We start from the raw sequence: 57,344 nt of genomic DNA, 5'->3' as shown, positions 1-57,344 counted from the left end.
TCGCGGCCTACCCGCCCCATCCCTGGGGCGGGTAGGCGCTCACCACATCCTACGGGCCTTTGCGACACCCTCCCCAGAGGGAGAGAGGCTTTTTGCCTACCTGGGAACATTCGTGTTGATGCGTGGTGCTTGTTTCCGGATTTCGTCCACGGCTGTACTAGACGCAGCCCGTGGGCTTGGGGAGACCGGCATAGCGGCAGGCCTGCTTGGCAGGACCATAGGGAAACAGGCCGTACAGGTATTTGCTGTTGCCCTTGTCCTTGCCCATCTTTTTGCCGACGGCCTTGGTCAGTACCCGTACCGCCGGGGCGATCTGGTACTCCTCATAGTATTCGCGCAGGAACTTGATGATAGCCCAGTGCTCGTCGGTGAGTTCCAGGTCGTCTTCCTTGGACATCACATCGGCCACCCCCGTTTCCCACTCCTGGATGTTGGTGAGGTAACCCTCTTCATCGGTCTCGTAGGTCTTACCATTGACTTCGATCGGCATGATGATTTTCCTCTTCAGCTTGAAAGTTGAAAACTAGAGCCAGGCCTGGACCTTGTCGTTCTCTGCCGCCAGATCCACGAAACCCGCATAGTCCACGACCTTGATCCCAGCGATCACGCGGTCTGCGGAGAACCCGCGGGCCGCAAGGTCGGGACCCAGGACATAAATCGATTGCTTGGCGAGCGCGGCCTCGAGCTGTTTCTCCGCGCTCGTACCCTTCAGGACCGCGTAGACGCCGTCCTCGAACAGGAGCACGGGGTCGCCCTGGTTGACGAATTTGAGGCAGGATTCCAGGCTGTTACGCTCGAACGGCGACTTGTTGACGGTATGTAGGATGCTCATCGGATCCCCCTTAGGCGATTGACGGAAAATGGTGTACCAGATTGCGCCGGATTTTTGTTCGTATTCAAGGCGCGGCAACCGGCACATAGTGGACTATGTAACGGTTGCCGCAACACAGAAGACGGACGAAAAGACCAGCAGGATGGTATTTCATTTGACAGAAATCGCCTTAGAAACTGAAGATCACATCGGATTCTTCCATGAGTTCGGAAACGCGGGCGGTATCCACCACCTCGACGATGTTCTCGATCTCTTCCTCGGTCTCCCAATCCTCCCAGGGGATCTGTACCAGATCGTCCGGGGTCAGTCCGCGGGCCGCGAGCGAGTCCTTGTCTACATAGATGTTCTTCACCTCATAGTCGCCCAGGGTACGGTAGGTCGGCGAGAAGTTCTTCATCCCGATGCCGGTCGTATCCTGGCCCGTAGTGAGCTGATAGACCCCGTCATCGATAAACATCAGCCGCACGTGCTGATCGAAGGCGGCGCCGATGAGCACGACCTCCAGGGATTCCCAGGCATAGATGGTGCCGTAGGGGGCCTTGCGATTGAGGTACAGGAACTTCTTGGTAGTTTCAGACATGGCGTACCCCCTTAGTCGCCGAACACGACGAGCCGATCCGCCTGGATGGCCGCCTCGACCAACTGTCCCAGACCGGAGATGCGGAACCTGGGATGGATGTTGGTGGCGTCCTTGCTGTTACGCTTGGCCTCGCCTTCGTCCACGATACCGCGCCGTTGGGCGGCGGCGACGCAGACCACCAGCTCGGTCTGTACCACTTCGTTGCCGTCCTCGTCCTTGGTGACTGATTGGATCTTGTACTGCTCGGCCAGCTCTGCCCACCGATTGACGATGTTACGGTCATCTTGGGGGGGCGTCGTCAGTCGGGTCCCGTTGTTGACACCGTCATGGTAGAAGAAGACCCGAAATATCTCGTGCCCCTTCTCCAGGGCGGCCTTCGTGAAGAAGTACGCCGAGTCGGACGCTTGGTGCTGGTAGGGTCCCTCGTTGATTTGGATTGCGAACTTCATAGCGACCTCGATGTGGTTATTCCCCGCTCCCCATTCCGCGACCGGTGGAGGGTGTTGCAAAAGGTATCCTTATGACCCCCTCTCCCGGCGGGAGAGGGGCTTTCCGGTGTGGAGCGGACTCGCGACGCATTTCAGAAGCGGATGTAGTTGGAGGCGTTGAAGCTGGCCCGGGCGCCGCGCCAGTCATCGATGTGGTATTTGGTGAAGGGCAGCTCGACCTCTTCGAAGAACCGCGGCCAACCGATGCGCTCGATCCACTCGTTGACCCGCTCCCAATCCCGGGCACCTTCCCGGTAAGCCTTGAGGATGCGCTTGACGATGGCGGTCGCCTCGGGCCAGCGCGGCGGGTTGTTGGGGATACCGGCGGCCACCAGCTTCTGGAAGGTAGGCTTGCCGCGGGCGTTGGAGTGGTTGCCGCCGACCCAGATGGCCAGCTTGGAATGCTCGGCGTCGTTGATCTGCATGGGCGGACAGGGCGGGTAGCAGGCGCCGCAGCAGATGCACTTGCGTTCATCGACCTCCAGGGAGGGCTTACCATTGACCATGGCCGGGCGGATGGCCGCCACCGGGCAACGGGCGACCACCGAGGGCCGCTCACACACATTGGCGACCAGATCGTGGTTGATCTTGGGTGGCTTGGTGTGCTGCACGTTGATGGCGATGTCCCCCTGACCACCACAGTTGATCTGGCAGCAGGAGGTGGTGATATGCACCCGGTTGGGCATGGTGGCCGTTTTGAACTCATCGATGAGTTCGTCCATCATGGATTTGACGACCCCGGAGGCATCGGTGCCCGGGATGTCGCAGTGCAGCCAGCCCTGGGTATGGGAGATCATGGTCACCGAGTTTTGGGTACCGCCCACGATAAAGCCGGCATCTTCGACCGCCTTGATCAGGGGCTCCACCTTGGCCGCGTCCTTGACCACGTATTCGAGGTTCGAACGCAGGGTGAAGTGGACGAAACCGTCGGCGTATCGATCGCCGAGGTCGCACAGCTTGCGCAGGGTGAAGACATCGAGGATCCGTTGGGTACCGACCTTGACGGTCCAGACCTCGTCACCACTGTAGGCTACATGCCGCAGCACCCCGACCCGCGGGTGCTCGTGGTACTTCCACATGCCGAAATTCTTGCGCATCACGGGATGCATGTACTGCCAGGGATCAGGGCATCCGGATTCGATCGGCTCACGCATATCTGCCATCGCCTTCCTCCAAAATCTTAAAATACAGTCGCAATCTTAAGCGCGCGGCCGGACGCGAGGACCCTACCCCGCGCCGGCCCGTAGGATTCAGCCGGCGGCTTCGGCCCGACGCTCGAACCACTCCTGTGCCGCCTCGTCCCAATCGTCCATCCGGACGTAGGAGCTCTGGCGCGGGTGGTTCAACATATTGGGGTCGGGCTCGATGTCGAGACTATCGAGGAAGTTGGCCAGGCCAATGCGTTCGATCATCTCGCCGCAGCGCTCGTGCTCCAGGCCGTTCTCGGCCCAGAAGTCGATGATCTCCTCGGCCAGCTCGACCAGGGACTCGTAGTCTTCCTCGGTCTCCAGCTTCTTGAAGGGAACGATGACGGTGCCCATGAGGTCGCCGATCTTGAGGGTGCGCTTGCCGCCGACGCAGATGGTCACGCCCTTGTCGTCGCCCGGATGCAGGGCCTTGGGCATGACGTTCAGGCAGTGCATGCAGCGCACACAGTCGCGGTTGTTGACCACCAGGGTGTCGTCGTCCTTCAGGGTCAATGCCTGAGTAGGACAGCGGGTGATGACATTGTCGATGAGGTACTGGCGGCCTTTGGTCTTGAAGTATTTCTTGACCTCCTCCTGATCGACCTTCATGTCGTCGCGCCAGGTGCCGATGACGGCGAAATCCGCCCGTTCGATGGCATTCTGGCAATCGTTGCCGCAGCCGGAGACCTTGAACTTGAACTTGTAGGGCAAGGCCGGACGATGCACATCGTCGGTGAAGTTGTTCACCAGCAGGCGATGGGCCTTGAGCTCGTTGGTGCAGGACATCTCACAGCGGGCGGCACCGACGCAGGACATAGCGGTGCGCACGCAGGGACCGGCGCCGCCCAGGTCCCAACCATAGTCGTTGATCTCGTCGAAGAAGTGCTGGGTGTTTTCGGTGTCGGTGCCGATGAACATGATGTTGCCGGTCTGACCATGGAAGGTTACCAGACCCGAGCCATACTTCTCCCAGCTGTCAGCCAATTGGCGCAGCATATCGGTGGTATAGTGGTTACCGGCCGGCGGCTGGACGCGCAGGGTGTGGAATTCCTTGGACTCGGGGAAGGCCTTTCCGACCTCGGAGAACCGGGGAATGATACCGCCGCCGTAGCCGTACACCGAAACGGTGCCGCCCTTCCAATAACCCTTGCGGGTCTCGTAGGAGTGCTCCAACTGGCCCAGCAGACTGTTGGTTACCTGGTTGATGCGTGCGTCCGGATGCTCGTCGCGCAGCCGCTTGATACCCGAGATGAAGCTCGGCCAGGGGCCGCTTTCCAACTGATCGAGCATCGGTGTATGGTGCTTTTCGATGGCCATTGGGCTGTTTCTCCAGGTCTTTAACCGATAAGTGTCAGAATAAGAAATCGTATCATTTTGCGCCGGTCGTCGGCGCGGGCCTCGCTACCCGCGGCGTGCATCGCATTGAGTTCTCAACCGACGGATCCGGCACTCGGCGGTCGTCGGCGTGACGGTGGTTTCCCGGCAGTGGTTTCCGGGCGACCCGGGCTAATATACCGGCCACTCAATATACTCCCCCACCGATAAATGGGAACCCTGCCACCTATGAGGAATATCGCTCCGACCTGCTCTCCCCAACCTGGTATTAGCTCCCGACCCACTAGCCACCGTAGAAACCCTGGCTGTATTCTCAGCCGACCCCCGGTAAATTGGGCGGCGATATTACGCTCTGATGATCCGTTAGTCAACGGATTCTAATATAAGCGGGTCCTCATATGCTAGCCCTGTCGCTAGGGCAAGCAGGTATAAATTCCTTATCGATTAACAAGTTGATGCCGGCTGTAGGGTGGGCTGTGCCCACCGAACCCGCTGTTCGGCGTTATACTGCCACACGGCACAATCCGAGCTTTTGAATTTCCCCCTCACCCCACCCTCTCCCGGAGGGAGAGGGAGTGAAATGCGCAGATTGTTCCGTGTGGCAGTATAGTTTGGTATTGCCCGAGAAGGCGTCTACACCCAAAGCGAGGTCCGTGTGGGCCGACAGCGCGGGGGGTAATATGGGTGTCAATGCCATTACCGGGCGACAAAAAAGAGGAGAAGCTACGAATCACGCGAATCGGCGCGAATGGATTCACGCCGATTCGTCGTTTTCTCTTCCGCATCCTGATCGACCACGACCAGCGGTCAGCAGCTAACTTTTTAATCTCTCTGGGTCAAATTCCCCGCCGCTTGCGGCGAGAAAAAAGACTTCCATCCAATTGATACCCCCTTGGGGCGGGGAGGATTCATTGGTATTGATATGGTATTGATTGGGTGTAGGTTGCGTTAGCCGCGCGGGGAAAGGCTGCGGGGGACACGGCGCCGAACGCGGCGTAACGCAACACGACACTGTAAGGCGGTTGAGCACGGAAATTCGTGTGGATGCGTGTGATTCGTAGTTTATCCCCATCCATGCTCACGAAGAGGGAAAAACGACTCGGGCAGTCGATTTGGTGCCGAGGAGAGGACTTGAACCTCCACGGGCTTTCGCCCACTAGTACCTGAAACTAGCGCGTCTACCAATTCCGCCACCTCGGCAGGTGGTCCGCAAAGGTGTTACCCGATCCGGTCGGAGAGGATTTGTCATGCTAGTGAGACAAAAGGGGCTTGTCAACGTACACTAAGAAGCCGTCTGGTTAAAAGCAATCCTGAATGATTTGGCGCTGTTTGGGGGACCGGACGTGTTACGTTCGACGCCCAACGGCTCGTTGGTCTACGGCCAGGCCAGTGCCGGCGTCTTAACGCAACCTACACCCACATGATCCCCCGTGCAGCCTGCACGCGCGGACCTCGTCTTAAGTGTAGGTTGCGTTAAGCCGCGTGAGAAAACGTCTGGGAGAACAACACGACGCTCGGATCCGTTTTAACCAGACAGCTTCTAACTCTTTATTTTGGAATGGAAAAACGCCATCGTGGCAAGACCCAAGCAGGCAAGATCCCGGGCTGCGGACCCCCACCGTCGGCGCGAAGCGAAGAAGTATTCCAATCCCATCCCAAGCCGGGAGTTCATCCTCGAGACCCTCACCGAGGCCGGCGTTCCACTCACCTTCAGCGAGATCGCCGCCACCTTCGACATTCGCGACGAGGGGGAGCTCGTCGCCTTGCAGCGCCGTCTCGGTGCCATGGTGCGGGACGGGCAGTTGGTACCCAACCGCCGGGATGCTTACTGCCTGGTAAACAAGCAGGATCTGATCGCGGGCCGGGTGATCGGCCATCCGGACGGCTTCGGTTTCGTCAAGCCGGACGATGGCGGCGATGATGTCTATCTCTACCCACGACAGATGCGCGGCCTGTTCCACAACGACCGGGTGGTGGTGCGGATCATCGGTCAGGACCGCCGGGGGCGACTGGAAGGATCGGTGGTCGAGGTGCTGGAGCGCAATACGCACACGGTGGTCGGGCGCTTTTATCAGGAGAGCGGCATCGGCTTCGTGGTCCCGGACAACAAGCGTCTGACCCATCACATCATCGTCCCCAGCGACCGGAGCGCCGGCGCCGGTCAGGACCAGATCGTCGTCGCCGGGATCACGGACCAGCCCACCAAGCGCACCCAACCGATCGGGAAGATCCTGGAGGTGGTCGGTGACCACATGGCTCCGGGGATGGAGACGGACATCGCGATCCGCACCCACGAGCTCCCGGTACAGTGGCCGGCGGCGGTGGAGGCCGAGATCGCGGCTCTGGAGACCGAGGTCCCGGCTGCGACCAAGGATGGGCGGGTCGATCTGCGCCGGCTGCCTCTGGTGACGATCGACGGGGTCGATGCCCGAGATTTCGACGACGCCGTCTACTGCGAGCCCAAACCCAAGGGTTGGAAGCTCCTAGTCTGCATCGCCGATGTCTCCAGCTATGTGGAACCGGGTACGGCCCTGGACGCGGAGGCCCGCGAACGCGGCAACTCGGTCTATTTTCCGGGCCGGGTGATCCCTATGCTGCCGGAGGTCTTGTCCAACGGGCTCTGCTCCCTCAATCCCGATGTCGATCGGCTATGCATGGCCTGCGAGCTGTACGTGAACCGCGCAGGGCAGATCACCAGATCCCGCTTCTTCGCGGCGGTGATGCGCTCTCACGCCCGTTTCACCTACGACCAGGTGGCGGATCTGCTCGGGGACGGCGACCCGCAGCTGCGCCGACGCTGTTCGGAGCTGCTGCCTCACCTGCACGCGCTCTATGCCCTCTATCAGGCCCTCCATGGGGCGCGGACGGGGCGCGGGGCCATCGATTTCGACACCACCGAGACCTCTTTCGAGCTCGATGAGCAAGGCCGTGTCCTGGCGATTCGCCCCCTAGTGCGCAACCTTGCCCACCGCATCATCGAGGAGTGTATGCTCGCGGCCAATGTGGCCGCCGCCAGGCTCTTCCAGCGCCAGCGGATGCCGGCCCTGTACCGCATCCACGAGACGCCCAAGGAGGAGAAGCTGAGCGACCTGCGGGGGTTTCTCGCCGAGTTGTCCCTGCGCCTGCCCGGCGGCGAGCGACCCACGGCAAAGGATTATGCGGCCCTGCTCGATTCGGTCCGGACCCGCCCGGATCGACGCCTGATCCAGACCGTGCTGTTGCGTTCCATGCAGCAGGCCATGTACAGCTCGGAAAACGCGGGCCATTTCGGGCTCGCTTATCCCGCCTACACCCATTTCACGTCCCCCATTCGCCGCTACCCGGACCTGATCGTCCACCGGGCCATCAAGCATGTGCTGGCGGGGGGGGCCGTAGCGGATTTCGACTACGCCAAGCCGGACCTGCGGCGCATCGGTGAGTACTGCTCCGGCACCGAGCGCCGTGCCGACGAGGCCACCCGTGACGTCGAGTCCTGGCTCAAGTGCGAATATATGGAGGACAAGATCGGTGCGGAATTCGAGGGCACCATCACCAGCGTCAACTCCTTCGGCATCTTTGTGGAGCTCGACCGGATCCACGTGGATGGCCTGGTGCACATCACGGCCTTGGACAACGATTTCTATCACTTCGACCCGGTCGGGCACCGGCTTACGGGAAAACGCACCGGCACGGTCCACCGCCTCGGCGATCGGCTGCGGGTTCGATTGGCGGCGGTAAACCTGGACGAACGCAAGATCGATTTTGTCTTGGCGCCGCGCGGGCAAAGTGGTCGCAAGAAGCGTAAGCACAAGGTTTGAGCCGGTCCGGATTCCCTCATGGGTAGTGGTTAAGGTTTAAATGGAAACATCGCCACTCGCAGTGGGTTGGGCACGTCATAAGCTGCACTCCCTCTCCCTCCGGGAGAGGGCCGGGGAGAGGGGATCAAATCAAGCAATGGGGCGTGGTTAATGAACCGCTCTACGCTAACCATTTAAAAATCTACCACTACCCCCTCATGACGACCCTGAACCTTGCTCCCTTGGGTAAGGTCCTGAACAGTCTCGACCGGGCCTTGGTGCGCGCACTCGCGGCCACCGAAGACGAAGAGCTGCGCGACGCCTGTATTCAGCGTTTCGAATACAGCTTCGAGCTGTCCTGGAAGATGCTGAAGCGACAATTGCGCGAGGAACTCGCCAATCCGGCGGAATTGGATACCTGGTCTTATAAGCAGCTGATCCGGGTGGCGGGCGAACGCCAACTGATAGCCGACGTGGCGGCTTGGTTCGACTATCGCGAAAAGCGTAACCTGACCTCCCATTCCTACGATGAGCGGAAAGCCAAGCAGGTGTTCGCCGTCCTGCCGCGTTTTGCGCAGGACGCCACAGACCTGTTCTCCCGCTTGCAGGCCCGTCATGGATAGCAACCGCTTGGACCTGCGACCGCGGCATGCAGCCATGGTCCGGGACATTCTGCACCGGTTGGTACCGGACCGTAGCGTCTGGGCCTTCGGCTCACGGGTTACCGGCAAGGCTCGGCGTTATTCCGACCTGGATCTGGTGGTCATGGGAGACCGCCCGTTGCCGTCCCCTTCCCGGCAGGCCTTGCAAGAGGCCTTCGAAGAGAGCGATCTGCCGTTTCGGGTCGATGTCCTGGACTGGGCCGACACCGATGCGTGGTTTCGGGAGATCATCAAGGCCAACTGTATTCCGCTCGTGCAATATCCGTGATTCGTAGCTTGTACCTAAAACGAATCCATAATCTCAAGGGATTTGCCACCACTTATGATCCCAAGGCTTGTTTTCCTTCCCTGACAAATCCCGGCTACCGTGGATAACGGCGACGACGAAGAGACGCTCGGGTTGGATCAGGTAGAGGATACGGTAGCCCTGGTAGATCAGCTCCCGAACATCCTCCCGGCCCTCGGCCTCCGGCACCGCTCGTCCCATCTTTGGAAAATCCGCCAATTTCTCCACGGCGGCAATCATCCGTGGCTCTTTATGGATTCCGGACTGTTCACGCTCATGGAAGGTACTACCGGAGGTTTTGGAGTGCGGCGGCACCCTGACTTCAGTACCGACCAGAATCCGCGATGCCCGATGTCACCACAGCGTTGGCCTGGAACACGGGCCCGCCGCCGCTTTGGATTTGGCGCTGCATCCGTCTCCAACACCGGTGTTGCGGCCAGGGGAAAGCGCCGTCGCCGCGGCGCGCGTAGTGCTCAGAGCCCGGATTCCCGGCCAACGCCGCTGGTATCCCCCATAGCTGAGGTTCGATGCAGCCGCGCCGCTTTGCCGGCGCACTCCAAAGCAGTCCGGAATCCATAAAGAGCCTCATCCGTTCCGTGAAGCGCCGGGCGTAATACGGGGAATCCTTGGCGATGTAAGCCTTCAGGTTCCGGATATCGGCCCTGGCTTGCTGCGACCATTTAATCACCATCGCCCAAGAGTTCGGCCTTGACCTGTTCGTGAGGGACGGTACGACCTGCCTCGATGTCGGCCAGACCTTCTTCGATCTTCTGCTTCACATAGCTCTCATACATGAGGTCATCCCGGGATACCTGGTCGGATAGGTGATCGATAATCTCTTTAGCGGTCTGCATGAAATAATCCTCTTATCCGACGGCATGGGGGGTCACGTCCCATACAATTGTATACCCGTTGGGCGTAAGTAAATAGAATGAGATCGAATAATCCAATCCCCATCGTGGGTATCCACAGTGTTCGGGCCGCGTTGCAGCACGGCGGTGAGGGCGTCCTGGAGGTATGGTTGGAGAACCGGCGTCGCGACCGACGCCTGGCTGAGGTCGCCGAGTTGGCATACCAGGCGGGCGTTGCGGTCCGGCGGGTGATGCGCGATGAGTTGAACGGCGTGGCCGAGGGTGTGAATCACCAAGGCGCGCTGGCTTGGGTCCATACCCCGGCGGCCCGTGGAGAAGCGGCTCTCGGCACCATCCTCGACCACACCCAAGATCCCCCCTTGTTGCTGATCCTGGACGGCGTTCAGGACCCCCATAACCTGGGAGCCTGCCTGCGCACCGCCGACGCAGCCGGCGTGCAGGCCCTGATTGCGCCCAAGGACAAGGCGGTCGGCCTTACCGCGGTCGCCTGCAAGGTCGCCAGCGGCGCCGCGCGGACCGTCCCTTATGTTCAGGTCACCAACCTCGCACGCACCATCGCGAGTCTCAAGGAACGGGGCATCTGGCTGATCGGAACGACCGCTGAGGCAGGGACCGATCTGTTCGAGACCGATCTCACCGGCCCCCTCGCCCTGGCCCTGGGCGGTGAAGGCAAGGGGCTGCGGCGCCTCACCCGGGAGCGCTGCGATCTGCTGGTACGGCTCCCCATGCTGGGGACGGTGGAGAGCCTGAATGTCTCCGTGGCCGCGGGGATCTGCCTCTACGAAGCACTGCGACAGCGGCAGGACGGTTTGAACCACACAGGCGTAAGCAGTAAGAAAACGACGAATCTACGCGAAAATTGATGCGTGCGGATTCGTGCGATTCGTAGGGTGGGCTGTGCCCACCAATCGGGTCTCCTCGGTGGGCACAGCCTACCCTACGCCCACGATTCCCCTTCGCCGCACCCGGTCAGCACAAAAAAGCCTCACAACCGCCCGCGCTCGGATAACTGTCAACGGCCTTTATAAAAAACAGCCAAACCTGCTTAAAAAAACGGATCTATAATCCGGTAGGTCCTGACAGAATCTGCGTACCGGAGGTTTCGGCGCCTTGGCACAAGATCAAGCCACCCTGCGGCCAGACAGCCTGGTGCTCTACAAGGTTCGGCCCGCGCGCGTCCTGGCGCTCGGTGACAAGATCGATATCGAGCTCGAGGGCGGACAACTCAAGCGGGTGCGCCCTAAGGATGTCAGGTTGTTGCACCCCGGACCATTGCACAGCCTGGCCGATCTCGGCCCGCGGGAAGGCGAGCTCGCCGAGACCCGGGAGCTGCTGGAGGGGGACGAAACCAATCTGGGCGAGCTTGCCGAGCTGATGTTCGGCGAGTTCTCCCCGGCAACGGCCTGGGCCGCTTGGCAGTTGGTGGCGGAGGGCCTCTATTTCGAGGGTACGCCGGAGGCGGTGCGAGTCAGAACGCACCAAGAGGTGGCGCACGACCAGGCCGAGCGGGAAGCCAAGACCGCTGCCGAACGCAGTTGGAACGAGTTTTTGGAACGGTTGCGGCAGGCCCGTCCGACACCGCAGGATGGGGAACGCCTACAAGAGGTGGTGCGCTTGGCCCGGGGTGAAACCGCCGGCAGCCGCATTCTCCGGGCCCTGGGTTATCAGGAGACGGTGCAGAACGCGCACCGGGCCCTGATCCGGGTCGGCTATTGGTCCCAGGATTACAATCCCTACCCGGAACGAAACCGGTTGCCGGTTGCTGATCCGGATCTACCGGTGCCGGACCTCTCCCATGAAGAACGTCTCGATCTGACCCAGCTGCCCGCCTATGCCATCGACGATGAAGGCAACCAGGATCCGGATGATGCCCTGAGCCTGGACGGCGATCGGATCTGGGTACATGTGGCCGATGTGGCCGCCTTGGTGGCGCCGGACAGTGATCCGGATCGCGAGGCCTGTGCTCGGGGTGCCAACCAGTACCTGCCTGAGCGGACGGTCAAGATACTACCCCAGGCGGTGACGGAACACCTGGGGCTCGGTCTGCACCCCGTCTCTCCCGCCCTATCCTTCGGCTTCCAGTGCGGGGAGGCCGGCGAGCTGACGGATATCGAGATCCGAGCCACCTGGGTACGGGTTGAACGGCTGACCTACGAGACCGTCGAGCAACGGCTCACAGAGCCGCCCTTTGCCCAACTGAACCTCCTGGCCGAGCGTTTTCGCACGCGCCGCACCGCACACAAGGCCGCCGCTATCGAGCTGCCCGAGGTCAGCGTGCGGGTACGCGACGGCGAAGTCAATATTCGACCCCTGCCAAGGCTGTGCAGCCGCCTCTTGGTAACGGACACCATGCTCATGGCCGGTGAGGCCGCGGCCGGATTCTGCCTGGAACGGGAGATTCCGATCCCGTTTGCGACCCAAGCGGCGCCGGACAAGGTCGAGCAGCCTGCCGACCTGGCGGCTATGTATGCCTACCGTCGGCGTTTCAAACCGACGCGGCTCACCGGCAACCCGGAGCCCCACTTCGGCCTGGGGCTGGCCCGCTACACTCGGGCGACAAGTCCGTTGCGTCGTTACTCGGATCTATTGGTGCATCAGCAGATCCGGGCCTGGCTGGCCGGAAGCCAGCTGCTCGACACCCAACAGGTCACCAAGCGCACCGCTGAAGCGGAGATAGCCGCCGCCACCGTGCGGCGTGCTGAACGGCTCTCCAATCAGCACTGGAAGCTGGTCTACCTACGCGCCAATTCACAGTGGCGAGGGGAAGGGGTGCTGGTCGATAAGGGTGAGCGCAAGGCAGTGGTGTTGATTCCGGAGCTTGCCATGGAAGCGCGGGTGAGGCTGCGCGGGGATCCCGAGCTGAATAGCCGGGTCCGACTTATACCGCAGGAGGTCGATCTGCCCGACCTGACCTGCTATTTCCGGGTCCACGAATAGACTTCAAAGACGATGGCTATTCATTCCATGAAATAGTCGTCGGACCGGGTAATGCCGGGTTGTTTCCCAACCGTGCCTTTGACAAAACCTTGGGAAAAGGGTAGTGGTAAATTTACAAGTGGTAGAACTTCAGAACGACTATCGACAGATGGACATTCCCACTTTGAACTTACCCACTACCGGGAAAAGTAATTCCCAATAGAAGCACCGAATCAATGTGGTCGGTATTTCGACACTGCCGTACCAACAACCAAAACCGAGGCAATATCAGCCTGCATCCGGTGGGCTATAGTTGGCGTCCTTGGGATTGAGAAAGATGAAGTGGAACTGCCCCGGCTCGATCTCCACGAAATCCATGGTTGCCTCGGCCAACAGGGGGACATACTCGGGAGCCATGACGATATCGATTCCTTCCGACGAGATACGAATGTCTTCGTCAGTGACGTCATCGAAGCCCATGCGGTAGTCGACAGAGCCATCCGGCTTTTGGTGGGCTGCGAGGCGCAGCGGCAGCTCCTCGGTTCCACCCTGCTTGGCCGTGCTTAGGACCTGCTGAGCGGCAGTTGTCGTTATTTTGAACATGGGTTGTGCTTCCTTAAAGAGCGTTGAACTGAAAAATGGTTAGCGTAGAGCAGTTCATTATGCCCCATTTCTTTAATTTGATCCCCTCTCCCCGGCCCTCTCCCGGAGGGAGAGGGGGCGAAGTGGTCAGTGCTGTTGGCAGTAATTCCGTACTCTACCACTTTAAAATTTACCACTACCTGAGGCTTAACTTAATGGCATTGCATCCTAACCTACTAACCGGATCAGGGCAGGCCGGATCAGGGCAGGAAAGAGCCCATACGCCCGAAGGGATGTGCAATCTGGCGTACGTTCTGGCGCATGGTCGCAACACCGCCCGTCATGAGATAGACGCGCTGGTCGATGATGCCCACTCCCTCTCCGATGAGGCCCATACTCTGCTCGATGCCGGCCATATCCCGGGTTACCGAGTCCATATTCGTCCGTATCCTCGGCATGACTTTGGTCAGTGCCGCCATGTTCGCGTGAATCGGCTCCATGTGGCCGATGTGCTCGTCGAAGGCGTGCATCCGTTCGGTGATGGCGCCCATGTCCTCATCGACAGTGCGTAGGTGGTCGTGCATGTCGTCCATATTGGCGACGATACCATTGAGGTCTTCGTACAGGACCCGGACATAGTAGACGTTGAAGACTGCCAGGATCACCAGCAGCACGGAGGTGACGATGATGATTGCATCGGTGATACGAAAATGGCGGTAGCGTTCGTCCAGATGGAGCTGGGTCTCCCGCCCAAGCCGGGCAATGACTTGAACGATGGCACGCCTGGGATCTTCTCTCATAGTCGAGCTTCCCTCCTGAAGGCCGCCTTGGAAATTTCAAGACGGCCATGTGGGGCAAGGATGCCTAGTACCTAGTTTCACCCTACTTTAGGTTCTCTGGGCTGAGCCCACCAGCTAAGCGCGGGAGTGGTAGGCACAGCCCACCCTACAGGCTATATGCAAAATATGCAGAAATGGGGTACTAGGGGGTGTTCTCATTAACAAACGATCTAATCCTGGCTATCTCGAACCACGGATCGACACGGATTGGTCTCCATCCGTGTCGATCTGTGTTCATCCGTGGTTCTCTTTATGGAAACGGGAACATTTTGTTCATGGAGCGGGCAGGCTTGGCCATATGGTGCACCTGCTGGGACATGGCTTGGATCTCGTGGTTCATAATGTCCATGTTCACCGAGATATTCCCGACGTTTTTGCGCACCGTGGCCAGATGGCGGTTGATGCCGTGGACGATCTCCCGCATCGAGCGTATGTCCGAGTCGATGACCTCCATCGCCCTGCTCAGGGTTCCCGTCATGCCTTGGATATCCTCCATCAGTGCAACCCGCTGCTCCATATTGATGATATGCCCGCGAGTCCGGTGCATCTGCTCGGCCACGGACGTCAAATGAATGTTCATGTCGCTTACAATGGCCGAGATCCGGTTGATCTGGGCGCTCAGGGTCAGCAGCAACACCAGAATCGAGATGGCGATCGCGCCCAGGATGATGAGGCCGGCCTGGATACTGTAGTTGAGACGGGCGCCGAGCTTATTCTTGATATCGATCTGGCTGAGGATGATGCCTTCGAAGGAGCTCAGCGCACGCAGATATTGCTGTTGGAGAACGGCGTCCTCCTCTCTGGTCAATCGTTCTTCGGCCATGTCCTCGTTCTCTGCGGGAAGGATCGGGATGCGCCGACGGTGACTCGGGCACAATCAGGAATGATAACCCCTTTGGGGCTGGGTCGTCCCGGAACCTGCGAAATCGGTAGTGGCTCAGTTCGCGAAAAAACGGAAATTGCGAAAAAACGCCAGGACGCAATGGCGCCAAGACGCAAAGATTCTTTGTTCTTTCTTTGCGTCTTGGCGCCATTGCGTCCTGGCGTTAAATGGGCCGGAAAGGGAGCGGCCAAGCATAAAATTTTCAAACTGAGCCACTGCCTCGAAATCCGATCGGGCGAGCACGTATGATTTTCTTTTCGAGTAACGACATCCCTTCTCAGGGCTACCGAATGACCTTTAAAATCAATAACTTATAATTAAAGCCTACCGTTATGTTTGATCCATAACAGTTTGAATTTATTGATTTTAATAAATTTATTATTCGGTAGCCCTGCATCCCTTCTACCCACAACCAGGACCTGTTGACATTTAACTCTAACCAACTGTTTTTCACGTGTTAAATAGCCACAACACCCACTACGGTCAATCAAGCGGTTAGCGTAGGGTCCGCTGTGCAGACCTTCACCGTCTAAGGTCAACACGACCTAAACGCAACCGGTAGGCTTGGGCAGTCCGCCCCACTTGCAGATGAGCTTCATGGGACCTTTCTTGAAAATAGCGTACAGGTCTTTGGTGGAAACCTTGACCTCCTTAGCAAATTTGCGGATGGGTGGGACGACGCCATTCTCGTCGTACATGGCCCGCGCCTCGCGGATATAGCCCATGACCTGTTCGGTCATCTCGAACGCGTCCGCGGCCGCCAACTCTCTTGCGATTTCCTCGCTCCAATCCTCGCGGTTGACCAGGAACCCTTCGCCGTCCAAGGGAACATCGATTGCCATCGTCATTGCCTCCGGTTGTTCAACTTAAAGAGAACTGGTTAAGCAATCCTGAATGATTCGGTGCTGTTTGGGGGACCGGACGTGTTGCGTTCGACGCCTAAAGGCTCGCTGATCCTCTGCTCGGTCAGTACCAACATCTTAACGCAACCTACACCTACATTACCGCCCGCGCTGTCGGCCCACGCGGACCTCGCTTTAAGTGTGGGTTGGGTTAGGCGCGTTGCCCGATCCCGAAGTACAGCAACAAGGCCGAACGCGCCGTAACCCAACCCGCCGGACTTAATCTCGACGCAGGAGGGATCTTTTCCCGCAACCAACACCAAATAATCCAGGACCGCGCCCGGACAGTAGCATGATATCGGTGGGCACAGCCCACCCTACGACCTCAGTCCTGCCCGGAAAAGCCGTAAGGGAGATCACGGAAGGAGAGCGAGGGACCATCAGGGCCGCCGAGCCGTACTTCCCCGCGCTCCGCGGCCTCGATCTCCACCACCGCCAGGAGCTCGTAGTCACCCTTGCCGTTGATGCCTGCGTCTACCACCCGACCCGCGGCCTGCTCGGAGCGGCTGTTCGCAGCATGGAGCACGTCGCCCGGCACGGGTGGGTCGTCCGTGCTGACCTGCGCCAGGTACATGCGGCGCTTGAGTTTTCCCAGGTATTGCATGCGCGCGACCACTTCCTGGCCCGTATAGCACCCCTTCTTGAAGCTCACGCCATCGAGCAGGTGGAGGTTAGCCATCTGAGGCACGAAGGCATCACTGGTCTGTCGGTAAAGGGTCGGTATCCCGGATCGGATGTCGAGCAGAGACCAGAACTCGGTGTTGACGACGGTCGCGGTCGCTGCCAAGTCGTCCCATATAGCCTCCAGCGCGGCGGGCGGACCCAGGAGCTGGAATCTGGGTGTAGGACCCGGGATGCGAATGGTGATCAGCTCACCATCTTGGGTCACCCCGTTTTCCTGCGTCGGGACCGCAGCGAGGTGGGACGCCAGCAGGGACGGCGCGCAGGTACCGGCGATGGCGATGGCGATCAGCCGCTCGCTTGCGTCCTCGATGGTAGCCTTGGCCCGCAGAAGGTACATATGCAGCCGCCGGGTCAAGGCTTCCACCTGGGTGCGCGGAAGCTGAAGATAGATGACGGCGTCCCGCCTGAAGGTGCGAAAGCTGGCCAGCATCCGTCCCTTGGGGCTGCAATGGCTTCCGAGCTGGCTGACGGCAGTGGAGAGGCGGGTTACGTCATGCGTGACCTGCCCTTGGAGAAAAGACTCCGCTTCCGGTCCGGAAACAGCGATCAGCCCGAGGGGGGAGAGCGCCATCAGGGCGCAGTCGGCCTCCACAGGGGCATCCGGGAAACGCACCTTGCCCGCGTCGTCGATGCGCGCGGAATGGGATTCGAGGAAGGTTTTCCAAACACTGTTCATGGTATTGGCAATCGCTTTCTCTCAGGGTCTCGAGCGGTGGCAGAAGACCTCGCGCATCATGCCGACCAGCTGCAGGGTACGCGCATCGCTCACCCGATAGTACACCCGATTGGCGTCCTTGCGTGAGGCCAAGATCCCCTTATCGCGTAGTATGGCTAGGTGTTGGGAGATGTTGCTTTGGGATGTGCCGACGTAATCCACGATCTCCTGTACACTGATCTCCTGGCCGCCAAGGGTGCACAGGATCTTCAACCGCAACGGGTGCGACATCGCCTTGAGCGAGCGGGACGCGCGTTCGATATCGTCATCGTCGGCGAACAGGTCGGTGGACGGCGCCTCCGCGTTCGGGGCCTGAGTTCCGGGATTGGTTGGTCCGGGATTGGTTGGTCCGGGATTGGTCGGGGGGCTGAGATCACCTGCCATGGAATTACACCCTGCTCTTCAAAGTATCACCAATGCATAAGGATACACTAATACGGACCTCGCTTTAGGTGTTCGAAAATGTTCTGGCAAGAAGACAATCATAAGACCTCATTCCAAATCCCGGACGACATCGTCGATGTCCTGTTTTCCCTGATCTGCAAACGCTTACCCGTAGACCATGCCTACGCCCTGTCCGCCGCGCTGCAGCAGACCGCCCCCTGGATTGCGGAGGACACTTCCGGCGTTGCGGTCCACACGGTCCACGTGGCGGGTTCCCAGAACGGCTGGGAGCGACCCGGCCATGGTACGGACCAATACCTGATCCTGTCCAAGCGCACCAAGCTCACCATCCGGGTGCCTAAGCAACACACGGCGGCACTCATCAAGGATCTCGCGGGCCAGACCCTGGACGTAGCCGGCTGTCCACTGACCATCGGCCCGGGCAAGATCCGCCGGCTGAGCAAAACAACCACACTCCTCTCACGCCATGTGGCTAGTGTCCCGGACGCCACCGAGGAGGGCTTTCTCGACTGGGCGGCACAAGCGTTGAACGACCAAGGCATCCGGGTACGCAAGGCCCTGTGCGGCAAGATGACCCTCCTGACCACACCGAGCGGCATGCTCCGCACGCGCAGCCTCATGCTGTCGGACCTGACGCCGGAGGAATCGGTCCGCCTGCAACAGCAGGGGCTCGGCCCCCATGGCAAGCTGGGTTGCGGCATCTTCATCCCCCACAAGGGCATAGAAGCGGTCGGGAAAACGGCCTGATATGGCCCATCTCTACATCTCTGCCGCCCACAAATCATCGGGTAAGACCACGGTTTCCATCGGGCTGTGCCGCGAGCTGGTGCGGCTGGGCGCATCCGTTCGGCCCTTCAAAAAGGGACCCGATTACATCGATCCCCTGTGGCTCGGTCAGGCGTCCGGCCGCACTTGCTTCAACCTGGATTTTCATACCATGGATCGGGAAGAGATCACCGGCGGGTTCGCACGCGGTCTGACCGACGTGGATGTGGGACTGATCGAGGGCAATGTCGGCCTGTTCGACGCCGTCGATCCGCACGGCAGTAACAGCAATGCCGCGCTGGCTAAGCTGTTGCGCGCGCCCGTAATCCTGGTGTTGGACGTCCAGGGCATGGGCCGGGGGATCGCGCCCCTGTTGCTTGGGTATTCGGCTTTCGATCCGGCGCTGAACATCGCCGGTGTCATTGCCAACAAGGTCGGCGGCTCCCGCCATGAGACCAATCTGCGCCGCGTGCTGGAGCACTACACCGACCTGCCGTTGTTGGGCGCCCTGCATCGGACGCCGGAGATCCGGATCAGTGAGCGCCATCTGGGCCTGATTCCGAGCAACGAAACGGAGGCGGCGGAGGATCAGATCGAGCGCATCCGCGCCCAGGTCGCGGGGCAGGTGGACGTCCCCAGGGTATTGGAAATCGCCCGCTCGGTCCCACCGCCGCCGGCGCCCCCGACCGCAGACCAGCCGGCCGCGACGACGCGGGAACCGGTGCGCATCGCCATCGCGCGGGATGCCGCCTTCGGCTTCTACTATCCGGACGACCTCGCCGCCCTGGCCCGTGCCGGGGCGGAACTGGTGGACTTCAGTCCGGTGCGGGACGCAGCGCTTCCGGACGCGGACGGGCTATTCATCGGCGGCGGTTTTCCGGAATTTCGTCTGCGCGAGCTGTCCGAGAACCGGTCCATGCGCGCGGCAGTCCGTGACTTTGTGGAATCCGGGGGCGTCGTTTACGCCGAATGCGGCGGCCTCATGTATCTGTGCCGCGAGCTGCATTGGGGCGATCGACGCGGTGCCATGTGTGGGGTCCTGAACGCGGATGTCGCTATGTATGAACGGCCCCAGGGGCGGGGATACGTCCGCTTGCGTGAGACCCCGGCCTTTCCCTGGCCGCAGGTCTCGGAGACACCGCACGAGAGGCCGCATGAAATCAGGGCCCACGAGTTTCATCATTCGGCCGTTCTGAATCCGGATCCCGCCTGGACCTTCGGCTACCAGGTCTTGCGCGGCAAGGGGATCGACGGCCGGCACGATGCAATCGTCCACAAAAACCTGGTGGCCGCCTACAGCCACCTGCGCGCCGTGGGCGGCAATGATTGGACCGGGCGATTCGTCGCCCAAATACGCGCCTGCCGGCGTTGACTGCCTAGAATTACTAACCGCGAGGTCGCACCGCGGTCGTGCCGGAAGTGTAGGATGCGGTGAGCGCGGTTGGTCAATTCAGGATGGCATCACGAGGAGGCGCGAACCGCATCTTTGGATAGTCCGCCTGCCTGTGCGTCCCACACGCAGGCCGGCGCCCAACATGCGGTTTCAGCCTGCCCGGTGGGCTACGGCCTGTGGAGCAGTCCAGGCCGGATTGAGCAGGGGGAAAAGGCATCTTTTTATCCACAGATTACGCAGATTCTCGCAGATTACTTCATTCTTCATCTGCGGAAATCGGCGTAATCTGCGGATTAAATAAGGAATCTAAACCACATTGGTGGGCACAGCCCACCCTACGGGTTATGGAGCGGCCGGGTCGGATTGAGCGTGGGAAAAGATAGCTTTTTATCCACAGATTGCGCAGATTTTCGCAGATTATTTCATTCTTCATCTGCGGAAATCGGTGTAATCTGCGGATTAAAAAACGGGCTAGGGGCGAAGGTCGGCAGGGGGCTGGGCGTAGGGGAGGCGGTAGAGGGCGATGCGGCCGATGGTGAGGGGGACGGCAATCCAGCAGCCGGCCTGGTCCTGCTCACAGCGGAAATCGAAATCCCAGAGGGGACTTGGGTTCTTGAATACAGTGGGCAACCGCAAGGTGAAGAGGGCTTGGCCGGTTGTGGCCGCCGGATCCTCGTCCGGTCCCAGATCCCAGACCCGGACGGTCATATCGCCGCCCACGGTGGCGAGCCGGCGGCCGTCCGGATCGAAGATAGCACGCACGACACCTTGCTCATGGCCCACCAATTGCCGCGGTTCGGCGGCGGTTTTGGTATCGCCGGCGGTCAAGTCGAGATCGTAGATGGAGACCATCGATCCGCGTCCGACGACGGCAACACGGCGACCATCCGGAGACAGGCTGGTCCAGAGGGGCTTATCCGACAGCTCGGTAATGGTACGGCCATTGGTCAGCTGCAAGCCGTCCCGTTGCCAAAGCCGGATACGGCGTTCGTCGCGGTTGGCGGAGATTAGCTGGTTGCCATCCGGGATGAACTCGACTGCCAGGACCTGACCGAACTCTGCTGCCTGGGACAGCTTCCCAGCACCGGTCTTGAGATCGAACAGGCCGACCTGGCCGTCGTAGCCGGCGGTCGCCAGCAAGCGGCCGTCTGATGAGAAATCGACGGCATGGACACTACCCGCGTGCTGGTCGAAAGGATACAACGGCTCCAAGGACAGGCGGTCGGCATTGCGTTGGATGTGCCAGACACGGGCGGTGTCGTCGTGACTGCAAGTGGCGAGTGTCTGCCCATCCGGTGACACCGCAAAACGTAATACTTGATTATCGTGGGCATCGGGCAAATTGAGTCGCAGAGTGCCCGGTGTATTCGGCGAGGGCGCGACTGGCGTATCGCCGGCATCCGTCGCGGCTGCGGATTCCGCATCAAGACGGGCCGCAGCGGTCCGCACAGCTACCGGAGCCTGCGGGTAGGGTCCGCTGTGCGGACCAGTGTGCTCATCCGAATCCTCCAGTCTCTCTGCCTCGGCACCGACCGGGTTAAAGCTCGTTGACCTCGTGGCCGGTGACAGCAATCCATAGCCGCGCACAGCGCCGTCCGCGAAGCCGATCAGCAGCTCGCCGATCCTGCCGCCCGCCGGACTCGGCAGTAGAAGGGCAGAAGCCGGTTCCTGATCCAGATCCCAGATCCACTGGCCGGTCAGATCCAAACTCCAGCGGCGGAGAGTGCCGTCGTTGGCTGCGGTATAGGCATAGCCGTCACGGACAATGACGGACCAGAGCCCGGCCACATGGCCCTGGAAGACCCTGAGTGTCGTGCCGGATGCCAGATCCCACAGCCGCAGATCATTGTCATAACTGGCGGACAGCAGCCGCTGGCCGGACGCATCAAAGGCAAGGCCGAGTATCAGGTTCCGATGTCCACGCAAGCGGCGCAATGGCCGACCCGTCGCATCCCAGAGAATGATGGTTTTGTCGGCGCTGCCGGTAGCAATCCGCCCACCATCCGGGCTGACGGCAACCGCTGGAACCTGATCGGTATGGATTCTCGGCAACACTTGTTCCTCGCCGGTCGCCGTGTCCCAGATACCCACTTGGCCCTTGAAACCGCCGCTGATCAGCCGACCGTCCGGGAGCCAGGCCAGGCTGGTGCCGTCGGCGATGTCGCTGCTCTCGCCGGTGAGGGCACGGATCTGTTTCCCGTCGGCCATGGACCAGAGTGTGATGCCATTACCTTTACCGGCGCTGGCGAGGGTCTCACCGTCCGGATGCAGGGCCAGCGACCAAACCTCCGATGGGGCCTGCCATTGATGTTGGATCTGCCAGTCCGGCACCGACCAGTGGATGATCCGGCGGTCGTCGCCGGTACTGATCATGGTGCCGCCATCTGCGGTGAAACGGACGGCCCTGACGGAAGCGGTCGTACCCGCCTCCGGGTCATGGCCTTCCAATCGCTGTACCAGTTCACCGCTACGGGCATCGAAGATCACCAGCTCGCCGCGCTCGCCGCCGGCTACTAGCCAACGGCCGTCCGGGCTCAGTGCCAGATCCTTCAGCGCGGCATCGGCACCGCGATAGATCTGGTCCGCTGTACCGCGCCGCAGATCAACAAAGCCGGCCAGCAGATTACGGGCATGTTGGCGCTCGGCGGGAATGGCCTTGTCCAAGGCCACCGTCTCGCCGAGCACCCGCCAGGCGGCGGCATAATCCTCGCCTCGGGCCAGTAAGGCGGCATGGGTGAGGCCGGATTCAAACAGCTCCTCAGTCCGTTGCTGTTCGGCTGCGAGTGCTTTTGTCTCTTCTTCAATGGCGCGTTGCTGTTGTGTCCAGGCCCAAGCAGCCAGCATCAGGGTGAAGGCCAGGGCCAGGACGGAGATTCCGGCAGTAATCCAGGCCCGGCGCAGCTTTTGGCGCTGGCGGGCCTGTGCGGCGGCACGCTGTTCTTCACGCCGGTCGCGGCTGGCATCCAGGAATTGCATGGCGAGCGGGAAATCGCCACCGTAGCGTGCGGCCCAGGCGAGCCAGGCGGAGGGGGATCGGTGCTGGTGCCGGTCCCGCCAGTCCAGGGCGTACTGGAGATCCGGATCGATCCAGAGTGCCCCCTCGCCCTTCTGCCAGCGTTGGGCGGCGGATTCCAGGCGTCGGTAGAGTTCGGCCTGTTCGGATTCATCGGTGGTCCAGCGTTGGAGTCTGGACCACTGGCGGATCAGGGATTCGTGGGTAATATCAATCGTGTCATCGGCACCGAGTGGCTGGTCCCGGCTCGTAACAAGGGGGGGCATCAGGAAATTACGGTCGGCCTGCCGGAAGGGCTCGGTGCAATCAATGACCTGCTGCGGCGTCTTGCCGGCAATGGCGGCGACCTCCGAGATCCTGACCGGACGGCGGATATCGCGCTCGCCTCGTTCGCCCTGGGCCCGTTCGGTGAGTGCTCGGAACAGGATCTCGGCGGTTTGCTGTTGGTCCGCATCGAGCTCCTCGAATGCCTCGTCGGCGTGCCGATCCAGGGCGGCACCCAAAACAGCATTGGGGCCACCGAGGGCATCGAGGCCAGATTCATCCAGGACGGGCTGGGCTTGACCCTTAGCGACAGCGTCGTCCCACAAGCGCATGAGCAGATGTTGCAGCAGAGGCAGTTGGTCCTGCTCGTGGGCGGTCTCATCTACCAGCCGGCGCACCAGGCCGGGGCTGACATCGCCGCCGGACTCGCTCCCGCGGGAGGGCAGCCGGGCCGGTAGTTGGATGGCGTCGGCCAGCTGCTCCGGGCTCAGGCGTGGGGTCAGGAACAGGCCGGCATTGATCGCCTCCGGCAGATCCGGGTAGCGGGAGCAATCGCCCAGGAACTCGGAGCGCATGGTGATGACCAGATAGCAGTCCGGATGGCTGGCGGCGGCCAGCAGCAGCGCGACGAACGCGGCGGCTTCCTCGGCATCCTCACGCTGGAAGCGGAACAATTCTTCGAACTGATCGACCAGAATCAGCAAGCGCTCGCCGGGGGCCAAGGGCTGCACGCCCAAGCGCCAGTTGAGGGCACGACTGCCGCGTCGGAGATTCTGCTCCAGCTCGGCGCTGCATGCGGCCTGTTTCTCGGTAGGGCAGTCGCGGCCCATGCCGGTATTGCGGATCAGTACCTCGGCCAGGCGTCGGAAGGGCCGGTCGCCGGGGCGGAGCTCGGCAATAGACCAGTACGGCACGGCGCCGGCGGTCGGCGGCTCGGGTGGGACCAGGACGCCGCTGGCCAGGGCCGGCAGCAGGCCAGCCCGTACCAAAGAGGATTTGCCGGAGCCGGAGGTCCCCAGCACGGCCAGGAAATGGGTCTCGGCCAGCTTATCGAGCAGTTGGTCGATCTGCTCCTCACGGCCGAAGAAGTAGTCCGCCTCGTCACGGCTGAATGGCCGCAAGCCGGGATAGGGCCGGTGGCTCTCTGTTACGGGGGCTGGGGATTGGTTCATGCCTGCAATTCCCTGGCAAACTTGCAGGCACAGTCGAGGATATTGCTGTCCTCGACCTGGTGAACACGCGTACCGGGTGGACGGAAACCTAGCAGTTGGTCGCCCAGGAGGCAGACATCTAGGCTCGGAGGTCGGTCCTGGCTTTTGGCCGCGGCCTGGGTGTATTCGCGTAGCTGCTCATTGATCTGATCCGGGGGGCCTTTGTGAACGACCATCAGCACGGCAGTCGCCTGCTTGAGGTTTTCACGCAGATCCCGGCGCAGTTCCGAAGGCTTGTAATCGGCACGTAGGTCCTGTGCCATCAGGGGAACCACATAGCCCAAACCCTCACAAGCAGCCAGGGTGCGGGCGATTTCCCGGACCAATGAGACATCACTACTGCCGCCGTTGATCATGACCAGCTGATGGCCCTGGAAGCGGGGTATGGGCGGATCGCAGATTGTCGGCGGTTGGTCCCGGGCGGGCGTGGTGGGTGCGGGGCCTGGAATACCTTCGGCGAGCTGTCCGAGTTGCTTGAGCCGCTCGGCCATATCATGGGCCATGTCCTGCTGGATATAGCCGTAGTGCCTGTCGGCGGAATCTATATCCGGGAACCAGCGGGTGTAGATTCGGTTGGCCTGATTCCGGTACCAGAATTGATAACCGAGCAGTTCTCGGAGCTGGTCCCGGATGGCTTGGGCTTGATCGTCCTCATCGAGATTTTCAGGCTCTACCGGCGTCATCCAGACCGGAAACAATCGCCTCTGCCAGTCGGGATGCTGTGCGGTGAAGACGGTGAATTCCTGCCGGCACCAGGGAGATGCAAACCAGGCCTTGGAGAGGATGGGGATCAGCAGGGCGGAGTCTTTCAGCTCGTCGCCGATCCTAGAGGTAACGGCATCGCTGCCGCGCAACTGCTCATAGTCCAGCCAGATGCGCTCGCCTTCGGGGATGCGGCCAATTTCGCGGCCCAGGTGTTTGCGATAGCGGTCCCGGAAGGTACTGACCCAACCCCGGTTACCGCCGCGCTGGTCGGGACCAGCATCCGTCTCGAAGGACTGGTCGTCGGCCCAGGCGTAGCTGATGAAGGCGTGGTGGCGATGCATATCCGAGGTTCATGCCCACTCTTGGCGGCGATGATACCAAATCCACCAGCCGTAGGATGGACGTAGGATGCGGTGAGCGCGGCAGGTCTTTCAGGATGGCATCACGAGGAGACGCGAACCGCATCAATGGTGCGGTGAGCACGGTTGGTCTTTTGGCTCGTTCCCACGCTCCAGCGTCAATGCCATTAAGTTAAGAGGCCGTCTAAAAACTAACCCATTGATTTTCGATCCACAGATTACACAGATTCTCCCAGATTAGTTCGTTTTCATCTGGCCGGAAATCTGTAACATCTACTGGATTAAATAAGTCAGATCCACAATAACGCCAAAATAATCCAGGACGCGGACGGGTGTTTGTTGGACGCGCCGTCAAAGATGCGGTTCGCCGCCGGAGGCGCGGATACGCCAGCAGCTCCCGGAATTACAGGCTTTGCCGCCGAGATCCCTCGCTCCGCTCGGGACAAGGTTTCATGACGCGGAAGTGTCAGATCCCTTCTCCATCGGGACAAGGCTTGCTCCTACGTGGAGCGTGGGAGCTAAGAGACCGATTTGTGGGGATATTTTCAGGGCTTATACCCACTGTTGGCGGCGATGATACCAAATTCAGGCCGCGGGGCAGATCAGATGCAAATGTTGGGCACGCCGCCGTCCAAAGATGCGGTTCGCCGCCGGGCGCAGGATGCGCCCGGCAGCCCACCACATCCTACGGGCTTTGCCCAACCTACGGGCTGCCGTAGGCTTCAATCCGGGCGGGCAGGCGCGCTGCCTGGGCACGGGCTAGGCCTGGCTTGTAACCTCTCGCCATCAATGTCACCCTCTCGGATCGAACTCGACCGGGAGTTTTCCCTCGCCACCACCAAGGGCGAATTCTTTCACAGTCTCCGGAGCGTGGGAACGAGCACGACAGACAGGCGTCCCTGGGGCATAGGCAGGTGCTTACCGCATCATTGATGCGGTTCGCGTCTCCTCGTAGTGCCATCCTGAAAGACCAACCGCGCTCACCGCATCCTACGAAACTATGGGCTGGAACGTGGGGGCCGGAAGAGGATGGGCAAAGCCCCTGTTGGGCACGGCGCTGTCCAGAAGGCGGGATGCGCTGCGCTTTCCCGCCCTACGCGGGTTATGACTGAGGAGGCCGAACATGACCGATTTCACGGCCCAGCTGGGCCGCGCGGATCATCCGGGATTGCTTACCGGAGAACAACGCCTGGAGCGTATCGAGCCGGGCCGCAATCCCTATGTCACCGGGGCGTCCCTGGCACCGGACTCCCCGGTATTCTTCGGCCGCGAGCAGGCGCTTGCCGAGGCCCTGGGCGTGCTGCGGCGCCCGGACAAGCCGGGTAATGTCTCGGTACTCGGAGAGCGGCGCTTCGGCAAATCCTCTTTTCTCAACCGGATCTACGGCGCCCTGGCCGCCGAGCCTGGTCTGGTCAGCATCCGTGCGACTACCCAGGACTGGTCCGACGCCTGCCCGGAACGGTTCTTCCATGGCCTGTACCAGAGCATCCTGGATGCCTTGGATGGATCGACCGGGGACGGGTCCACCGGGCAGGAAAGCGACCGGGGCGAGGTCCGGGACTATCCGGGCCTGCGGGATTTCATCCGGCGACTCGCCCGGAAAAAGGATCTACGCTTTGTGCTCCTGCTCGACGAGTTTGAGCACATCACCGGCGGCCAGGCATTCAAGGCGGATTTCTTCGGCAACCTGCGCGCCCTGGGCGAACGGCCCGAGTACCGCTTCGGCTACCTCATCGCCAGCCGCCGGCCCCTGAAGGCGCTGTGTCGGGAGCAGCGGATCGAGGAATCCGCCTTCTGGAATATCTTCGGTACTACCTCGTACATGGGCCTGCTGGAAGAACCGGCCGCCCGAGATCTGGCCACCGAGCCCTTGCGGCGCAGCCTGACCGATGCCCAGAGACCATCGGACCCGGACGCCTTCTGGACCCAGGAGGTCGCACCGCTGACCGGCCGCCATCCGGCCCTGATCCAGATCCTCCTCGCCCAGCGTTGGAACGCCTGGCATGGGGGCTTCCGTCACAACCAGGACCGGATCGACCAGACCCTGCACGATCACTTGGAGGACCTCTGGTTCAACCGCCACGGCAAGGAAGAATGGCGGGTCCTGATCCAGGTGGTCAAGGGCGAGCCCCCGACGGCGGACCCCATCCTCCAAGATCTGCGCCTGCGGGGCCTGGTCACCGCTGACAACCGTCCCTTCTCGCCCCGGTTCGAGCGCCTGATCCCGGATCTGATGCCGGAGGGGGTGAGCATCGAGAAGGCGGTCGAGCGGTTCCGGAAAGGCGGTGAAGTCGCCTCCGGTCTGTTGGAGGCACTGAAGGAGCTCGCACGTATCAGCGGTTACCTGGTTGGAAGCCTCTAGGGTTAGGACCCGACCCCGGGCCGGAAATGGGCGGCAGCTAGGGCGTGTTGACATTTCTCTCGTTCCCACGCGCCGCGTGGGAATGCGGAAGCTCCGCGCTGCGGAGTGTTTCGGAGACCCGATGGGCCTTAGTAGCACGCTAGTGGTGGGCACAGCCCACCCTACGGGTTCCGTTCATCGGCTGGCTCCCCAGGCTCCAGCGTGGGAACAGACCTGGTCCCGACGGAGGAGGGATCTGACGCTCCAGCGTCGATTAAGCGCCTGGTAGGCTAACAGCCAACGCCTATCAGCACCGAGAAGCTGCGTCCGCTGGAGCGGACAAGACGGCGTTCCCACGCTGGAGCGTGGGAACGAGTGCGAACAGGGCGCGGCAGGTTATCGATTATCCGCGGGCCAGGCACTCGACGCGGTTATTGGCAAAGCTGGCCTATTACAAGAACGGAATGGTGGACAGCTGCCTGATTCTCTCCGCAGCGCGGAGTTTCCACGTTCCCACGCAGCGCGTGGAACGAGAAAACGAGAAACAATAGTGGAAACACGATGAAGATCCCGCTCCCCAAGCCCCTCTCCCAGCGAGGGTGTCGCAAAAATCCTTTCGAACCACAGAGAACGCAGAGAATTGGCTGGTGCCTTTCTCTGCATTCTCTGTGTCCTCTGTGGTTTAAACTTTACAGACTGGCAACTGACGCCACCGTTTTTGCGACACCCTCCTCCCACCGGGAGAGGGGTTGGGGAGAGGGGAATTTTTGGAGTGCGGCGGCAGTTTGTTATCCCGGTACCTGCCGGAGTCCACGGGTGCTTGCTGTGACCCGAGCGTCGGCCGTGTGGCACCGAGCCGCCGCCGCTTTGGATTTAGGCAAGGCTTCGTTCCCAACCAGACATTGCGGCCAGGGGAAAGCGCCGTCGCCGCGGCGCGGGTAAAATTCGACCCCTGAGCTCCCGACAAACACTGCTGGTATTCCCCGTCAGAGGAATCCGATTCGCCCGCGCCGCTCTGCCGGCGCACTCCAAGATGAAATGAGGTACCCGTGACCCCAACCCAGACCATCGGCCCTGTGCTGCGCCGGCTGTGGATCTGGCCCCTGATCTTCTGGCTGCGGCCATTGGAGATAGCGGACCGGCTGCGGGAAAGGCCGGGTCTCGAGCTGACTGCGGCGATTCTCGGCTCCGGGATCTGGGGCGCCTTGGCCGGCGTTGCACTCTGGCTCTGGACCGACGACCCGCAAGCCATCTGGGTCCTCAGTCTCGCTGTCGCCGGCGCTGTCGCTGTCGCTGTCACTGTCGCTGTCGCTGTCGTTGGCGCTGTCGGTGTCGCTGTCGCTGTCGCTCGCGCTGTCGCTGTCGCTGTCGCTGTCGCTGTCGCTGTCGCTATCGTTGGCGCTGTCGCTGTCGCTGTCGGTGTCGCTGGCGCTGGCGTTGTCGTTGTCACTATCGTTAGCACTTCGGATCTAAGCCAGATCCCACAGTGGGGAATCACCCTATCTGTTGCCTTGGCCGCCGGATCCATCGCCGGCTTCTTTCTCGACCCGAACGATGGTATCGAGGCACGACGATCCAAAGGGGATCTGCGTATCGGTGCCGAGGCCCAGGCCGCCTGGCTGATGTTGAGCTGGTGGCTCTTCCTGCTCTTGGCCGCTGCGGCCTATGTCTGGGATCCCCAACCGGCGGAACTCGATGCAAAGCTGGATCTGTTGGCCCTTTTTCTGGCCTTTGCGCCCCTGGTCCTGACGGGCCTGCCGGCCTGGCCCCTGATGGCTTTGATAGCTCTGTGGCAATATCGATCACAGACCGGCCAAGATTCGGCGTCGGACCAGCTGGCACGGACCATTGCCTTCCGCTGGCACAGCTTCGCCTATCCATTGCCCGGCCTGGCTCCCTACCTGATACGTCTGGGGCAGAACGGGGACATGGCTGCGGCCCTGGGTGCCATCCAATCCGTGCAGTTCCACACCCTCCAGCACGCCGCGGCGCACCGGGCGGTCCATAAGCTGGCGTCCGATCCGGCCACCACACTCTCCTTCTGCGGTCGGGTGGCAGTAGAGACCAACAGCGCCACCCTGGCAACCCTGGTGTGGGTCAGCGATGCAGAGCCAGCGGTCGCCGTACTGGCCGCGAAGGGGGACGAGGAAGACGAGGAGCCCCTGCTGCTCGATGTGGGCGAGATCTGGCAGGAGGAGGCCTTGCACCCGTTGGTAGAGGGGGCCGAGGACCCTGATCGGGTAGAGGATTCGGAAGCGGCATTGGCACGGATTCGAGAGGAGCCGCTTCCCGAACGGATCGGCTATGCCGAGGAGTGGCTGGAGGAGCTGGGCGAGGCTGCCCTGGTCCCCGAGTATCGGGAACTACTGGCCGATCTCGGAAAACTTGCTGGCCCATCAGATCTCAGACGGCTCGACTACTCATCCCCCCGGTCAGGGTCGATTCCGGATAATCTCTGGCTCGATGGCGGCTGGGCAGTGATCCAGGCCGTCCGAACCGCGCTCAGTGACCTGGAGCGTTATCCCGAGCTGACCACGGAGACCGCCAAACGCCGCCTCTTGGGGACTAGCATCGGTCGCCTCCGCGGATTGGACTGGGAGGGCTCTCCCGATTATTGGCGGGGCATCGCCCAGGAGTTGGTTGCCCATTGGGTCAGGGTCCTGGAGACCGAGGCGCGCCAAGTGCGGGAGTGGCTGCGTCTGGAGGTGGACCTCCCGGCCGAGCAGTTCGTCCCCGGCGATCAGACCCTGCGGCTCCGGATCCGCAACCCCACTGGCGAGCCTGCCCAGATGGGCCGGATCTGGATGGGGCCGACCTCGGGCCTGACTTGGGTCCACCCGGAGGCACGGTTCGGCCTGCTGGAGGGGGGCAAGGAGACCGAGATCCGTCTGGATTTCCGGGCCGAATCGGAGGGGGCCTTGCGCATCCAGGGCCAGCTCCAGGCCCAAGACCTGGAAGGCAACCCTTTCTTCTTGCCTTTCGCCTTCCAAATCCAGGTAGCCAAATCCGGTCGGTCCTATCAGATTCCTTCCTATCAGCCCTATGTGGTGGGCGAGGGGCTCGGCGATGACCGCACCTTTGTGGGCCGGGAGGAGCTGCTGGCTTGGCTGCGGGGCCTGTGGCTTCAGCCGGAGGGCAAGCCGGCGGTGGTCCTGGTGGGCCAGCGGCGGATCGGTAAGACCAGCCTCCTGAACAAGGTCGAACGTGCCGGCCTGCCGGGAACCGGCCTGTTGGGACTGACGCTCAATATCCAGGGGCTCGGCAGTGAGTACGATTTCCTCAACGAGACCGCCACCCGCATGGCGGAGGAGTTGGGGCTACCGGCGGACCCGCTGGACCGGACCGAGCCCTATGCCGGGTTCAAGACCTTTCTGCAAGGCATTCGGGGGCCACTCGGGGACAAGCGTTTCCTACTGATGCTGGACGAGGCGGATCTGATCCCCGAGCGCCGGCTGGGGGAGACGCTGCCCGGCTTCCTGCGCGCCCTGATGCAGGAGCCCAGATACCCCACCGTGCTCCTCTTCTGCGGCACCACCCGGCTGCGGGCCATGGCGCGGGACTATTTTTCCATCCTGTTCAACACCGCCTAGTTCCGCACCCTCAGCTATCTGACCCCAGAGGAATCCGCCCAGGTCTTGCAGCAGCCCGCCCGGAATATCCTGGACTATGACCCGGCGGTGCTGGCCGACGCCTACCGCCTGACGCGGGGACAGCCCCTCTTGTTACAGCTGCTCGGGGCCACACTGATAAACCGCTGCAACGAGCAGGCACGCCAGGGCGAGACCCGCAGCGACTATGTGGACACCAACGACTTCGCCGCCGCCGTGGAGGGCGTGGTCCGGGCGGAGACCAACGCTGCCTTCGAGAACCACTGGGATGACAGCGACGCGGCCACCCATCGGGTCCTCTCAGCCCTGGCTTGGGCCACGGACGAAGCAGCCCGGAGCCAGCTGGCGATCGCCGGCCTCGAATCGGCCATGGCCGAGACCCGCCTGTTCCTCCCCCGCGAGCAGACCTTCCGCATCTTGGAACGGCTGGCGGGCGACGAGATCCTGGAGCGGGACGGCCCTACCTACCGCTTTTGGGTCCCCCTCTACCGCCGCTGGGTCGCCTGGCGCTGGCCGCCGGAACGGGTGCGGGAGGAGGCCGTTCCTACGCCGGAGAGATAGCCGGGTAGGATGCGGTGAGCGGCTGAAGGCGGGATGCGCTGCGCTTTCCCGCCCTCCGCGGGCTGGTCGGCGTCGCGAAATTGAAGCTACCGAGTCGTTTTTCCCATGCTCAACTTGAATCCGCAGATTTCGCAGATTCTCGCAGATGAAAAACGGGGGGTGGTTAATATCTAAGTTGGAACATGACCAACAGCACTGGCCGCTATGCTCCCTCTCCCTCCGGGAGAGGGTTGGGGAGAGGGGATCAAAAAGATGAATCCCATGTTCTGGCTCCCACGCTCCAGAGACTGTGAAAGTATTCCTGGATTTTCAGATCCAAAGGGACAGGACGACACAATTTTCCCTAAATTGAGCAGAAAATCTTTCTCTTCATCCTACATGGCATAGGGTTTAGCGTGGAATATGGCGGTCCCATCCCACCGCTTCCAGGGAAAACGAATTCTTTCACAGTCTCTGGAGCGTGGGAACGAGCGCAAAAAAGGGTCCTAGGCGGTAGGCTGGGTTGAGGAACGAAACCCAGCGCTTACGGGCAAGCTTGGTTTGCTGGGTCTCGTCCCTCGACCCGGCCTACAGCTCAAAATCAATGGGTTAGTTTTTAGACAGCCTCTAAGTGGTGGGGGAGTGTGCTGCTTCGGCATGGAGTTTTAAACCAAGCGCAGCAATGACCCTTAGAATAGTATCGAAATTCGGGCTTTTTTCACCTGATAACGCCTGGTAGAGACTTTCCCTGGACAAGCCCACATCGCTTGCCACCTGTGACATACCTTTGGCCCGTGCGATGTCACCAAGCGCTTTCGCAATGAGTGCGGCATCACCATTTGCTTCTTCAAGGCAGGCTTCGAGGTATGCAGCCATTTCTTCGGGGTTGCGGAGGTATTCAGCAACATCATATCGAGTAGTGTTTGTTTTTTTCATGATAAACTCCCAAAGATCTTTTACCAAACGTTGGGCCGTTTTTATGTCTTTACTTTGGCTTCTCTTGTCTCCACCAGCTAATAAACTTTCCATTGGGAAAGACAATCTGATTATAGGCGGCAATAATCCTTTCGCACAAAACTTTACCTGATTCGCCTGGGTTATCAGGCAATGCCATTAAGTTAAGCGTCACCGGCGCCGTTTGTGATTGGTTGATCCCTGTTTTCGTTCGCCCTCTCCCCAACCCCTCTCCCGCCGGGAGAGGGGCTTTGAGGCTTAACTTAATGGCATTGGGTTTTCAGGAAGTCCTTCTAAAAAATCTTTGTCAAACATTTCGATTAGTTCTCCTATCACATAGGATTTCTCACTTCGCTCGAAATGACAATCGACAAAATCGGCGTAATCGTCTAGCCCCCACTCCCTATGAGGGCATCGTTTTTCCGCTAATACCGATAATACCGACCATCCGGATCTATCAGAACACCAGATTCATCATGAGCATCATCACGACCAGGAACAGGAGGGTCATGACGCTTCCGGCCCGCATGAAATCCGGCACCCCATAGCCGCCCGGCCCCATGATGAGGGCGTTGACCTGGTGGGTGGGGATCAGGAAGGAGTTGGAGGTGGCGATGGCTACGGTCAAGGCGAACACGGCCGGGTCCGCGCCCACGCCGATGGCGATATTCACGGCCAGCGGTACCAGCAGCACGGTGGCGCCCACATTGGACATCACCAGGGTGAAGAAGGTCGCCAGCACAGCCACCGAGGCCTGGATTACCCAACCGGGCGCTGCGCCCACCACGGACAAGACTTGTTCGGCGATCCACTTGGCGGTGCCGGTGGTCTCCACCGCCAGGCCTAGGGGGATCAGGGAGGCCAGCAGGAACACCGTCTTCCAGCTCACCGCTTGGTAGGCCTCCTCGATGGTTAGCACCCGTGACAGAATCATGCCCATGGCGCCGGTGAGCAGGGCCACGGACAGACGCAAATCGGTGAACAGCACCAGCCCTAAGGCGATGGTAAAGAAAACGCCGGCGGCCGGGACCTTATTCGGGCGCAGTTCTTCGTGGGGATATTCGGTGGTCACGACCACGAAATCGCGGTCCTTCTCCAACCGGATCAGGGCCTCCCAGGGGATATGCCCGACGATGGTATCGCCGGCCTGCAACGGCAGGTCGCGGATGCCTTCCCCCTCGTGCCGGGTCTTGCCGCCGCTGTGCAGCGCCACCATGGACAGTCCGTAGCGCTTGCGCATCCACACATCGCGGGCACTTTTGCCGATCAGCGCCGATCCGGGCGGGATAACCACCTCCGCGATGCCGGCCTTGGTCGGGGCCAAGGCGTCACTGAAGGCATCGAAGTCCTCGCGGGTGCGCAGGCCGTACTTGGCAGCGAATGCCGAGCAGCTTTCCTTCGCGGCGACGATCCCGATGGCACTGCTGGCCTCGAAGGGGACATCGCGGGCTATGCCACCGGGGCCGATGGCCAAGTCGTTGCCGCCACGCACCATGGCCACGACCCGGATCTTATTGACCCCTTCGACGTCGTTCAACGTCTTTCCCACCAGCTCACTGTCCTTGGGGATCACCATCTCCTTCATGCAGTATTCTACGCCGTAGGTCTTTTGGAGATATGCGATGGAATCCGTGGCCTTACCGCCCTCGCCCTTGGTGGTGGGCAGCACCAAGCGGCCTGCCAGCACGAAATAGATGATGCCGGTCACCACCAGGGCCAGACCGATCGGTGTGACGGAGAACAGATTCCAGGTCTGCATCTCGGCAACGCCCTGCATCTTAAGACCCTCGTTGGAGGTGAGGATCAGGTCGTTGAGCAGAATCAGCGGCGAGGAACCCACCATGGTCACGGTGCCGCCGAGGATGGCGCAGAAGCCCATGGGCATCAGCAGGCGCGACATGGGCAGCCCGGAGCGGGCGGAGATCCGCGACACCACCGGCAGAAACAAGGCCGTCGCCCCCACGTTCTGCATGAAGGAGGAGATAACGCCCACGGTGGCGGAGATGATCGGGATGATGCGCGTCTCGGTGGTGCCGCCGATCTTGAGGATGAAGGAGGCCACCTTGCTCATGAGGCCGGTCTTATCCAGGCCGGCGCCGATAATCATGACCGCGATAATGGAGATCACGGCGTTGGATGCGAAACCGTCGAACAGGTGTTGGGTATCCACCAGCCCCCGATCCAATCCCATGAGCGGGGCCAGCAGGGAGGTCAGGCCCAAGAGCACCATAACCGTGGCGGCGGCCACGTCTACCTCCACCACCTCGAAGGCGAACAGGTAGATGGTAAACAGGAGGATGCCGGTCACCCAGGCGATCTCGACCGTAGGCACGACGGTCGCCAGGTACAGAGCCGCGATCCCGAACAGGATGCCCGCGATCAGCTGCTTGCGGCTCAAGGGCTCTAGGGAGGCAGCTGTGGTTGCTTCATCCGCAGGATTGCTCACGACAGTCACTCCTCACTCCTCGCTTAGCTTAGGGTTTCGACAACCGGTAACGATGCCCGGGATCTTGCCTCGCTGCGGCACCGGCCAGGGAATGCTTGCGCATAACCCTAGAGTTTACCCTTTTTTCACCTCCATGTAGCGTTAGTTGGGTATATTCTAATTTGATTAACAAGATAGGAGCTTCTGTTGCTTCTTGGCAGGGGCCGGACTACCCTGCCTAATTTGAATTTTCGGCGGAGCATAACCCTATGGATGCCAAGACCCTGTACGACAAGCTGTGGGACGGGCACGTCGTCCGCTATGACGACAACGGCACCGCCCTCTTGTATATCGATCGCCAGTTGGTGCACGAAGTCACCTCGCCCCAGGCCTTTGAGGGCCTGCGACTGGCGGGACGTAGACCGCGGCGGGTGGCGGCCAACCTGGCGGTCCCGGATCATAATGTCCCGACGCGGGATCGGGTGCAGGGGATCACGGACCCCGTGGCGCGCCTGCAAGTCCGGACCCTGGCCGAGAATTGCACCGCCTTCGGAATCACCGAGCTGGGCATGGATGATCCGCGCCAGGGCATCGTCCATGTGATCGGACCCGAGCAAGGCTTCACCCTGCCGGGCATGACGATTGTCTGCGGCGATTCCCATACCTCGACCCACGGGGCCTTGGGGGCGCTCGCCTTCGGTATCGGTACCTCCGAGGTGGAGCACGTCCTGGCGACCCAGTGCCTGCTTCAACGTAAATCCAAGTCCATGCTGATCGAGGTGAACGGCGCCCTGGGGTCCGGTGTGACCGCCAAGGATCTGGTCCTGGCCGTCATCGGCGAGATCGGCACCGCGGGTGCTACCGGCTTTGTCATCGAATTCGGCGGCGAGACCATCCGGGGTCTATCCATGGAAGGCCGGATGACCGTCTGCAATATGGCCATCGAGGCAGGGGCCCGGGCGGGCCTGATCGCGGTCGACGAGACCACTATCGAGTACGTCCGAGGGCGACCCTACGCGCCCCCCTGCGCGCCCCAGAGCCCCGAGTTCGAGCGTGCCGCCGCCCACTGGCGCGGTCTGGTCAGCGACCAGGGCGCGGCGTTCGATCGAAGGGTCCATATCGACGCGGCCGCCATCGAGCCCCAGGTTACCTGGGGGACTTCCCCGGAGATGGTGGCACCGGTGGACGGGCGGGTGCCCGATCCGGGGGACGAGCGCGATCCGGTCAAGGCCGACGGCATCCGCCGCGCGCTGGATTACATGGGGCTCACACCGGGTACCGCCATCACCGACATCCGCCCGGACAAGGTCTTCATCGGCTCCTGCACCAACTCGCGTATCGAAGACCTGCGCGCGGCGGCGCAGGTCGTCGCGGACCGCCGGGTGGCCGAGAGCATCAAGCTCGCCATGGTGGTGCCGGGCTCGGGTCCGGTCAAGGCACAGGCGGAAGCGGAGGGCCTGGACCGGGTGTTCATCGCAGCGGGCTTCGAGTGGCGCGATCCCGGATGCTCCATGTGCCTGGCTATGAACGCGGATCGCCTGAAGCCGGGCGAGCGGTGTGCGTCCACCTCCAACCGTAATTTCGAGGGCCGCCAGGGCCAGGGGGGACGCACCCACCTGGTGAGTCCCATCATGGCCGCGGCGGCGGCAGTCAGTGGCCGCTTCCTGGACGTGAGGGAACTCTAAATGGACAAATTCGAGAATTTTACCGGGGTCGTGTGCCCCTTGGACCGGGCCAATGTGGACACGGATGCCATTATCCCCAAGCAATTCCTGAAGAGCATCAAGCGCACCGGGTTCGGACCCAACCTGTTCGACGAGTGGCGCTATCTGGATCATGGGGAGCCCGATCAGGACAACCGCAACCGGCCCCAAAACCCGGATTTCGTCCTCAACGACCCCCGCTACCAGGGCGCCCAAATCCTGTTGACGCGCGAGAACTTCGGCTGCGGGTCGTCCCGGGAGCACGCCCCCTGGGCCCTGGCGGATTTCGGCTTCCGGGTCATCATTGCCCCCAGCTTTGCCGACATCTTCTACAACAACTGCTTCAAGAACGGCATCCTCCCCATCACCCTGCCACCGATCGAGGTCGCCGACCTGTTCGCAATCGCGGATGGTCCCGAGGCGTTGCGGATCACCGTCGATCTGCCGCGGCAGACCCTGGAGATATCCATCATCAGGGACCGGCTCGGTTTCGCGGTGGATCCCTTCCGCAAGCGCTGTCTGCTCGAAGGGCTGGACGATATCGGACTGACGCTGGAGCACCTGGACGCCATTCGCGCCTACGAAGACCGCCGTCGGCCCCAGGCCCCCTGGTTGTTCCCCGGGAACGGCTTGGAGGCAAGGTGAACTAGGTCCTGTTGACGTTTGTCTGAGCGACATTCCTTCTATCCGCAGATTACGCAGATTACGCAGATTGTTTCAGTTTTTCATCTGTGACAATCTACAATTCAAAGTGCGACTGAGGTTCCTTTTGCAAAGCCCCTCTCCCTGGAGGGAGAGGGGTTGGGGAGAGGGTGAATGAGGGGCGGTGCCACGCTGGAGAACACACCCTAATGTAGGATGCGGTGAGCGCGGTAGGTCTTATTAGGATGGCACCAGCAGAAGGCGCGAACCGCATCAATGGTGTGGTGAGCGCTTGCCTACCGCCCCAGGACCGGTTGCCTGTGCCGGCCTATCCACCCCACAGGGATGGGTCAGGCACGGCAGTCTGGATGGTGGGCACAGCCCACCCTACGGGCTATGCCACTACGCTGGAGAACACACAGTGACCAAACACATCCTCATCCTGCCGGGAGACGGTATCGGACCGGAGATCGTCGCCGAGGCGGTCAAGATACTTACCTACCTACGGGATACCGCTGGCCTCGCAATCACAATGGAGGAGGCCCCGGTAGGCGGGGCAGCCATCGACGCCACCGGGGTCCCCCTCCCCGACGCCACCCTGGATCTGGCGCTGCAGGCAGACGCCGTCCTGCTGGGGGCCGTCGGCGGTCCCAAGTGGGAACCGTTGCCCATCGCCATTCGCCCGGAGAAGGGGCTCCTGGGCCTGCGCGACCAGCTGGAGTTGTTCGCCAACCTACGCCCGGCCATCCTCTATCCCCAGCTGGCCGCCGCCTCATCCCTGAAGCCGGAGCTGGTCGCCGGGCTCGATATCCTGATCGTGCGCGAGCTCACCGGCGGCATCTACTTCGGGCAGCCGCGGGGCGTAACCACCGGCGAGGACGGAACCCGCACCGGCGTCAACACCCTGGTCTACAGCGAGTCGGAGATCCGGCGCATCTGTGAAACCGCCTTCGACATCGCCCGCCAACGCAACCGGCGCGTCTGCTCGGTGGACAAGGCAAATATCCTGGAGTGCACCGAGCTGTGGCGAACGGTGGCTACCGAGGTGGGGACCGAATACCCGGACGTAACCCTCAGCCACATGTATGTGGACAACGCCGCCATGCAGCTGATCCGAGAGCCGAAACAGTTCGATGTCATGGTCACTACCAACATGTTCGGCGACATCCTCTCCGATGCCGCGGCCATGTTGACCGGCTCCATCGGCATGCTGCCCTCCGCCTCCCTGGACGCAACCGGGAAGGGCATGTACGAGCCCATCCACGGCTCGGCCCCCAATATCGCCGGCCAAGACATCGCCAACCCCCTGGCTACCATCCTGTCGGTCGCTATGATGCTGCGCTACTCCCTGGGCGAACCGACCGCCGCCGAACGCATCGAGCATGCGGTCTCCACCGTCCTCGACCAGGGCCTGCGCACTGCCGACATCATGTCTCCAGGAATGCGCCGGGGCGGCACCGCCGAGATGGGCGATGCGGTGGTGGTGGCGATGGATAGCCAAGTCTGAACCGCGGAAACACAAAGAACACGGAGCGTTCTCGTAATCCACTAAGTCGATATTTTAAATTGGGGTATTAAATGGACAAAGAAACTCTACTCTTGACAGTCATTGGTACTATCCTTGGTTCAGTGGCAACAATTATTTTCCAGAAAGCATACAAGGCTATAGGAGATACTATCTCTTCAATATTAGAAAAACTAAAAATACGCTTTTACTTGAATATATCATGGTATAACAGGATATCACAGAAGTATTGTAACAATTTAGTTAAATATATCAGTAAAACTGAAAGACTCCCCTGCGCTGATGATCGTGGAAGTGATACTCGAATATTTGTTTCATCGTCAGTCCAATACTATATGAAGGATCCGTATTACGATACAACTTCGGAAATATTGAAAGCTGGTAGTTGTATTCTGCTTGGGAATCCAGGTTGCGGGAAATCAACTTCATTAAAGGCGATAGCTTTTACTTTGGCATCACAATACAAAGCCACCAAAGATAAGGAGGTAACCGCTCAGACTCCCTCTCCAAATTTTAATCCTGAAGATGAGAAATCAAAGAGTTATGTCCAAATTGGGCCAAAATCCGGAGAGGAGGTTGAACGCTTACATAAAAAATTAATTCCAGTCATTATCGAGATAAAACGCTTTAATGAAGTAAAAAACCTCGATGACAAAAGTATCATGGATCAAATTGAAGCCTGTTTTTCCCGTAGTGATATACCTAATGCGTTACCTTTTATAAAAGAGCTAATAAAACAACGCAAACTAATTATATTGTTTGACGGATTAGATGAAATATGTCATGAGAGGAGGTTTACCATACGCGATATGATAAACGATTTCATTACCCAAACTAAATTCGAGATTTCTGTTGTAATTAGTTGTCGAACTAGAGCTTATCGTAGAGATGAATTTCCAGGAATCTGCAAAGTATTTGATCTGTGCGATTTTGATGATAAACAAATAAGGGATTACTTGGACATCAATTCTAGCTGCTTGAATGCTGAACCAAATCGAATTCTAGCATCCATCAAATTAACACCTCGTATTCACCAATTAGCAAGAAATCCATTTTATTTGCGCTTGATGATAGAATTACATAGTGAGTGTAATTTTTCTATTCCTCACTCAAGAACCAGTTTTTTGGATCGCACGATTGACAAACTGCTTCAAAAGAGGGAAGAGTTGTGTTCAACACGGTTTTCTATTGATCAAAAGAAACTTGTGTTGCAACATATTGCGCTTGCATTCCAGGATCTATGCATCCCTGGTGATGAGCAATTATTAAGCGGAATGGTCTTAAGGGAACATACCGAGAATGCATTAAAAAGTATTGGAAAAGATGAAAATGACGCCAGTGATCTTATTGATGATTTTGTCCATGTCCATGGAATACTCGTCGAAATAGAAGGAGGTGGAGGATGCATGTTTATACATCAGTTGATACAGGAGTATTTTGTGGCAAAATGTTTTATTGATGATGGCGATAGTTTATTGAAACGCTTTTCAGTAGATAATGAAAGATATAGAGAGGTAATGCGAATATGGTTCGGCTTTAACCGTAATTGTACGCCTTGGCTAGACGAGGTTTTCCGTCGGTATCCTCGTTGGGCATTTGAGTTATTAGCGGAAGTAAAAGATGTATCATCAGATCTTGTTCGTCAATTACTTGACTCCCTTTCAGATGATTTAAAATCACTTTGTTATCCGACACCAGGTGAAAACAATAATATTCCCGAAATATTTGAAAGGGAAACCTCGGAATTTAGTTTGGCACTAGCTGCCATTGCTACATCGGAAACCTGGTGGGGTCAGGAGGTTTATAAAAAATTAGAAAGTCTAGTTGATGATTTTGATGTAAAGAAACCTGCCTATATTATTTCTGTAGCTGCACTGTCAAAGACATATAAACAGGAGGCGGCATCTACTCTGGTTGAATCACTTAAAAAACTGAATGAGGAAATATTAGCTGTAAGCGAGAAAATGAATAAAATCAAATCGCTTGTTGACCATCCTCTTAATATAGTGCCATTATATTCTCCAGCAGCCTCACTTGCCTACCTGATACGGAGAGGGTATCTCCCTGATTTTGACATGTATGTAGCGCCAAGATTTTTTGAATTACTTGATGAAAAAGATAAATTGTCAATCATCCTTAAGAATTTTGGAGGCATAAAGCAAAAACTCTTGTTTGAGTCGGCAAGAATGGGTGATGTAGCTATTGATGCAATATCGGAGTTACCTGACCTTTACGAGGATGGTAAAAAGGATGCGTGCGATATCTTGTCGGGCATCCAAAGTGAAAGAGCGATGAAGTTGCTCAGTAAATTATTAAACTGATTACTAAACGAAAGGCGGTTTCTAATGAAAGAGACATATTCAGCAAAACCGCCACCACCCTAGATCCAGTATCCACAATCCGATCCGGTCTGGGGAGGATGGAGACAAGGCATCAACGAAGCCTGGCTCCATGATGTTTGGCTGCCCTTCTGGCGAAATATCCACACCGGAAGCAAGGGCCGCGTTTCTCGATCGCAACCCGCCGCCAACCGATGAGTGGAGGGTGTATTTAAAGCAATATTGGTGCAGGTAGAAATCGGACAAAGACGGGCTTATGGCCGGTGGCATACCAAAATATGAAAGAGCTTCGTTTCGAGTGGGATGAGAAGAAAGACAAAGCCAATCAAAGAAAACATGGAGTATCTTTTGGTGAAGCGCGCACTGTCTTTTATGACGAGAATGCAATCCAATTCTACGATCCTGATCATTCAGGTGAAGAAGACCGCTTTATTCTACTTGGGTTGAGTTTTAAACCACAGGTACTTGTTGTTTGCCACTGTATTCAAGGGAGTGAAACAGTCGTGCGTATTATTTCTGCAAGAAGGGCGAATAAACGCGAGGAACCGGAGTATTGGAGGCAGCGAAAATGAGAGATCACTACGACTTTTCTGAAATGAAAGGCCGAAAAAATCCTTTCACTAAATACCTAAAACAACCTGTAACCATGAGATTAGACCGGGATACCGTGGCTTATTTCAAATCCATGGCAGAAGAAACAGGCATTCCATACCAAGGCCTAATCAATTTGTACCTCCGTGATTGTGCGCTACATCATCGCAAGCTCAAAATGGAATGGGCTTCCGAATAAATGCCCCTTTGATCTTGAAGCAAGAGCTTGTCTTCGCATGAGCGGTCAAAAATATCCTCTGGAATTCCTAAAAATTGCTTGAGAGCGTCGAAGCAAAACGACCGAAAACCGTAATCGACCACATTCTGAAGCACGGGCAGATAACGACAGAGGAACTTAAAGACACATATGGCTACAATCATCCGCCGAGAGCGACCAGAGATGTCCGCGAACAGGGCATTCCCATTAAAACGTTATCGCATCACAGGTACGGATGGTAGGAAAATAGTCACATCATGAAATTTGAATGGGATGTTAAGAAAGAAAAAAACGAACATTCAGAAACATGGGGCTAGGTTTGAACAGGCTGCTTATGTTTTTGCCGATCCTTTTGCGCTGAACAAATACGATGCGGAACATTCGCATGAAGAAGATAGGTGGATAATATTGGGGAAATCGTTGAACGAAGTTATTCTCGTTGTTGTCCATATGTTCAGAGACGATGACGGTGCTGAGTCTGTGAGAATCATCGGTGCTAGAAAGGCAACTAAACGCGAGCAACTGGTATACCAAAAAAGGCGCCCATAATGAAAGACGAGTATGATTTTACCGATGCCGAACAGGGAAAGTTCTATAGACCATTGGAAGAGCTGGACATACCCATCTATTTGGATAAAGAAGTAAAAAACTTTGGCTCTTTATGGATTCCGGACTGCTTTGGAGTGCGCCGGCAAAGCGGCGCGTCTGAATCAAACCTCGACAACGGGGATACCAGCGGCGTTTGCCGGAAATCCGGGCACTTAAGGTTTCACCCGCGCCGCGGCGACGGCGCTTTCCCCTGGCCACAGCGCCCTTACTTGGAACGGAGGTGTCGCCAAATCCAAAGCGGCGGCGGGCTTGTGCCCCTTGGCCGACACCCCAGTTATGCCAAGCGCTGTAGGTTCCGGTAAGCACTGGGGCAAGGTTGCCGCCGCACTCCAAAACGTCCGGTGGTACCCTTCCATGATCCCTGACAGTCCGGAATCCATAAAGAGCCAAACTTTTTTATCAATAAACTGCGTGTAACCGAACGTCCATATTCCTTAAACGAAATCGTTAACTCGCTGCTGAAGAAAGACATAGAAATATCCAGTCGATTAACGAATCAGCGCAAGGACCGTAGGCTGGGGTGAGGAACGAACCCCAGCTTCTTTCGGTATACGAGAATGGGAATGCCGGGGTTCGCAAGCTCACCCCAGCCTACGAGCTGCCGACATCCTGTCCACAGGGATGCGCTGAGTCGGTACCGCCGAGATGGGTGATGCGGTGGTGATGGCGATGGGTGATCGGGTTTGAACTACCCAGATCCAGAGGAAAGGAACATGTAACCCGGCCGGAGTATCACCCAACAATGAACTCCACTATAAAGGCACCTTGAATTTCCCAAGGTGCTCAAGGAGAAATAGAAGTGCCGGAAATCGATAAAATCAAAGAAGAAATAGGCTGGCTGAAAGTGGTATTCGGCTTATTGGTAGCTGTTGATATTTCACTCATCGGCTGGACAGCACAAAACTTTGCCAAAACCTCCACTCTGCAGCTATCTTTGGCGACATTTCTGGTCGCTTTGATTACTTGGGGTATTATTGCAGTTAACCGCCGTGCCTATAGAAAAATCGATGAATTAGGAGATTTATGATGGGTGAACTGATTGTTACTCTCATGCTGCTGATCTTCATTGTCGGTATAGCCATAGTCATCAAGGATGTGCTCGACCATGCGAAGAAATAGGGCATAAACCGAGAGATGTGGGAACGAGCCAATACTTGTAGGGGCGGAAATTTTTTCGCTCCTACGAATGCGGTTATGGAAATTCTTCTGATATTCATCACGTGATGATATTCACCACAGATATCAGGAGAATATAATCACATCATGAAATTTGAATGGGATGTTAAGAAAGAAAAAACGAACATTCAGAAACATGGGGTTAGGTTTGAACAGGCTGCTTATGTTTTTGCCGATCCTTTTGCGCTGAACAAATACGATGCGGAACATTCGCATGAAGAGGATAGGTGGATAATATTGGGGAAATCGTTGAATGAAGTTATTCTCGTTGTTGTCCATATGTTCAGAGATGATGTAGGGTACTGAGCTTATAAGAATCATCAGTGCTAGAAAGGCAACTAAATGCGAGCAATTGGTATACCAAAAAAGGCGCCCACAATGAAAGACGAGTATGATTTTACCGATGCCGAACAGGGAAAGTTCTATAGACCATTGGAAGAGCTGGACATACCTATCTATTTGGATAAAGAAGTAAAAAACTTTTTTATCAATAAATTGCGTACAACCGAACGTCCATATTCCTTAAACGAAATCGTTAACTCGCTGCTGAAGAAAAACATAGAAATATCCAGTCGATTAACGAATTAGCGCAAGGACCATAGGCTGGGGTGAGGAACGAACCCCAGCTTCTTTCGGTATACGAGAATGGGAATGCCGGGGTTCGCAAGCTCACCCCAGCCTACGAGCTGACACCCTATCCGAAACGGGAAGCAGGATAGGATTCAATGCCGTTAAGTCAAGCGTCATCGGTGCCGTTTGTGATTGATCGCTGTTTTTCATTCGCCCTCTCCCCAACCCCTCTCCCACCGGGAGGGTGTCGTAAAAGGTGACGCCCGACGCGGTCTTTCTCGTTCCCACACGCCGCGTGGGAACGCGGAAGCTCCGCACCGCGGAGAGAATCAGGCTGTGTCCACCATGCGTATACCCGGGAACTAAACCTGCCAGTTGTCCAGCGTTATCTGGTGCAGCCCAGAAGGCGTCTGCTCTGACCGTTGCCGACAGCTGCTCATTGGGTCCGTAAGCCGTCTGAAAGACGGCGCTCCCAGCCGGCCTGGGACCGCCGACATTTTGTCGGCTCCCGCGACCACCGATATTTCGTTGGCCCTTCTGGCTAGCGGCTAGAACCTGAATGCCGAGTTGCTGGTCCAAATGGTCATCAGTCATGGGGATAGAGAGCTTACGTTCCGAAGCCTCCGCGACCGGGATCCGGGATGCTGCTGCACGAGAACAATGACTTCACCCTGGAGCGCGACGGGCGCTTTCTGTGCGCCACCCTCAAACGCCCGTATTGGGTCCTGAGCAATTGCCACGTCAACGGCGGTCTACGCGAAGACCTCACCCCATCGAACGCAAAGGGGAAGGCCACGGTGGCACCAGCGTCACCATGGTCTTCATCAAAGCGCTCCTAGCGGCGGCGGTTGCGGTCCAACCCGATCGCTGCGCCGAATTCCGCAACGACCTGCAAACGCAGCAGGAACGCGATCCCGGCAGCCTTGCAACCCTGGCCGTGATCCGCGGCTTCTCCGCCAAATGGAGCTGATTCCCCACTTGGCGCTGGTGTTGGCCGCTTGTGTGGCCGACGGTCTGTTTGGGGATCCGGTGTATAAACTGCACCCGATCCGGCTCTTGGGGGCTTGGAGTCTGCTGTGGGAGAAGCTCCTCCTCGCCGGCGGCCTCAACGGCCACCTCGGCGGCATCATCCACTGGGCCCTGGTCGTGGGCGCGGCACTGCTGGCCTGGTGGGCGCTTCATCGCCTGCTCGTGCTCTGGCACCCTTGGGCGGCCTGGGCTTGGGATGCCTGCATCGCCTACAGTCTGCTCTGCCTGCGCGATCTGCTGGCGCACGGTCGCCGGGTCCTGACCAGTCTGGATGATCTGCCGGAAGCCAGGCGCCAAGTCGCCATGCTGGTCGGCCGCGATACCCAACGGTTGGACCCTGGCGGTGTCGTCCGCGCGACCATCGAGAGTCTGTCGGAGAATCTCACCGATGGGGTGCTGACGCCGCTGTGGGCACTGTGCCTGTTCGGCCTGCCGGGGTTGATCTTGGTCAAGGCGGTCTCCAGTCTCGATTCCATGGTCGGCTACCGCAACGAGCGCTACCGCCGCTTCGGCTGGGCCGCCGCCCGTTCGGACGATCTGGTCCACTGGCTGCCGGCACGGCTGTCGGTACCCCTGATCGCCCTGGCCGCGGTCTTGCTGCGCCTGCACCCGCGGCTGGCCTTCAGTGCTGCCCGGCGCTGGCACCGGATGCTGGCGAGCCCCAATTCGGGTTGGAGCGAGGCCGCCTGCGCGGGTGCCCTGCGGGTACGCCTGATCGGCCCCATCAGCTATCAGGGAAGGGGCGTCAACGAGGCATTCATGGGTGATGAGGACTGGCCGGCTAACCTCGAGGGCAGTCACCTTGACCAGGCCTTACGCCTGACTCTTGTCTGCGGTCTCCTGGCCCTGGCATTCGGCCTCGGTTTCATCCTTTGTGTCCACCTGCTTTGGCCCTGGATGTGGAATTCCCGACCCTGGTAAGGGGGCTGCTTAGAGGCTGTCTAAAAACCAACTCATTGATTTTGCTTGATATGGCGTGACCAATCCGATCGCAATAAAGCCCTTGATCCCCCTCTCCTCCAAGGGCGCGAGGGAGCCAACCGGGCAAGTTCTTAGACAGTCTCTCAGGCTCCGGGGTAGCGGTTAAATTCGAGTGGCATGGCTGGTGCGACCTAATTATTCAGACCCGCCACTTAACCATTACCCCCCACCCCAGGGCAACCGAAAGATAAACACTGCTGAAACAATCGCTTGGCATGGAAGCGAATCGGGTAGGTTGGGCCAAGACGCGCTGCCGAGCCGGCGTTCGAGCCCAGGGTCCATAGCGCGCCGTGCCCAACAGATGGATCGATGGGCACGCTGCGCTTGGTGCATCCTAACCAGCCGCCGCGGTGCGGAAACCGCTGCGGAATGACCGAAACCTTGAGTTCAGTTTGATAGACGTTTGCTTTGCCCATCCTACGGGCGTTGCCCAACCGCCTGCCGTGAGCTGGGATCTTCGGGTGCCGAAACCGGCGCACGCAACGCTATGCAGGTCGTTCATGTTCCGGTTCGGATGCCTAAGAGGTTGTCTAAAAATTAAGATACTGATTTTAGGGTATAAAATCTGAAAATTTCGCGCTCGTTCCCACGCTCCAGCGTGGGAACGCCGTCTTGTCCGCTCCAGCGGACGCAGCTTCTCGGTGCTGATAGGCGTTGGCGGTTAGCCTACCAGGCGCTTAATCGACGCTGGAGCGTCAGATCCCTCCTCCGTCGGGACCAGGTCTGCTCCCACGCTGGAGCCTGGGGAGCCAGCCGAAAATCAATGCCAGTAGAAAATCAATTAGGTTAGTTTTTAGACAGCCTCTAAGGCATCGAGGTAACCTGCTGCTTGCTGGCGAGTTATCATTCGGTTGCCCTGCCCCCACCCCCATGGAGCACACCGTGACGGATCGGTTACGATATACTTAAAATCCATTGCCACAATCCCGGATGCGTAGCCCATGGGCCGCGCGCTCTACCTAAGAAGAAGGTTTACTCGATGCCTGATTACAACGCCGAGGACATCCGCAACATCGCTCTGGCCGGCCATTCCGATGCCGGCAAGACCACCCTGGTAGAGGCCCTGCTCACCGCCACCGGGGTCATCGTGGAGCCGGGAAGCATCGAGAAAGGCACCACCGTCTGCGACTTCGATGCCCTGGAGAAGGAGCACCTGCACTCCCTTGACGTGGGCATCACCAGCTTCGACGCCCAGGGCAAGCACGTCAATCTGATCGATACCCCGGGGCTCCCCGACTTCCTGGGCCGCGGCATCTCCGTGTTGTCTGCGGTGGAGACTACCGCCATCCTGATCAATGCCCGCACCGGGATCGAGCCCGTCACTCAGCGTATGTGGAAGGCGGCTGAAAATCGCAACCTGTGCCGGATGATCATCGTCAACAAGATCGACGCCGAGGGGGTGAACCTAGGCGAGCTGACCGCTCAGATCCAAGACACCTTCGGTGCCGAGTGCCTGCCCATCGACCTGCCGGCGGACGGTGGCAAGCAGGTGATCGACTGCTTCTTCCAACCCGGCGCCGATGCAACCGATTTCTCCTCCGTCGAGGAGGCCCACAGCCAGATCATCGACCAAGTGGTCGAGGTCGACGAGGAGCTCATGGAGCTCTATCTGGAGCAGGGCGAGGAGTTGGCACCGGAGCAGCTGCACGCCCCCTTCGAGAAGGCCCTGCGCGAGGCCCATCTGATCCCGATCTGCTTCGTCTCGGCCCAGACCGGCACCGGCATCCCCGAGCTGCTGAACATCCTGGCCCGGTTGATGCCGAACCCGTCCGAAGGCAATCCGCCCCCCTATGTAAAGGGCGAGGGAGCCGACGCGGAACCCGTCAGTATCAGCCCGGATCCCGAGCGGCATACCCTGGCCCATGTCTTCAAGGTGATCAACGATCCCTTCCGCGGCAAACTCGGGATCTTTCGTATCCACCAAGGTCGGGTTACCGGGGATACCCAGCTCTTCATCGGCGACGCCCGCAAGGCGTTCAAGGTCAATCACCTGTTCCGCCTGCACGGCAACGAGCAGATCGAGGTGAAAGCGGGTGGGCCCGGCGACATCTTGGCGGTAGCCCGGGTGGAGGATATCCGTTTCGATGCGGTACTTCACGACTCCCACGACGAGGATCACTACCACCTGCACCCCATCGAGTGCCCGGTCCCCCTGTTCGGGCTGGCCATCACGCCCACCAAGCATGGCGACGAGCAGAAGCTTACCGACGCCCTGCACAAGCTGGAGTCGGAGGACCCCTGCTTCCGCGTGGAGCACAATGCCGCGGCCAACGAGACCGTCATGCGCGGACTCGGCGAGCTGCACCTGCGGGTGCTGCTGCGACGCCTCGCAGAGCAGTTCCATGTGGAGGTGGACACCAAGCCGCCGAGCATCGCCTATCGGGAGACCATCACTACTCCGGCCGAAGGGCACCATCGGCACAAGAAGCAGACCGGCGGTGCCGGTCAGTTCGGCGAGGTCTATCTGCGCATCGAACCCCGGGAGCGGGGTCAGGGCTTTGAGTTCGTGGACGCCGTGGTCGGCGGCGTCATCCCCAACCAGTTCATCCCCTCCGTGGAAAAGGGCGTGCGCCAGATCTTGCAGGAGGGTGCCGTGGCCGGCTACCCGATGCAGGACATCCGGGTCACCGTCTATGACGGCAAGTACCACCCGGTGGATTCTAAGGACATCGCCTTCGCCACCGCCGGTAAGAAGGCCTTCCAAGACGCCGTGGACAAGGCCAAGCCGGTGATCCTCGAGCCCATCGTTAAGATCCGCATCCTGGCCCAAGACAGCGCCATGGGCGACCTGGCAGGGGACCTCTCGGGTCGTCGTGGACGCATCAGCGGCAGCGAGGCCAAGAGCCTGGGCCGGATCGCCATCGACGGCGAGGTCCCGCTGGCGGAGCTGGAAGGCTACGAATCGCGGCTCAAATCCATGACCGGCGGCGAAGGCACCTATACGATCGAGCTGAGCCACTATGAGGCGGTCCCGGCAAGCATCCAAAAGCAGCTCCAGGATGCCTTTCAGCGCTCGGAAGACTAGCCCGTGCCTGTCCCAGGTCTCACCGGGGTGGGCGGCGGTGCTTCGGTTTTCGCTTGGGTTCAACGGGTTGCAGATTGTTTATCGGCAAATTCGGAGAGGGTCTATTCTGAATTTCTCATCGCCCTTCCCTCATCCCGGATACAAGCATAGGAGGCACGGCGCCCGTGTCGGCGCCGCACCGATGAGGCGAGTCAACACGATCGAACGGTCCCATGTTGCACCAGATATCCAACGGCACCCGCCGGGACATAAAGGGCAAGCCCCGGGTCTACTATGACGGTTACTGGATCAAATACTACGAGCCGCCGGCCGACAATCTGGAGGCCAAGAAGCAGCTGATTCATGCCCTGACGCGACGGCTCTTCAACCATGTGGAGCACGGGATCAATATCCCCGGCATCCGCCTCAATGAAGCCCGACAGGCCTACGAGCGGGAGATGGACCCGGAGCGCAAACGGGTGGCGGGCGCCATGCTGGCCGGAGCGCTCTTCAACCGGGCTACGGACATCTTCACCAAGGTCGTGGAGCTGCAGGAGTTCGGGGTGGAGATCACCTCAGACGATGCCCTGATGGATCAATGCGGCAAATACCTGCTGGAGGCCCTGGAGCTCGGGCGCCTGGTCCGCCACCGCAGCGGCGACGAGGGTCTGGACGAGCTCTGGGGTGAGCCGTTCCGGGCCTTCTCCATCCCGGTGAGGGACTTTTATGAAAGTCGCTATCTGAAGATTGCGCAGACCATGTGCCACATCGACCGCATCGCCGATGTCATGGTAGATACGTGCGCGGATGAAGGGTCCTTCCCCGGTGTCGATCTGCATATCCGGGAGCTTGCCGACGCGGCTAAGGAGAAATGCGAGACCTTGCGCACCGATCCGGCGATCTTCGAGGTGTGGCCGACTTTTGTCGTCGCTGGTGAACGGTTGTGCCGGCTCGAGCCGCAGCTACCGCAACACGCCTCGGAGGAACGGATACGGCGCACACGGCGGGCCCGTGCCCTCATCCGCGACGGTGTCTCCCTGATCCGGCATATTGCCCGTGCGCGGGTCCCCATGCCCAAGAGCACGCGCGAGTATCTGGAGCAGTGCCACCACTTCCGGCTTGCCGCTGAGCAGGGCCCTCATCCTGCGCACTGCTTGTCTGAGGTCTCGATCGCAGCCGCAACCTCACATATTCTGTGTCAGCAATAGCAGGAATCCTCGTCCTGGGCCGTGTTGACATTTAACCTAACCGTTTGTTTTTCATATGTTAGGTAGCCGCAATGCTCAAGCGGTCCGCACAGCGGACCCTACCCTAACCACTTGATTGACTGTAGGGTCCGCTGTGCGGACCTTCTAAATGTCAACACGCCCCAGTACACCTGCGCACAAAATTCGGAAACATGAACGCAAATCGAAGCGATTTAATCTGCGTCCATCCACCTTTAGTTGCGGCAAAAAACCGGCCCGCTACTCCCCAGGGAGCGCGTGCGGTCAACCTGCTTGTTCAGGAGAATTTTCATGGATAACTCTCTATATGATAATGATTTTTACGGTTGGACCAAACAACAGGCAGAATTACTGAGAGCGGGAAAGCTGGCATACTCCGATGTTAGTAATATTGCCGAAGAAATCGAAGATATGGGGAAAAACCTGAAGCGTGAACTGGAGAACCGATTGAAGATACTTTTCATTCATCTGCTCAAGTGGCAGTACCAGCCCACATATCGGGGGAATAGCTGGCGCTACAGTATCGAAGAAGAACGTGCCGAGCTGGCCGACCATATAAACGACAACCCGAGTCTTAAATTCAAGCTGCCGGAGGCCATGCAACGCGGTTACAAATATGCCGTTAGCGGTGCCGCCAAAGAAACCGGGCTATCGAAAACCACATTTCCTGATACCTGCCCCTGGTCTTTTGAGCAGACCATGGATAACGAATCTTTCCCGGAATAGGCGGGGAACTCGCCTTATACTGATGTAGGCTGAGTAGGCAGCCACAATCCTTCCAGCTCGATGGATACTGCTTCGAACGGTGGTACGGCAACCTGGTCAGTACCGGCGAAGCGGCCGATTTCAAGCCAGTCACCGGCTTCCAGTCGGTACGCCTCCAAAGTGTGCTTGATCGGATCGATCAGCCAAGCGTATTGCACACCGTAATATGCGTATAACGGCAGCTTGATCTGGCGATCTCTGCCCTCGGTTGAAGGAGAAAGGATCTCGCAAACCCAGTCGGGGACCACCTCAAAGCGATGCTCCGTGGTTGGTGGCATCGGCATTCGCTCACGTCGCCAGCCGGCCAGGTCCGGAACGGTAACCTCATTGTCATGTACAAAGTGGACCTCTGGCTCAATAAAGATCCACCAACCACCCGGACCCCCGTTGCCTTTGTGAAAAGGGCCAAGTAATTCGGCACCCAACATAAAGCCGGCAGTCGCATGCACTCCGGAAGGTCGCGGTTGGGTATAGAGCTGTCCGTTCAAGATCTCCCCGGTCATACCTTCGGACAGGGCCTCAAGGGACTCGTAGAGAGTCGGTTTGGTTTGTGGTTGCATCTTAGCCACCTGAGAGTGAGCGCCCGACGGGGGGTTACTACCCGCTGCCCACCGCTTGAGCCAGCGAGAATTAAACGCGTATAAATCCTCCCGAGAACATGATCTTGTAGGTTGGGCAAGGGCCGTAAGATGTGGTGAGCGCAGCGAACCGCATCTTTGGACGGTGCGCCGTGCCCAACGAAATGTTGATGTTGGGCACGCCGGATCGTCCCTGATCCGGCTTTGCCCAACCTACGAGCCGGCAGGATGCCGGCGCTCCCGGCTTTGCCCAATCGACACGGCTGGTAGTAACTTGTTAATCAAAAAGAAATTTATACGCGCCCGCCCTGCAAGTTCGGACCCGCTTGAGACACTTTCCTTGCCTCGGTTGGCTCTATGGTCTCCCCTATAGATTGAAAAAATGCATTGAATCTCTTAATCCTTTGCGCCAGTATATCAGCCGCGGTTCTGGCTACGTGGAGGAGATGTTTGTCAATTGTCGTCCTGGCAATATCGGCAACTCAGCTGAGGCTCAGTTCGGCGGTCCCGGTGGGACGGGACTTGACGACAATCGCTTCACGTAATCCTTGGCAGGTGTTTTGGAGAGAACCATGAACTCTAACTTCTGGTCTCTGAAATGGCGGAGGGTGTTTGTCGGCCTATTCCTTTTACTTTCGATATGCTTGATGCTGTTGATACTTTTTAATGAGCATACGCTCGATTCTGTGGCGGACAATTTTGGGAAGCTCGATTTTGTGGCGAGCAATTGTGAGAAGCTCGCTTGTGAGAAGCTCGCTGCTGAAGATTTAGTGCAGACATTCGCATTCTTCATCCTCGTTATATTGCTTGCGTTATTTATCCTTTATTTGCCTTTGGAAGATTTTCGGAAAGGGGTTGTTTTGGTTTTTTTTCTCGGAATACCGGTCATGTTGATGCTGTTTTGGTTTCCGCCTGTCGACATCTGTAAAGAAGGGAAAGCAGAATCCTGCCTTAAAGAAATCGAATTCGAAAAGCGATTCGGTGTGAGTAACCCAAAAGAATTATCAATCTTCGAATTTACAGAAAGTGATATTATATTAGCAGAACACAACAAGGCTGTCGAAGAGATCAAACTCAGGATCGAAAGGGAGGATGATTGGTTTCACCAAAAATTCCTTCTCGTAGGGATGCTATTGTTCGGTTTTGCCGCAAAACTTATCGTTGATTACTCCAGTTCAATGTCAACAGAATCAAAAAAAGGCGAGCAAACAAAAAAAGAACCGCCCGAAAGCAAGGGATCTACCGTTAACCATCCGGTATCAGCTGTGGTTGCGATATGTTTGGTTGTTGCCGTTGCAACCTGCATCGCTCTGGCGATAGACGCCCATCTTCGGAGCATAATCTCAGGAGCAGCGCAACTGGGCGTCTGGATCCATCGACACATAGAGGATCGATTTCTTCTTGAGTATACTTTTCTCGGGTGGGAGACGTTCATTCGACATGGTCATGCCGTACCGGACACCGGAGGTATGCACACGGATGTTATCTGGCGGTTTACCTGGCCCCACCTTCACATCATTACATGGCTGCTGTACTCGACTTATTTGTTCCTTTTGTTTCAGGCCTGGAAACAAATCAAGATCGACAAAGACCCGGGCGATGTCCATAACAGATTGAAACTTCAACGGGAATGGCTGATAATTAGTTTCTGGTTCGTACATCTACTTCTCTTCGGTTTTGCATGGATGGCGCATGGTTATCCGAGTGCGTTTTTCACAAAGCCTTGGCCGTGGAGCTCAGTGTATGAGCAGTCGCAATTGCATCAGCCGTTTCTGTATGTGCTACTGAGTGCGATTCTAATGATGACGGTTTGGTGTTATTTGAAGATTTTGGATCGAAAGTACCGGTGAAAAGTATGAACACTTCATTCGACCGCATCACCATCGATCCTGAGCGGATGAACGGCCAACCCTGCATCCGTGGTATGCGCCTGACGGTGCACCGCGTGGTCGAAGCTGTCGCCCTCTACCCGGATCGCATCGAGCTCAAGCGGGAGTATCCGGAGCTTGAGGATGATAACATCCGCCAGGCCTTGGAATCGGAGAGCAACTCATGCGAGGGGCGATGGTGACGATTACCGAGCGTAGCATCCGCCTGTGGCGAGATGCGTGAGAAAAGCCTCCACCTCCGGCGCGCCCATCTCCGCGGGATGACGCTTGGCGTGAAACAAGATAAAGCGGCGAATCCAATCCGGATTGGCTTGCTCGGTGCGGATGCTGTCGTGCTTAAAACGGATTGTATCCCGCACCTGGTCGAGCAGGCGGGGCTTGGTCTGCGTTCCGGCGGAGGGGGTATTTCCCCTGTCAATACCTGACGGGTTTGTCCTATATATCGGCAATATATACAGGCACTTGCGAACAGGCAAGCAGATTAGACCTCACTTTTGACGTATTTTCTTACGTCGTTTTTGAGGTCTACTTGTAGTTAGCTGACAAAGGTAGTTTTTAATAATCTTCCCATCGAAACCAATAGACAAGAAAGGATGGCAGATCAATGAGCGAAACTATTGTTGTAGCAATTATTGCCGCAGTTATTGGTGCTTTAGGTGCCGTTATTGCTGCTGGTTTTGCGGAGGTAGTGAAACATTGGCTCAAGGAAAAGAAACCAGATTTTAAGAGAATCAAGATCATTATACCTGTTTTCGTTGTATCAATTACCGTCGGTGCTGTTGTTGGCCCGACAATAAACGATCATTTCACCACAGTCGATACAGGTTCATTCAATTTAGAGGCTGATGAGGAGAGAAGATTTAGTTTTTTTCTAGAGGCAAAAGGTTTTCGGGGAGGGGAAAATATATCATTTGCAGCTAGCAATGGCGATTGTGATAGATCTTCAAGTTATGTGGTTTATTTCATATGGGGGAAATTTGTTTCCGAGGAAATATTGATGGAATGCGGTAAAGGCCAAAATGCTGAAAAAGAATTTTTTACAGGTTTTGGGGGCGGAAATGTTGAACTAGAAGCTATTTTTAAGATTTATAATGAAAAAGCAAAAAGACCGGTAACTAACGCGAGCTTGAGAATATCGTATGGTACTAAAGGACATAAACTTAAATGGATTGAGCAGTAAATGATTGCAGCTAACAAAAGCCTCCAGCCGACCGCCTAAAGCGCCGCTCGCTTCGCTTGCGTCGCATTAGGCGGCGGCTGAGGCGTAACGTTAGGTCAACCGACTATCTAGTGAGAAATACAATTATGAGTTTAGTCATAGATAATCAAATTTTACAAGCAGCACATATTTCAGAAAACGGCTTGAGAGCAGAAATCGCCGTATTACTTTATCAACAGGAACGGTTAACATTAGCACAGGCTGCCCATATGTGTGATTTTTCTCGTTATCGGTTTCAGCATCTACTCGCAAGCAGAGGCATCAAAATACATTATGATGTGGAGGACTTTGAACAAGACCTTGATACATTAAAATATCTGAGTCGATTATGATTGTCGCAAGTGATGCATCTCCGATAATTGCATTATCCGCAATCGGTCAATTATCATTATTGTCAAAACTTTACGAAGGAATACTTATCCCTCAACATGTGTATAATGAAATGATCACACCTATTTCAGATCTGCCAGGGAAAATTGAAATCCAAAATTCCAACTGGATTAAAGTGGTATCAGTTACAAATCGCATTTTGGTACAAGCTTTGGAGATCGAGCTCGATAGAGGAGAAGCTGAAGCTATTGTGTTAGCATTGGAACAAGATGCCGATTTATTATTGGTCGATGAGCGTCGTGGGCGGCTGGTAGCACGGCGATTAAACCTGAAAGTAGTAGGTGTCATTGGTGTTTTAGTGGAAGCAAAAACGAAAGGGTATATTAAAACACTTGCACCATTATTGGAACGTTTGCAATTGGGAGCAGGTTTTCGTTTAAGTAATGCATTGGTTAAACGTGTATTGCTGGAGGTAGGAGAATAAGATCGGACCGACGAGGCGTGAACTTCTTGTGCAGTGCAAAAAGTTGACTCATTTGTAAAGATTCGGGTCCCTCAAGGAATCCTAGATGGAAGTTCGCCGTAGTTGTTCGCTCAGGAGACCGAGGCAACAAGTCGTCCGCAGATCTTAACTCATTGTTTCTGAATGTGTTGATGAAGATATTCATGAAGTTGAAAAAGAAGCAATCGTTGTGGTATATAAAGCGAGTCGCCGTATTTAAACACGGCGACTCGCCGTCTACTACCTGTTATGTTTTGCAGAATGCGAAGTCGTATGCCTAATCTTTGCGCTTTATGTGGAATAAATCTAGCAACCACCAAGGATCATATTCCACCACGCGGAATTTATCCAAAAGCCATAAGACATGGCATTAACTTCAATACCGTACCTGCGTGCAAGGAATGTAATAATGGGGCTTCCATGGATGATGAAGAATTCAAAATGTTTGTAGGTTTCAATACAGGTGAGTATCAAGAGCATCCTGAAATAGTTATTGATTCACTAGCGGGAACAATTGGAAATAATAAAAAGATTGCTAACCAGATTTTTGCAACAAAAAAGAATGTTTACGCGTACCGTGGAAGGTCGGTTTTAGAACCTGCCGTTGCAGTAATGTTTAATGGTAGAAAATTGTCTAAAGTAATTTCAAGAGTTATAAGAGGTCTGTATTGGGAGAAAAAAGGCAAAGCATTAGGTTATAAATCTGATATTCAAATATTTATGCCACAATATATGCAATCAGAATTTTTTAGATCAATGAAAGATGTCATGGACTGTAGCTCACCAAACTATCTAAATAGAAAAACATTTGTGTACAAATGTCAGTTTTGCGAGGACGGTTCTAGCATATGGGGTATGCAGTTTTTCAAGAAACTATCAATTTTTGGTTATGCTGAAGCACCAAAAACATAGGAAAAGGGGTCAGAG

The 57,344-nt window shown here is 58.0% G+C and carries 55 protein-coding genes and 1 tRNA gene; 35 read left to right on the top strand and 21 right to left on the bottom strand.

The features are described from left to right. Positions 1-157 precede the first annotated feature (157 nt). From E1958_RS13710 to dsrA, 6 genes are all read right to left on the bottom strand, one after another. The gene (locus E1958_RS13710; RefSeq protein WP_089724954.1) at positions 158-490 is read right to left on the bottom strand and encodes a TusE/DsrC/DsvC family sulfur relay protein; all 333 of its coding nucleotides are present in this window, start codon (positions 488-490) and stop codon (positions 158-160) included. Positions 491-523: 33 nt separating this feature from the next. Next, the gene (gene tusB, locus E1958_RS13705; protein WP_089724956.1) at positions 524-832 is read right to left on the bottom strand and encodes a sulfurtransferase complex subunit TusB; all 309 of its coding nucleotides are present in this window, start codon (positions 830-832) and stop codon (positions 524-526) included. Positions 833-1,001: 169 nt separating this feature from the next. Then, positions 1,002-1,412, bottom strand: a complete 411-nt coding sequence (gene tusC, locus E1958_RS13700; RefSeq protein ID WP_133512363.1) for a sulfurtransferase complex subunit TusC — start codon at positions 1,410-1,412, stop codon at positions 1,002-1,004. 11 nt (positions 1,413-1,423) lie between these two features. Next, on the bottom strand, positions 1,424-1,861 hold the full coding sequence (locus tag E1958_RS13695) for a sulfur relay protein TusD/DsrE (RefSeq protein ID WP_133512362.1): 438 nt from the start codon (positions 1,859-1,861) through the stop codon (positions 1,424-1,426). 131 nt (positions 1,862-1,992) lie between these two features. Beyond that, entirely contained in the window at positions 1,993-3,063 is a 1,071-nt protein-coding gene (gene dsrB, locus E1958_RS13690; protein ID WP_133512361.1) for a dissimilatory-type sulfite reductase subunit beta, read from the bottom strand. Positions 3,064-3,150: 87 nt separating this feature from the next. Continuing rightward, the gene (gene dsrA / locus E1958_RS13685; RefSeq protein ID WP_133512360.1) at positions 3,151-4,404 is read right to left on the bottom strand and encodes a dissimilatory-type sulfite reductase subunit alpha; all 1,254 of its coding nucleotides are present in this window, start codon (positions 4,402-4,404) and stop codon (positions 3,151-3,153) included. A gap of 702 nt (positions 4,405-5,106) precedes the next feature. On the opposite strand from dsrA, the gene E1958_RS13680 reads away from it, so the two are divergent. Next, the gene (locus tag E1958_RS13680) at positions 5,107-5,307 is read left to right on the top strand and encodes a hypothetical protein (protein WP_133512359.1); all 201 of its coding nucleotides are present in this window, start codon (positions 5,107-5,109) and stop codon (positions 5,305-5,307) included. Between the two features lie 228 nt (positions 5,308-5,535). Here E1958_RS13680 and E1958_RS13675 read toward each other — a convergent pair. Continuing rightward, a tRNA-Leu gene (locus E1958_RS13675) sits at positions 5,536-5,622 on the bottom strand. 374 nt (positions 5,623-5,996) lie between these two features. On the opposite strand from E1958_RS13675, the gene rnr reads away from it, so the two are divergent. The 3 genes from rnr to E1958_RS13660 all read left to right on the top strand — a co-directional run bounded on the left by rnr (position 5,997) and on the right by E1958_RS13660 (position 9,128). Further along, the gene (gene rnr / locus E1958_RS13670; protein WP_133512358.1) at positions 5,997-8,219 is read left to right on the top strand and encodes a ribonuclease R; all 2,223 of its coding nucleotides are present in this window, start codon (positions 5,997-5,999) and stop codon (positions 8,217-8,219) included. A gap of 143 nt (positions 8,220-8,362) precedes the next feature. Further along, positions 8,363-8,821, top strand: a complete 459-nt coding sequence (locus E1958_RS13665) for a nucleotidyltransferase substrate binding protein (protein ID WP_243725273.1) — start codon at positions 8,363-8,365, stop codon at positions 8,819-8,821. After that, on the top strand, positions 8,814-9,128 hold the full coding sequence (locus tag E1958_RS13660; protein WP_133512357.1) for a nucleotidyltransferase family protein: 315 nt from the start codon (positions 8,814-8,816) through the stop codon (positions 9,126-9,128). Before E1958_RS13665 ends, E1958_RS13660 begins: the two co-directional genes overlap by 8 nt. Positions 9,129-9,161: 33 nt before the next feature. Here the strand turns inward: E1958_RS13660 and E1958_RS13655 are convergent, their stop codons facing one another. Together E1958_RS13655 and E1958_RS20375 are read right to left on the bottom strand one after the other, a co-directional pair. Beyond that, positions 9,162-9,386 carry a type II toxin-antitoxin system RelE/ParE family toxin gene (locus E1958_RS13655; RefSeq protein WP_133512356.1) on the bottom strand — a complete coding sequence of 75 codons (225 nt, stop codon included), beginning with the start codon at positions 9,384-9,386 and terminating at the stop codon, positions 9,162-9,164. 440 nt (positions 9,387-9,826) lie between these two features. Continuing rightward, on the bottom strand, positions 9,827-10,000 hold the full coding sequence (locus E1958_RS20375; RefSeq protein ID WP_165741538.1) for a hypothetical protein: 174 nt from the start codon (positions 9,998-10,000) through the stop codon (positions 9,827-9,829). Positions 10,001-10,077: 77 nt separating this feature from the next. Between E1958_RS20375 and rlmB the strand changes: the two genes are divergently transcribed. Further along, positions 10,078-10,881 (top strand): 23S rRNA (guanosine(2251)-2'-O)-methyltransferase RlmB, encoded by an 804-nt coding sequence (gene rlmB, locus E1958_RS13650; RefSeq protein ID WP_133512355.1) that lies wholly within the window; start codon positions 10,078-10,080, stop codon positions 10,879-10,881. Positions 10,882-11,128: 247 nt separating this feature from the next. Beyond that, the gene (locus E1958_RS13645; RefSeq protein WP_133512354.1) at positions 11,129-12,955 is read left to right on the top strand and encodes an RNB domain-containing ribonuclease; all 1,827 of its coding nucleotides are present in this window, start codon (positions 11,129-11,131) and stop codon (positions 12,953-12,955) included. A 267-nt stretch (positions 12,956-13,222) separates the two neighbouring features. On the opposite strand, the gene E1958_RS13640 is transcribed toward E1958_RS13645, so the two are convergent. From E1958_RS13640 to E1958_RS21340, 6 genes are all read right to left on the bottom strand, one after another. Continuing rightward, positions 13,223-13,537, bottom strand: a complete 315-nt coding sequence (locus E1958_RS13640) for a HesB/IscA family protein (protein WP_133512353.1) — start codon at positions 13,535-13,537, stop codon at positions 13,223-13,225. A 239-nt stretch (positions 13,538-13,776) separates the two neighbouring features. After that, a complete protein-coding gene (locus E1958_RS13635; RefSeq protein ID WP_089724980.1) occupies positions 13,777-14,316 on the bottom strand; it encodes a hypothetical protein in 540 nt (179 codons plus the stop codon). 289 nt (positions 14,317-14,605) lie between these two features. Further along, entirely contained in the window at positions 14,606-15,178 is a 573-nt protein-coding gene (locus tag E1958_RS13630; RefSeq protein WP_089724982.1) for a hypothetical protein, read from the bottom strand. Positions 15,179-15,783: 605 nt separating this feature from the next. After that, the gene (locus tag E1958_RS13625; protein WP_133512352.1) at positions 15,784-16,086 is read right to left on the bottom strand and encodes a TusE/DsrC/DsvC family sulfur relay protein; all 303 of its coding nucleotides are present in this window, start codon (positions 16,084-16,086) and stop codon (positions 15,784-15,786) included. 379 nt (positions 16,087-16,465) lie between these two features. Continuing rightward, positions 16,466-17,500, bottom strand: a complete 1,035-nt coding sequence (gene ygfZ / locus E1958_RS13620) for a CAF17-like 4Fe-4S cluster assembly/insertion protein YgfZ (protein WP_133512351.1) — start codon at positions 17,498-17,500, stop codon at positions 16,466-16,468. Between the two features lie 21 nt (positions 17,501-17,521). Beyond that, entirely contained in the window at positions 17,522-17,923 is a 402-nt protein-coding gene (locus E1958_RS21340; protein WP_133512350.1) for an ArsR/SmtB family transcription factor, read from the bottom strand. 78 nt (positions 17,924-18,001) lie between these two features. Between E1958_RS21340 and cas6 the strand changes: the two genes are divergently transcribed. Both cas6 and E1958_RS13605 read left to right on the top strand, forming a co-directional pair. Beyond that, positions 18,002-18,691 (top strand): type I-MYXAN CRISPR-associated protein Cas6/Cmx6, encoded by a 690-nt coding sequence (gene cas6, locus E1958_RS13610; protein ID WP_133512349.1) that lies wholly within the window; start codon positions 18,002-18,004, stop codon positions 18,689-18,691. Between the two features lies 1 nt (position 18,692). Beyond that, positions 18,693-20,081, top strand: coding sequence for a cobyrinic acid a,c-diamide synthase CobB (locus E1958_RS13605; RefSeq protein ID WP_133512348.1), 1,389 nt, complete (start codon positions 18,693-18,695; stop codon positions 20,079-20,081). Between the two features lie 492 nt (positions 20,082-20,573). Here E1958_RS13605 and E1958_RS13600 read toward each other — a convergent pair whose 3' ends face one another. Together E1958_RS13600 and E1958_RS13595 are read right to left on the bottom strand one after the other, a co-directional pair. Then, the gene (locus E1958_RS13600) at positions 20,574-24,551 is read right to left on the bottom strand and encodes a WD40 repeat domain-containing protein (RefSeq protein WP_133512347.1); all 3,978 of its coding nucleotides are present in this window, start codon (positions 24,549-24,551) and stop codon (positions 20,574-20,576) included. Then, on the bottom strand, positions 24,548-25,636 hold the full coding sequence (locus tag E1958_RS13595) for a toll/interleukin-1 receptor domain-containing protein (protein WP_133512346.1): 1,089 nt from the start codon (positions 25,634-25,636) through the stop codon (positions 24,548-24,550). The genes E1958_RS13600 and E1958_RS13595 overlap by 4 nt, the downstream gene beginning before the upstream one ends. A 1,141-nt stretch (positions 25,637-26,777) precedes the next feature. On the opposite strand from E1958_RS13595, the gene E1958_RS13590 reads away from it, so the two are divergent. The 3 genes from E1958_RS13590 (at position 26,778) to E1958_RS13580 (ending at position 32,164) form a co-directional block, all read left to right on the top strand. Then, positions 26,778-28,016, top strand: coding sequence for an ATP-binding protein (locus tag E1958_RS13590; RefSeq protein ID WP_133512345.1), 1,239 nt, complete (start codon positions 26,778-26,780; stop codon positions 28,014-28,016). 1,028 nt (positions 28,017-29,044) lie between these two features. Beyond that, positions 29,045-31,585: an ATP-binding protein gene (locus tag E1958_RS20930; RefSeq protein ID WP_207787708.1), complete on the top strand. Its 2,541-nt coding sequence runs from the start codon at positions 29,045-29,047 to the stop codon at positions 31,583-31,585. Between the two features lie 45 nt (positions 31,586-31,630). Further along, entirely contained in the window at positions 31,631-32,164 is a 534-nt protein-coding gene (locus E1958_RS13580; RefSeq protein WP_133512344.1) for a hypothetical protein, read from the top strand. Positions 32,165-32,770: 606 nt separating this feature from the next. On the opposite strand, the gene E1958_RS13575 is transcribed toward E1958_RS13580, so the two are convergent. Next, positions 32,771-33,079, bottom strand: coding sequence for an addiction module antidote protein (locus tag E1958_RS13575; protein ID WP_133512395.1), 309 nt, complete (start codon positions 33,077-33,079; stop codon positions 32,771-32,773). A 475-nt stretch (positions 33,080-33,554) separates the two neighbouring features. Beyond that, positions 33,555-35,543, bottom strand: coding sequence for an SLC13 family permease (locus E1958_RS13570; RefSeq protein WP_133512343.1), 1,989 nt, complete (start codon positions 35,541-35,543; stop codon positions 33,555-33,557). A gap of 248 nt (positions 35,544-35,791) precedes the next feature. On the opposite strand from E1958_RS13570, the gene leuC reads away from it, so the two are divergent. The 18 genes from leuC (at position 35,792) to E1958_RS13480 (ending at position 51,860) form a co-directional block, all read left to right on the top strand. Continuing rightward, positions 35,792-37,207, top strand: coding sequence for a 3-isopropylmalate dehydratase large subunit (gene leuC, locus E1958_RS13565; protein ID WP_133512342.1), 1,416 nt, complete (start codon positions 35,792-35,794; stop codon positions 37,205-37,207). Then, the gene (gene leuD, locus E1958_RS13560) at positions 37,208-37,870 is read left to right on the top strand and encodes a 3-isopropylmalate dehydratase small subunit (RefSeq protein ID WP_133512341.1); all 663 of its coding nucleotides are present in this window, start codon (positions 37,208-37,210) and stop codon (positions 37,868-37,870) included. Positions 37,871-38,288: 418 nt separating this feature from the next. Continuing rightward, the gene (gene leuB, locus E1958_RS13555) at positions 38,289-39,374 is read left to right on the top strand and encodes a 3-isopropylmalate dehydrogenase (protein ID WP_133512340.1); all 1,086 of its coding nucleotides are present in this window, start codon (positions 38,289-38,291) and stop codon (positions 39,372-39,374) included. A gap of 71 nt (positions 39,375-39,445) precedes the next feature. Continuing rightward, positions 39,446-41,713 carry an NACHT domain-containing protein gene (locus E1958_RS13550; protein WP_133512339.1) on the top strand — a complete coding sequence of 756 codons (2,268 nt, stop codon included), beginning with the start codon at positions 39,446-39,448 and terminating at the stop codon, positions 41,711-41,713. A gap of 296 nt (positions 41,714-42,009) precedes the next feature. Continuing rightward, positions 42,010-42,303, top strand: a complete 294-nt coding sequence (locus tag E1958_RS13540; RefSeq protein WP_133512338.1) for a BrnT family toxin — start codon at positions 42,010-42,012, stop codon at positions 42,301-42,303. Then, positions 42,300-42,521: a BrnA antitoxin family protein gene (locus E1958_RS13535; RefSeq protein ID WP_089727161.1), complete on the top strand. Its 222-nt coding sequence runs from the start codon at positions 42,300-42,302 to the stop codon at positions 42,519-42,521. Before E1958_RS13540 ends, E1958_RS13535 begins: the two co-directional genes overlap by 4 nt. A gap of 74 nt (positions 42,522-42,595) precedes the next feature. Then, positions 42,596-42,781: a helix-turn-helix domain-containing protein gene (locus tag E1958_RS22055; protein ID WP_369334486.1), complete on the top strand. Its 186-nt coding sequence runs from the start codon at positions 42,596-42,598 to the stop codon at positions 42,779-42,781. Between the two features lie 31 nt (positions 42,782-42,812). Next, entirely contained in the window at positions 42,813-43,088 is a 276-nt protein-coding gene (locus E1958_RS13525; protein ID WP_207787707.1) for a BrnT family toxin, read from the top strand. After that, positions 43,088-43,450: a hypothetical protein gene (locus tag E1958_RS13520; RefSeq protein WP_133512337.1), complete on the top strand. Its 363-nt coding sequence runs from the start codon at positions 43,088-43,090 to the stop codon at positions 43,448-43,450. The genes E1958_RS13525 and E1958_RS13520 overlap by 1 nt, the downstream gene beginning before the upstream one ends. 497 nt (positions 43,451-43,947) lie before the next feature. Further along, positions 43,948-44,175 carry a hypothetical protein gene (locus E1958_RS13515; RefSeq protein WP_089726162.1) on the top strand — a complete coding sequence of 76 codons (228 nt, stop codon included), beginning with the start codon at positions 43,948-43,950 and terminating at the stop codon, positions 44,173-44,175. Between the two features lie 236 nt (positions 44,176-44,411). Beyond that, the gene (locus tag E1958_RS13510) at positions 44,412-44,630 is read left to right on the top strand and encodes a BrnT family toxin (RefSeq protein WP_207787706.1); all 219 of its coding nucleotides are present in this window, start codon (positions 44,412-44,414) and stop codon (positions 44,628-44,630) included. 72 nt (positions 44,631-44,702) lie between these two features. After that, positions 44,703-44,912, top strand: coding sequence for a hypothetical protein (locus tag E1958_RS13505; RefSeq protein WP_133512336.1), 210 nt, complete (start codon positions 44,703-44,705; stop codon positions 44,910-44,912). A 623-nt stretch (positions 44,913-45,535) separates the two neighbouring features. Then, positions 45,536-45,733 carry a hypothetical protein gene (locus tag E1958_RS13500; RefSeq protein ID WP_133512335.1) on the top strand — a complete coding sequence of 66 codons (198 nt, stop codon included), beginning with the start codon at positions 45,536-45,538 and terminating at the stop codon, positions 45,731-45,733. Next, the gene (locus E1958_RS20370) at positions 45,709-45,864 is read left to right on the top strand and encodes a hypothetical protein (protein ID WP_165741804.1); all 156 of its coding nucleotides are present in this window, start codon (positions 45,709-45,711) and stop codon (positions 45,862-45,864) included. Before E1958_RS13500 ends, E1958_RS20370 begins: the two co-directional genes overlap by 25 nt. Further along, complete coding sequence (gene cbiB / locus E1958_RS13495; protein ID WP_133512334.1) at positions 45,855-46,844, top strand: adenosylcobinamide-phosphate synthase CbiB; 990 nt, start codon at positions 45,855-45,857, stop codon at positions 46,842-46,844. Before E1958_RS20370 ends, cbiB begins: the two co-directional genes overlap by 10 nt. Positions 46,845-47,883: 1,039 nt before the next feature. Continuing rightward, positions 47,884-49,929, top strand: coding sequence for an elongation factor G (gene fusA, locus E1958_RS13490; RefSeq protein ID WP_133512333.1), 2,046 nt, complete (start codon positions 47,884-47,886; stop codon positions 49,927-49,929). Between the two features lie 212 nt (positions 49,930-50,141). Further along, complete coding sequence (locus E1958_RS13485) at positions 50,142-51,116, top strand: hypothetical protein (protein ID WP_243448388.1); 975 nt, start codon at positions 50,142-50,144, stop codon at positions 51,114-51,116. Between the two features lie 309 nt (positions 51,117-51,425). Further along, positions 51,426-51,860: a DUF29 domain-containing protein gene (locus E1958_RS13480; RefSeq protein WP_133512332.1), complete on the top strand. Its 435-nt coding sequence runs from the start codon at positions 51,426-51,428 to the stop codon at positions 51,858-51,860. Positions 51,861-51,874: 14 nt separating this feature from the next. Here E1958_RS13480 and E1958_RS13475 read toward each other — a convergent pair whose 3' ends face one another. Beyond that, on the bottom strand, positions 51,875-52,459 hold the full coding sequence (locus E1958_RS13475; protein WP_089725921.1) for a Uma2 family endonuclease: 585 nt from the start codon (positions 52,457-52,459) through the stop codon (positions 51,875-51,877). Positions 52,460-53,124: 665 nt separating this feature from the next. On the opposite strand from E1958_RS13475, the gene E1958_RS13470 reads away from it, so the two are divergent. Beyond that, a complete protein-coding gene (locus E1958_RS13470; RefSeq protein WP_133512331.1) occupies positions 53,125-54,327 on the top strand; it encodes a hypothetical protein in 1,203 nt (400 codons plus the stop codon). A 5-nt stretch (positions 54,328-54,332) separates the two neighbouring features. Continuing rightward, the gene (locus E1958_RS13465) at positions 54,333-54,548 is read left to right on the top strand and encodes a DUF433 domain-containing protein (RefSeq protein WP_133512330.1); all 216 of its coding nucleotides are present in this window, start codon (positions 54,333-54,335) and stop codon (positions 54,546-54,548) included. 3 nt (positions 54,549-54,551) lie between these two features. Here the strand turns inward: E1958_RS13465 and E1958_RS13460 are convergent, their stop codons facing one another. Continuing rightward, on the bottom strand, positions 54,552-54,725 hold the full coding sequence (locus tag E1958_RS13460; protein WP_243725274.1) for a phage integrase N-terminal SAM-like domain-containing protein: 174 nt from the start codon (positions 54,723-54,725) through the stop codon (positions 54,552-54,554). Positions 54,726-54,970: 245 nt separating this feature from the next. On the opposite strand from E1958_RS13460, the gene E1958_RS13455 reads away from it, so the two are divergent. From E1958_RS13455 to E1958_RS13440, 4 genes are all read left to right on the top strand, one after another. Further along, complete coding sequence (locus E1958_RS13455) at positions 54,971-55,546, top strand: hypothetical protein (protein WP_089726144.1); 576 nt, start codon at positions 54,971-54,973, stop codon at positions 55,544-55,546. A gap of 125 nt (positions 55,547-55,671) precedes the next feature. Beyond that, positions 55,672-55,917, top strand: a complete 246-nt coding sequence (locus E1958_RS13450; RefSeq protein WP_089726143.1) for a UPF0175 family protein — start codon at positions 55,672-55,674, stop codon at positions 55,915-55,917. Further along, the gene (locus tag E1958_RS13445) at positions 55,914-56,399 is read left to right on the top strand and encodes a PIN domain-containing protein (protein WP_133512329.1); all 486 of its coding nucleotides are present in this window, start codon (positions 55,914-55,916) and stop codon (positions 56,397-56,399) included. Before E1958_RS13450 ends, E1958_RS13445 begins: the two co-directional genes overlap by 4 nt. 291 nt (positions 56,400-56,690) lie before the next feature. Further along, positions 56,691-57,329: a hypothetical protein gene (locus E1958_RS13440; RefSeq protein ID WP_133512328.1), complete on the top strand. Its 639-nt coding sequence runs from the start codon at positions 56,691-56,693 to the stop codon at positions 57,327-57,329. Positions 57,330-57,344 lie beyond the last annotated feature (15 nt).

The organism is Candidatus Thiosymbion oneisti (genome assembly GCF_004359955.1).
In the GTDB taxonomy this organism is placed as follows: Bacteria; Pseudomonadota; Gammaproteobacteria; order Chromatiales; family Chromatiaceae; genus Thiosymbion; species Thiosymbion oneisti.
Note: the sequence above shows the minus strand (reverse complement) of the source record. Positions and strands in the feature narration are given on the sequence as shown.

What these genes read in the sequence shown, in the direction of transcription:
- E1958_RS13710 (WP_089724954.1), bottom strand. Translation starts at nt 490, where the DNA reads ATGCCGATCGAAGTCAATGGTAAGACCTACGAGACCGATGAAGAGGGT.
- tusB (WP_089724956.1), bottom strand. Translation starts at nt 832, where the DNA reads ATGAGCATCCTACATACCGTCAACAAGTCGCCGTTCGAGCGTAACAGC.
- tusC (WP_133512363.1), bottom strand. Translation starts at nt 1,412, where the DNA reads ATGTCTGAAACTACCAAGAAGTTCCTGTACCTCAATCGCAAGGCCCCC.
- E1958_RS13695 (WP_133512362.1), bottom strand. Translation starts at nt 1,861, where the DNA reads ATGAAGTTCGCAATCCAAATCAACGAGGGACCCTACCAGCACCAAGCG.
- dsrB (WP_133512361.1), bottom strand. Translation starts at nt 3,063, where the DNA reads ATGGCAGATATGCGTGAGCCGATCGAATCCGGATGCCCTGATCCCTGG.
- dsrA (WP_133512360.1), bottom strand. Translation starts at nt 4,404, where the DNA reads ATGGCCATCGAAAAGCACCATACACCGATGCTCGATCAGTTGGAAAGC.
- E1958_RS13660 (WP_133512357.1), top strand. Translation starts at nt 8,814, where the DNA reads ATGGATAGCAACCGCTTGGACCTGCGACCGCGGCATGCAGCCATGGTC.
- E1958_RS13655 (WP_133512356.1), bottom strand. Translation starts at nt 9,386, where the DNA reads ATGATTGCCGCCGTGGAGAAATTGGCGGATTTTCCAAAGATGGGACGA.
- E1958_RS20375 (WP_165741538.1), bottom strand. Translation starts at nt 10,000, where the DNA reads ATGCAGACCGCTAAAGAGATTATCGATCACCTATCCGACCAGGTATCC.
- rlmB (WP_133512355.1), top strand. Translation starts at nt 10,078, where the DNA reads ATGAGATCGAATAATCCAATCCCCATCGTGGGTATCCACAGTGTTCGG.
- E1958_RS13640 (WP_133512353.1), bottom strand. Translation starts at nt 13,537, where the DNA reads ATGTTCAAAATAACGACAACTGCCGCTCAGCAGGTCCTAAGCACGGCC.
- E1958_RS13635 (WP_089724980.1), bottom strand. Translation starts at nt 14,316, where the DNA reads ATGAGAGAAGATCCCAGGCGTGCCATCGTTCAAGTCATTGCCCGGCTT.
- E1958_RS13630 (WP_089724982.1), bottom strand. Translation starts at nt 15,178, where the DNA reads ATGGCCGAAGAACGATTGACCAGAGAGGAGGACGCCGTTCTCCAACAG.
- E1958_RS13625 (WP_133512352.1), bottom strand. Translation starts at nt 16,086, where the DNA reads ATGACGATGGCAATCGATGTTCCCTTGGACGGCGAAGGGTTCCTGGTC.
- ygfZ (WP_133512351.1), bottom strand. Translation starts at nt 17,500, where the DNA reads ATGAACAGTGTTTGGAAAACCTTCCTCGAATCCCATTCCGCGCGCATC.
- E1958_RS21340 (WP_133512350.1), bottom strand. Translation starts at nt 17,923, where the DNA reads ATGGCAGGTGATCTCAGCCCCCCGACCAATCCCGGACCAACCAATCCC.
- cas6 (WP_133512349.1), top strand. Translation starts at nt 18,002, where the DNA reads ATGTTCTGGCAAGAAGACAATCATAAGACCTCATTCCAAATCCCGGAC.
- E1958_RS13605 (WP_133512348.1), top strand. Translation starts at nt 18,693, where the DNA reads ATGGCCCATCTCTACATCTCTGCCGCCCACAAATCATCGGGTAAGACC.
- E1958_RS13600 (WP_133512347.1), bottom strand. Translation starts at nt 24,551, where the DNA reads ATGAACCAATCCCCAGCCCCCGTAACAGAGAGCCACCGGCCCTATCCC.
- E1958_RS13595 (WP_133512346.1), bottom strand. Translation starts at nt 25,636, where the DNA reads ATGCATCGCCACCACGCCTTCATCAGCTACGCCTGGGCCGACGACCAG.
- E1958_RS13590 (WP_133512345.1), top strand. Translation starts at nt 26,778, where the DNA reads ATGACCGATTTCACGGCCCAGCTGGGCCGCGCGGATCATCCGGGATTG.
- E1958_RS13575 (WP_133512395.1), bottom strand. Translation starts at nt 33,079, where the DNA reads ATGAAAAAAACAAACACTACTCGATATGATGTTGCTGAATACCTCCGC.
- leuC (WP_133512342.1), top strand. Translation starts at nt 35,792, where the DNA reads ATGGATGCCAAGACCCTGTACGACAAGCTGTGGGACGGGCACGTCGTC.
- leuD (WP_133512341.1), top strand. Translation starts at nt 37,208, where the DNA reads ATGGACAAATTCGAGAATTTTACCGGGGTCGTGTGCCCCTTGGACCGG.
- E1958_RS13550 (WP_133512339.1), top strand. Translation starts at nt 39,446, where the DNA reads ATGGACAAAGAAACTCTACTCTTGACAGTCATTGGTACTATCCTTGGT.
- E1958_RS13540 (WP_133512338.1), top strand. Translation starts at nt 42,010, where the DNA reads ATGAAAGAGCTTCGTTTCGAGTGGGATGAGAAGAAAGACAAAGCCAAT.
- E1958_RS13535 (WP_089727161.1), top strand. Translation starts at nt 42,300, where the DNA reads ATGAGAGATCACTACGACTTTTCTGAAATGAAAGGCCGAAAAAATCCT.
- E1958_RS13525 (WP_207787707.1), top strand. Translation starts at nt 42,813, where the DNA reads ATGTTAAGAAAGAAAAAAACGAACATTCAGAAACATGGGGCTAGGTTT.
- E1958_RS13520 (WP_133512337.1), top strand. Translation starts at nt 43,088, where the DNA reads ATGAAAGACGAGTATGATTTTACCGATGCCGAACAGGGAAAGTTCTAT.
- E1958_RS13510 (WP_207787706.1), top strand. Translation starts at nt 44,412, where the DNA reads ATGAAATTTGAATGGGATGTTAAGAAAGAAAAAACGAACATTCAGAAA.
- E1958_RS13505 (WP_133512336.1), top strand. Translation starts at nt 44,703, where the DNA reads ATGAAAGACGAGTATGATTTTACCGATGCCGAACAGGGAAAGTTCTAT.
- E1958_RS13500 (WP_133512335.1), top strand. Translation starts at nt 45,536, where the DNA reads ATGCTGCTGCACGAGAACAATGACTTCACCCTGGAGCGCGACGGGCGC.
- E1958_RS20370 (WP_165741804.1), top strand. Translation starts at nt 45,709, where the DNA reads ATGGTCTTCATCAAAGCGCTCCTAGCGGCGGCGGTTGCGGTCCAACCC.
- cbiB (WP_133512334.1), top strand. Translation starts at nt 45,855, where the DNA reads ATGGAGCTGATTCCCCACTTGGCGCTGGTGTTGGCCGCTTGTGTGGCC.
- fusA (WP_133512333.1), top strand. Translation starts at nt 47,884, where the DNA reads ATGCCTGATTACAACGCCGAGGACATCCGCAACATCGCTCTGGCCGGC.
- E1958_RS13485 (WP_243448388.1), top strand. Translation starts at nt 50,142, where the DNA reads ATGTTGCACCAGATATCCAACGGCACCCGCCGGGACATAAAGGGCAAG.
- E1958_RS13480 (WP_133512332.1), top strand. Translation starts at nt 51,426, where the DNA reads ATGGATAACTCTCTATATGATAATGATTTTTACGGTTGGACCAAACAA.
- E1958_RS13475 (WP_089725921.1), bottom strand. Translation starts at nt 52,459, where the DNA reads ATGCAACCACAAACCAAACCGACTCTCTACGAGTCCCTTGAGGCCCTG.
- E1958_RS13470 (WP_133512331.1), top strand. Translation starts at nt 53,125, where the DNA reads ATGCTGTTGATACTTTTTAATGAGCATACGCTCGATTCTGTGGCGGAC.
- E1958_RS13465 (WP_133512330.1), top strand. Translation starts at nt 54,333, where the DNA reads ATGAACACTTCATTCGACCGCATCACCATCGATCCTGAGCGGATGAAC.
- E1958_RS13455 (WP_089726144.1), top strand. Translation starts at nt 54,971, where the DNA reads ATGAGCGAAACTATTGTTGTAGCAATTATTGCCGCAGTTATTGGTGCT.
- E1958_RS13450 (WP_089726143.1), top strand. Translation starts at nt 55,672, where the DNA reads ATGAGTTTAGTCATAGATAATCAAATTTTACAAGCAGCACATATTTCA.
- E1958_RS13445 (WP_133512329.1), top strand. Translation starts at nt 55,914, where the DNA reads ATGATTGTCGCAAGTGATGCATCTCCGATAATTGCATTATCCGCAATC.
- E1958_RS13440 (WP_133512328.1), top strand. Translation starts at nt 56,691, where the DNA reads ATGCCTAATCTTTGCGCTTTATGTGGAATAAATCTAGCAACCACCAAG.